The sequence below is a fragment of the Gloeocapsopsis crepidinum LEGE 06123 genome (assembly GCF_015207655.1).
In the GTDB taxonomy this organism is placed as follows: domain Bacteria; phylum Cyanobacteriota; class Cyanobacteriia; order Cyanobacteriales; family Chroococcidiopsidaceae; genus Gloeocapsopsis; species Gloeocapsopsis crepidinum.
In genome coordinates this window covers 1-56745 of record NZ_JADEWN010000009.1, presented here as the reverse complement: position 1 = coordinate 56745, position 56745 = coordinate 1, and the positions used below count along the sequence as shown (strand labels likewise).

Genomic DNA, 56745 nt, shown 5'->3' with positions numbered 1-56745 from the left:
ATACAAGCGGATTTGTTCCAGATCATGCAAGGAGATCCTTTAGTAAACCACCCCTAAAAGCATTAAGTTTTTTCTCTGGATGCATGGGTTTAGATTTAGGACTGGAAAAGGAAGGAATCAAAGTAATTCTCGCTTGTGAAATAGATTCAGCAGCCCGAAAAACGATTGAAACGAATCGACCGGATATCGCGCTAATTGGAGATATCAGAGACTACTCAGCTACAGCAATTCGGGAAAAGGCGGGATTAAGTTCTGAAGAAGAGATTGATGTAATTGTTGGTGGTCCCCCGTGCCAAGCTTTCAGCAGTGCAGGTAAGCGACAAGGGTTCAATGATGAACGAGGAAATGTCTTTTTAACTTTCATTGATTTGATCGTCGAACTCAAACCGAGGTTCGCAGTAATCGAAAACGTCCGAGGACTATTATCTGCTCCGTTAAAGCACAGACCACATGAGATGAGAGGAAATAACTACCCATCATTATCTCAGGATGAACAACGGGGAGGTGCACTACTTTTCATCACTCGGAAGCTCAAAGAAGCTGGTTATAGTGTTTCCTTCAACTTGTACAACGCTGCCAATTTTGGTTCGCCACAACAAAGAGAAAGAGTTGTAATTGCTTGCAGCCGTGACGGAGAAAAACTTCCTTATCTCACACCAACTCATTCGGAGAAAGGTTTGTATGGACTTCCTCATTGGCGAACATTGAGAGATGCGCTAGAAGCGCTTCCTAAAGATGGACATCACTTCATCAAGTTTCCTGAGAAACGACTTAAATATTATAAACTTTTGAAACCTGGACAATGTTGGCGAGATTTGCCAGTAGAGTTGCACCAAGAAGCACTTGGGGCTTCTTATCACGCAGGAGGCGGAAAAACAGGTTTTTATCGAAGATTAGCCTGGGATAAGCCTTCTCCAACGCTCGTGACGCATCCTGCAATGCCTGCAACGGATTTGGCACATCCAGAAGAAAATCGACCGCTGAGTATTGAAGAGTACAAGCGAATCCAAGAATTCCCCGATGATTGGGTAATTACAGGAAGTTTACTCGATCAATATCGACAAGTTGGAAATGCTGTGCCCTGTTCTTTAGGAAGAGCGATCGCCAGAATGTTACTAAACCACCTCAAGGGCGAAACACCAACTATTTACCCCGACTTTCCCTACTCGCGGTATCACAAGACTGATGATGTAAGTTGGACTATTGAAACTTTAGGCTCTCTGGAACCATCTGTAAAACAACTTTCCTTGAATTTAGTCTGAAGACTGAGACAAAGATTGCCAAGGATTATTTGCTTCTAGTGCTAAAGCACTTGGATTTGATAATAAAACTTTCTGAACAAAAAGAATAAAGTTTTCTTCGCAGAAGCGATTTGTATTATATTTCGTATTAAAGTATGACCATTTGTATAGTCCTGTTTTTGCATCAACCCTGTGCCATTTTTCAATTGGTTGATTAATCCTGACCCTAGAAGAGGAGCTATTTTCTGAATTACTACGGTTTTTTACTTGTAAAAGGGAGCCATCTATGTGGCAAAAATCGACGTGGCGGATAACTTCTCCCCAACAACAGTACCAACCATAGTCAGCTAGTTGTTCAGCTAGAAATTCTTCAAGAAGTAAGCCTTGAATATTTTCTGCTGACATGGACAATCTATGAGCATACTTAATCTGCTCAAGATGTTTTTCAGTTAATCCTGTTAATCTAGCCTTGATAATTGTATCGACGATTGGATCAGCAACTGTTCTCGGAGGTTGAGAGATTCGTCTTGAGATTCTGTTCTCGAAGCTATAACAATAATTTTGCAACCAAGACTGAGCTAAGAATTCTGGTGTGTCTCCTTTTAGAGTTGGAGAAAGTCCTGGATTTCTATAACAAGCTGTTAAAATTATACGATGCTCTTGGAGAAGCGGCTGATCAACCTGAGAGAAGGCGTTTTGAAAAATTTGGAGAAAGTTTTCTTCAGAATTACAAGCCGTGATAATGTCACTAAAGGTAACAGGCATGAAATTTCCTCTCTGGGCAAGAGAACGCCAACAGATTACAAATGCCCAGGTTTCATATCAAAATAATGCTTCTCATTAAGCCTACTCTTCTAAAGGCTTGTTTTCAAAATACCCCATTTCACACAAAGAGTGCTTCACTAAGTCCATCTCAAAAATAAACTTAGGATCGCCACTGCGCATGGAATCCAAAGCAGTCACTAGTTTAGACACTACCTGCAAAGTAGCATCTAATTTTTTCTCCAACTCTGCAATAGCTACAAGATCTTGTTCACTCATTTGTTTGCGGTTCGCTATCTTACTCCAAAAATCTCCGCGAAAAACTGCCGCATATCTTGCCAAGAACGGCGATCAGCTAACTGATTATATGCTGTCCCTTGAGATTTATCATTACCCGCTTCAGGATTTGTAAAACTGTGGACTGCACCACCATAAGCAATTAGTTGCCAATCAACGTCAGCATTGCCCATCTCCTCAGCAAAGCCTAAAACTTGTTCGGGTGGTACTAAAGGATCTTCAGCACCATGTAGTACAAGTACTTTACCCTTAATATTCTTCGCATCACTGGGATTTGGTGTATCTAAATTACCGTGAAAACTGACAACGCCAGCAACATTTGCCCCACTACGGGCGAGTTCCAACACAGTGCCACCACCAAAACAATATCCAATAGCAGCAATGCGTTGGGCATCCGTTAAAGAATTTTTTTGTAAGACTTGTAATCCTGCTAAAGCGCGATCGCGCATCAACTGACGATCAGATCTGTAAATTTTAGCCTGTGCTGCTGCCTCTTCGGGATTTTTTGGTCTGATTCCTTTGCCATAAATATCTGCTGCAAACGCAACATATCCTAGTTTTGCTAATTGCTGGGCACGTTGTTGAACATAAGGACCAATTCCCGTCCACTCATGAACAATCATGACACCAGGACGCCTACCTTGAATTTCATCATCATAGGCAAGATATCCTTCTAATACTGTGTTGCCTTGCTTGTATTCCACAATTTGTGTTTGAATTGCGGCTTGAGCAACAGTACTAAATGCTAAAGCAAAAATAGGAGCAAGCAGAAATGAGCGTAAGATCTTCATTAGGTTGACAGTGGAATTTAATTTATTCGCTAGCGATGAGTACTTGTGATTCAGGTACAGCTAGCTGTGGTGCGACTAATGCAGTTGAATAGAGAGGCGATCGCTGCTTTTGCGCGATAACTGTTGGTAACACTTGGCGTACTTGTGCCGCAACTGCAACTGTTTTGACATCATACGTCTGAGTTGCCAATTTAGGATACATCCCAATACCAATAATTGGCAATAGTAAGCAAGCTGCAATAAATACCTCGCGTGGCTTCGCATCACCAAGATACTCTTCAATTACAATTCCAGAATTCTCGTTCCCGTAAAATACTTGGCGCAACATCGACAACAAGTAAATTGGAGTTAAAATGACTCCCACCGCAGCTAAGAGAGTGACTACAACCTTAAACATAGGGTTGTAAGCATCGCTTGTGGTAATTCCCAAAAAGATTGTTAATTCGCCAACAAAGCCACTCATACCAGGTAGCGCTAAAGAAGCCATTGCCCCAGCAGTGAATAGTGCGAAAACTTTGGGCATCGCTTGCGCCATACCACCCATTTTCTCCATGATTAGTGTATGAGTACGCTCGTAGGTAACTCCAGATAAGAAGAATAAGCTAGCCGCAATCAAACCATGCGATACCATTTGTAATACTGCACCGCCGATACCGAGTTCGGTAAATGAAGCAATACCGATTAAGACAAAACCCATGTGGGCGATCGAAGAATATGCCAAGCGGCGCTTGAGATTAGTTTGTGCAAACGCGGTTAATGCACCGTAGACAATGTTGACTACACCCAAAATTGCCAGTATGGGAGCAAAAGAAACATGGGCATTGGGCAACATTTCGATATTCATGCGAATTAGCCCGTAGCCTGCCATTTTGAGTAACACTCCTGCCAAAATCATTGAAACGGGTGCAGAAGCTTCACTGTGTGCATCTGGCAGCCAAGTATGTAATGGGAAGATTGGTAACTTGACACCAAAAGCAATAAGTAACGCAGCATAAACCAAAAGTTCAAACGCTCTAGGATACTGCTTAATACCCAAAGTTGCCATGTCAAAGGTAACGACATCGCCATACATTGCCATTGCAAAAGCGGCTACTAAGATAAATATCGATCCTGCAGCAGTGTAGAGAATGAACTTTGTTGCGGCGTAACGGCGATTTTGTCCTCCCCAAATCGAGATCAGCAAGTAAACGGGTACTAATTCAAGTTCCCACATCAGGAAGAACAACAGCATATCCTGGGCTACAAATACGCCAATCTGTGCGCTGTACATCATCAGCATCAACGCGAAAAACAAGCGTGGCTTTTTCGTAACGTTCCACGCTGCCAAGATTGACAAAGTAGTTATAAAACCTGTTAACAACACCAACGGTAACGATAAGCCATCTACCGCAACCGACCAGTTCATGCCTAGCTGGGGTATCCAAGGGTAGCTTTCTGCTAGTTGAAATGTTGAGATTTGTAAATCGTAATTCTGCCAAACGGCGTATACCATCAGAATCAAATCCGCTATCCCTACTCCTAAGGCGTACCAGCGAACTGTTTTACCTTGATTGTCTGGAATCAAAGGAATGGCTAAGGCAGCCACCAACGGTAACAGAATAATGGTTGTTAACCAAGGAATTTGTGTGCTAAGCATGACTGAGGATAAATACCTATTGCCTATGACATATATTCTATTAAGTTACGTGAAGTTTTGAAAAGGTATATTTAGGGCAATTGACATTTTAAGAATAAATACCTAGTGCAGTTTTATATTACAAATCTTAATGAATAAAGGTTAAGAGCAGGAAATAAGGTGGCGATCGCCAACCATATGTAACTTAAAGAACCTCTAAACTCATGACACCAAAACAACCTAACGACTGGTACAGTACAGTAGCCAATGTCTACACTTCAGAACAAAGAACAAACTGGTACAGTACAGCAGCAGATGCTTACAACCGAGTAAGACCGCGCTATCCTCAACATCTGATTAATCGTGCTGTAGAGTGGGCTAAACTGCCTGATGATGCGATTATTTTAGAAATAGGCTGCGGTCCAGGGAATGCAACAGTCGCGTTTGCAGATCTTGGCTTCTCGATGATTTGCCTCGAACCAAACCAAGAAATGTGCAACTTAGCGCAGCAGAACTGCATACAGTATCCAAATGTAGAGATTGTCAAGACTTCGTTTGAAGAGTGGCAGTTAGAGGCGGGGAAATTCAATGCTGTACTTGCTGCAACTTCTTTTCACTGGATTTCACCTGAGATGGGGTATTCAAAAGCCGCTGCTGCGTTGCAAGATAATGGTTCGCTAATTTTGCTGTGGAACGCGATCCCGATTCAACCGCCTTACGATATTTATCAATTGTTGCAGGAGGTGTATCAGACGCACGCGCCGTCGCTTGCGCGATATGAAGCAAGAAGCACTCAGGAAGAAAGCCTCAACGGGTTTGGACAAGCGGTGATTGATTCAGGGCTATTTAAGGATTTGATGTCCGAACAATTGACTTGGGAAGCGATTCATAGTGTTGATGACTATTTGACGCTTTTAGGTACACTGTCACCGTACATCAGGTTAGAACCACAGAGGCGAGAGGCTTTGTTTGTAGGGATAAGGAAAGTTTTGGAAAGAAACGGTATTGAGAGTATTTCAGTTTGTTATCTCTCCGTGCTTCAGGTTGTTCAAAGAATATTATGATGTGAGCCTAGCGAATAAATTCGCGGCTAAATACACAAAGCCCACCTGCGTGGACTATAGCAGAGGTCAGAAGACGCTTAATTTACAATTCACAATTCAAAACTAACCACTCGCTCCTAGTTCCTTCTATAGTTACACGATGCGATTTACAATCGTTAACACATCGCTATCAGTACGCACATAGGGAACTGAGATCGATCTAAAGCCAGTAATTAAAGGTTTATAGTATACCTGCCAATAACTAGGACTGAGTTCATCCGCAGTTGCTTTGAGTGACTGTAGTTCAGCAGCAAGTTCAGCGGCAAGTTGATTAATACGTTCAGCTTGGGCTAAAGCCTGTCTTTTACCAGCAACGACGCGCTGTTCTAGAGAGTCATTTTGTGGTTGCGATGCTAACTCAATTTTTTGAATAAGTTGCGCTTCTAAAGCTGCGATCGCATCGTCAATACCTTTAACTTCTGCAAATAATTGTAAATCTTCTTTAGCACGGCGACGGTAAGCATTTGCAATCTCTTCTGGAGACGCACTTTCTAAATCTATCGGATCAGTTGTCAGTGAAGTACGTTCCTGACGTAGTGCCTCAATTTGAGTTTGAATAGCCGTAATTTCTGCTTGAATGTCATTCATCATACTTACTAGGCTACCTCATTAGAGCTACGCGCACCCTGATTGTCAATTTCCAACGATCGCACTTGTGCTTTCACACCTACTTGCTGCCAAGTTTGAGCGATCGCCTCAATCACAGCCTCAGCTTGTCTGGGGTTTGTCAAAGCAAGTAAAGTAGGACCTGCACCACTAATAACTAAACCATACGCCCCAGCATCCACCGCTGCTTGCTGTACCGCTTCGTATCCCCGAATCAAAGCTTGACGATAAGGTTGATGCAACCGATCCTGCAACGCCGCCCAAAGCCAATCTTTATTTCCTGTCTCCAACCCGCGCAACAATAACCCCAAATGCGCCGTATTAAAAATTGCATCTGCCCGACTCACTTCACTCGGTAACACCCGCCGCGCCTCAGCCGTCGAAAGCTCAAAATCAGGAATCGCCACTACAGGTACAACACTCTCATGCCAAGGTACATCACAAATTTCCCAGCGTTGGCGACTTAGCGTTTCAACACTCGCTGCTAATCGACACCCCCCCAACAACGCCGGAACAACATTATCAGGATGTCCTTCTAAAGCGATCGCCAACTCCATCACCCCAGTTGTATCAAGTGGTTCGCCTGCAAGTAAATTTGCGCCAACTAAACCCCCAACTATTGCCGTTGCAGAACTTCCCAAACCCCGCGCCAAAGGTACATCCAACTCGATGTCTATACGCACAGATGGTGGCATTTGTCCTAAATATTCATATAATTTTACAAACGAACGATATGCTAAATTACTCTCATCAGTACGGACGCGATCGCTTTCTATCCCTGTCACGCAAATCTCTACTTCCGCTTGATACGTAAACTTGAACTGGTTATACAACGTCAACGCTGCACCAATACAATCAAAACCAGGACCTAAGTTAGCAGTTGTAGCGGGAACCGAGACAGAGGCAGAATGAGACATTGTTGATTGTGTTACATTGCACGACGCAAATCATATCAGAATTTATTCATCAATATCGATGCAAAGCTTGACTCTACCCTTGGGGAAGAGTGTTTACTGTGAATCAAATGCAACAGAGGTGATATAAGACTATGAAACTAGGAGCTATTCATCATATTGCCTTGACTGTATCTGATATGAAGCGATCGGAAGCTTTTTATAATCGACTACTCGGATTTATGGGTTATGAACAAGGCGAAAAGACAGAACAATTAATTCTCTGGGCAAGTTCTCACAGTGCGATTACGATTTCAAGAGCGAACTCACAATCAAATCAAAAATGCGATCGCTATTCTCCAGGTTTGCATCATCTAGCATTTAGTGCTGATAGTCGAGAAGATGTAGACAAACTCTACCAAGTACTGATCCAGCAGCAAGTCACAATACTCGATCCACCTGCTGAATATGAGTATCTACCAGGTTACTATGCTGTCTACTTTCTCGATCCCGATGGTATCAAATTGGAGTTAGCACATACACCTACTTGGTCAGTCATGTAAGTTCACTGTTGGTAAGTACTATTTGGTCATTGGTGACTGGTAATGAGTGATTGAAAAACATACTTATTTAGAATTACCCATTATCTATTACCCAGTAAAGGTAAAATGCTAAAAATCGGCGACTTTTCCAAACTCAGCCACGTATCAATTAAAGCATTGCGTCTCTACGACCAAATGGAATTACTTAAACCAGTACATATAGATAAGTTTACTGGCTATCGCTATTACTCAGCCCACCAGTTACCCCGACTTAATCGCATTTTGGCACTCAAAGATTTAGGTTTCTCGCTAGAACAAATTTCCAAACTACTAGATGAAATTTCACCAGCACAAATTCAAGGAACGTTGCAATTGAAGCAAGCTGAACTACAACGATTAGTTGCACAAGAACAAGCAAGATTACAGCGTGTTGCAGCACGACTACAGCAGATTGAACAGGAAGATAAAATATCTGATTATGATGTTGTTCTCAAAACCGTTGCCCCGATCAAAGTTGCTGCAATTCGAGAAATCATACCCAACTTTCATGCTGTAGCAGGGCTTTATGATGAGTTACTAGAGTATTTGCAACGACAAGGAATGAAAGATAGTCGTTACTTTGCAGGCATTTGGCACGACACCGCATATAAAGAAACAGATATTGATTGGGAATTTGCGATCGCAGTAGAACAAGTGTGTAGTAGCGATCGCATCAAAGTCTACGAACTACCCTGTGTCGAAATGGCTTGCGTCGTCCACAATGGCAGTTACAATACCATCAACCGTGCCTACGCAGCGTTACCTGTTTGGATTGAAGCTAATGGCTACAAGATAGCGGGTTCTAATCGTGAAGTGTATATTGTTGGTGGCAATCAACAAGACGACGAATCTTACGTCACAGAAGTGCAATTTCCTGTAGAAATATAGTCATGCTTAGGTTATTGGTTGAGGCAGTGCTTGAAAGCTTCTAGGCGGTGACGACGGATGAGTAAACTCGAAAAGCTGATCGAGTAGTTCTTGAGACCGCCCAAAGTGCGGTTTGATGATGTCCAGTATCTTTTGGAATTGTTTGGGTTTGAAGAAAAACGCTTTAAAGGAAGTCATCACACCTTCCATCATTCAGAGGGTCTGAAAATTACTGTACCGAAAAAGGGCGGCAAAATGGTTAAAGGAGTGTACGTCCAACAAATTGTCAAACTACTGAATCTGGAGAACTAGAGCAATGAAAACGCAGATTAAACCCGAAACATTGCAAGACTACCTCAACCTAAGCTACCCCATTACGCTTTATCCCGAACCCGATGGCGGTTACACCGTCATGCTTGCTGACTTACTAGGATGCATCTCTCAAGGCGATAGTCTCGAAGAAGCAGTTAATAACATTCAAGAAGCCAAAGTTGCCTGGATTGAGACTGCTTGGGAATACGGAGATGAATTTCCCCTACCAACTATATGCTAATTAGCATCTTAGTAAAGAGAATGCTTAGCGAATAAATTCGCTGCTAGACAAACGAAGTTCACCTTTGTGAACTGACTGATAAAATGCTTGTCTTAGTGTGCATAGGCACATTTTGTGTATGTAGTCCCGAAGGAAACTGCTGGGAGGGTATCTGCGGTATAAGCCCTCATTGAGGGACTGTTAACGGAGAACCATTGTGTCGTGGACTCAGTTGCAACAAAAAAGGCACAGCTTGGCGACTCCATTCTTGTAGAGGTGTATAGTCAGCGGCTGCTTCTCCAAAACAGATTTCCAGCATATCAGTGTGAATAATCCCTGGATTGAGGGGAATTGCTGCCATACTATTAGGAAGTTCTTGGGCAAGCGATCGCGTTAATCCCTCAATTGCCCACTTAGAAGCGCAGTAGGGTGCAACTTCTGGCGAAGTCGAGCGTCCCCAACCCGAACTAAAATTAACAGCGAAAAACCCCTATAGCAGGGTTTCCCTGCGGAGGGGGATTTTTCAAGACAATGATGCCTTGATTTTTCTGAATCATTGCTGGCACAAAATGGCGGATGACGTTAGTCACGCCAATAATATTGACATTGATCAAATGATTAAATTCCTCAGCAGGTACTTTCCATAATGGTGCTAGTTGATTAATGACACCTGCATTATTTAGTAATAAATTGGGGGGTTCGTATTGTGCAAGTATGCGTTTTGCCCAGTTTGCAACTTGTTGATCCTCGGCAACATCAACGGCAGTAAAGTCATGAGGTGAACCAAATTGTTGACGTAGTTTTTCTATTGCAGTTTCTGAACGCGCACAACCAATAACAGTATGTCCTGCTTGAATGAATGCTTCAGTCATTGCCAGTCCTAAACCGCGACTGACACCTGTAATTACAATCAGCTTTTTCATAGTTCAATTTTACTGGAAATTTCCGGATAAAATTGATCGGTGAGTTGTTCTTTTACATACTTCATAACTATAGGTTTTTGGGTGAAGTAACCTGAGTGAGTCTCGATTAATGAGCGTCTTTGTAGGGATTCCAAGGCTCTGTGTAACTCACTATAAAAGACAGTGGGGATAATAACTGCCTGTAGTTGTGATAGTGATACTTCTTTTTGCGCGATCGCAAGCCAACACATCACCCGCTTTTCTAGAAGTGAGAGGCGCTCAAAGTGTTGATCTAACAGTTGCTGAATATCTTCACAGATGAGTGTGCCTTGGGAAAGAAACAGAGAGATATTGCCATCCCATAAAGAGGCGATCGCACTACCGATTATATTTAAAACTAAAGGATTTCCCCCATATCGTTCGATTAGTGTTTGGTACTCGGCTTCTGTTACTTTCAGTCCTTTGCGGCGGAGAATTGCCTGTGCTTCTGGTAGCTGCACTCCTTTTAAATGTAAAATTTTGACTGGTAGCTCTTTACCTTCTCTACCAGCAAATCCGCTTGGTTGCTCGCGGCTGGTGAGCAATAAGCAACTTTGATGCCGTTCGTCAGCTACGCGACGTAGCAGATAGTCGTAGTCTTCACAGTTATGTCGGTAGTGTCCTGCAAGTTCGCCGACATGCAAAAGGGATTCGGCATTGTCTAGTACCAGCAAACAACGGTATTGCCGTAAGTAGTGCATTAAATGAGAGATTTGGTCTTCTGCTGTAGTTAATAAAGTGATTTTATGTTGCTCAGACAAAAACAACATAAATTCCGAAAGCAACTTAGAAAGAGGTGGTACGTTCTTTAAAGAACGCCAAATTAAATATTCAAAGTCCGTTTGTAGTATTTCTGCCATTTTTACGGCAAGAGCAGTTTTACCTATACCACCCATACCCAATATGGCAATCAGGCGACAGCGTTCTTTCTGAATCCATTGTCGGAGAGTGGCAAGTTCGTTTCCTCGTCCATAAAAACGCGAGATATCAATAACTTCATCCCGATCTTGCCAGGGAGTGAGGGGAATTTGACAGCGATCGCACGAAGGTATTAGCTAGTGTATCCTCTTGAGTTATTTGAGCGAGCTTATGAGTAGTAGCTTGGCTGGCATATCGCTGGAGTGACGCACGCAGATTGAGTTTCGTTACTTTGCGTCCTAGTGCTTCGGAAAGAAGTTGCCAGAGTTTTTGCCCTACCTGCTTGAGATAATCGGGATCGTGGTTAGTCTCTAGAGCAATTTCAGAGTAGCTTTTTCCTTCCCAAGTACCTTGCAACACTGCTGCTTGCAGGAAAGTGAGTGAGTTGGGTTCAAGCAGTTGAGCGATTAAAGTAATAACTTCATCGGAGGACATCACGATCTCTCCTCGGCAGCAGCCTAATCTACAATCTTACTTTCTTAAGATTAAGCATCAAGTTCATCCTAACTTTTTCTGGTCTTTGCTAACTTTATTAATATTTTTTTTAGAATTCTCGATTAAAATGCTTGACGAAATTTAAATATATGTCAAGCCAGTAAGTAGAACTAGAGCAAATATTAACAATAAAATTTACATCAGAGATATATTTATACCCCAAAAAATTCCTTCAGAAACTCAGTTTATATAAAACATAATCCAATAGCTTCTGAAGCATATAACTAACTATTCCTTACTGTTTTTTTTAAACAATACTATCAAAATAAGTTTATTCATTCAAAGGTTAATGAATTTGATTAATTTCTATGAGCAAACGTGAGAACAAAAGTAAGTATGAAACTTTAGTAGGTTGGGCAGCAATCATAGGTGCTGTCAGCGCTGTTATTGCAGGACTTTGGGTCAGTCCAGACATACGTGAAGAGCTTGGACTTTTTCCCCTAGAAATAGATACTTGTGATGAGAGGTTGGCACAAGAGATGGAAGATCCTCTAATCAAGAGGCAGGACAATGGCTCGCTGTATAATCTAGATGCAAGGCTTCTGAGTCCTAGTTTTGAGGAAGGTTTTTTTCCATGGAAGAAAGAGCGGGTCACACGGGCTATTGTACTAAGACATTTTGCTATTTCAGAAAACAGTGCTCGAACTGGAAAGTGTTATCTTGCTGCTCATAATGGAGGAGGACATTTTACCGATCCTAGTGTGTTTCAGGATATTGGTTATGTGAATTATCCTAGTCGTTTAAACTTTTCTATATGGGTTAAAAATCGACGTGAAACACCTAGAGAAGTTCAGTTAGAGCTATGGGACAACCATGAATTAATCGGCAATAGTGGCAAGCAGAAGGTTACTACAAACTGGAAACCAATTACTGTGTCAGGGGATAGAAAAACTGGCGGCTACGTAAGAGTTGAGATACGCTGGTTTGATTCAAGTAATACATATTTGATGCTTGATGATGCAGACCTTAGTTGGGAATAGATTTGTTGAGGTATTTAAAATTTTAGATAAGAAAGATGAGAGAGCAATAGTACTAGTCTAAAGTTTCGAGTTAGGAAGTGCGATCGCTCAATTGAAAATCATGCCAGTCAGCAGAAGGCGATCGCCGAATAATTCTGGAAAAACTCGAAGATGAAACCCAATAGAAATGCCTGTGCCTTAACAGATATAATATTAAAAGTCTTTGGTTGTGTTGCAGTACTCTCATGAGCCAAATTCTGACTCTGGAAATAAGCGAACAGGTTTTCGTGGCTATTCAGCGGCAGGCAGCAGTGATTGGTATTGCTCCAGAGCGTTTAGCTGCCAGTTTGATAGAGCAGCGGTTTTCTCAAATATCCGAGTTGCCTGTGGGTGAAGCCGATCGGGAGGTAGCACGAGCAAGGTTCGAGCGTCACTTCGGGACACTTAGTCTTGACAATGCAACGACTTTAGATAACGAAAGTATTGATGCCGACTTAGCTAGGGAGTATATAAACACCCATGAGGATGAGTAATGCTCCTCGATACTTCGGGATTGCTTTGTCTGCACTATCAAACTGAACCTCTTCATACACAAGCTATTGCTGCGTACAAGAAAGCTACCAGTCGCTTGACTCACAGCTATGTCATTGCTGAGTATGTTGCACTAGCAAATGCGAGGCGTTTCTCTCGTTCATCGGTTCTTGCCTTTGTGGTCGATCTGTTAGATAGTCCAGATATAGAAACTGTTTGGGTTGACGAGTTTTTACATCGAGCAGCAGTTAAGTTATTGATGATGAGACAAGATAAGACTTATTCTTTGTGTGATGCAGTCAGCTTTGTGTTAATGCGCCAACGTGGAATTACTGAAGCACTAACTACTGACCGACACTTTGAGCAGGAGGGTTTTGTACGTTTGTTGCAGTCAGCTTGCTAAAGACGATCACCTCCAACCAAAGACGCGATCGCTCTTTTTTTTAATTGCTTAATTACTCTCACTTAACTGTCACTGAAAACAGCGATCGCGCTAGTCTAAAGTTTCGAGTGAGGAAGTGCGATCGCTCGTGAAATCGCACAGCATGTTAAAATATTTTTGCTATTCTCCTAAGTAAAGCTGTATGAGATAACTGGATGAAAACTCGGAGTTTTACAGTTGTTGTCTATCGAGAAGATGATATGTATGTTGCCGAGTGTCCTGAAGTCGGTACTGTCGATCAGGGAGAAACAATAGAACAGGCAATTGCTAACCTGCAAGAAGCTACGAGGCTTTATTTAGAGGAGTTTTCCCTACCGGAAACAACACCCAGATATGTGACTACTATAGAAGTCAACTATGCCTAGGTTGCCACGGATTTCAAGCAGAGAGGCAATCAAAGCTTTAGAGCGTCTAGGATTTGTACAGGTTCGGCAAACGGGCAGTCATGTTGTGATTAAGAGTTGTAAATTTCCTGTTGTATTGTCCGGCTAGTTTACACTTTAGTTACTTAAGCAATTGCAGAATCTGGGATAAATGAGGATTTCCAGAGGCGATCGCTACTCTAGCTTGCCACATAACTAGTCGAGAAAGTAGCTATGACCTTTTTTGATAAATTGAATACAGCGATCGCGCGCAATGATAGCTTGCTATTTTTAGGACTCGATCCTAATCCAGAAATGATGCCTCAGCACAAAACTGGAGATATCATTGAAGACTTATGGACGTGGCTACAATTTCTGATTGCCCAAACAGCTAATTTAGTTTGCGCTTATAAACCAACACTTGGTTTCTATGAAGCTTTAGGTAGCCGAGGCTTAGAACTTCTTGAGCAAACTTTAGCAGCGATTCCTAGCGATATTCCCATTATTTTAGATGCTAAACATAGTGACTTAAATACAAGTACAACCTTTGCGCGTACTGTTTTTCAAAACTGGCAAGTTGATGCACTGACAATTAATGGTTACGCAGGGCAAGATCATGCAGCCTCGTTTTTAGTTCATCCTGATAAAGCTGTATTTGTCTTGTGTTGTACTTCTAACCCTGGTGCGATCGCCTTACAACAATATCCTCAACACGAATCACCTTTTTACCTGCATTTAGCGAAAGAAGCAAAAACTTGGGGAACTCCAGAACAACTTGGTTTTGAAGTAGGAACGTCAAGTCCTGAAGTTTTCAGTCAAATTCGGGCGATCGCCCCTGAAAGACTGATTTTAGCACGCAGTATTTGGGCAGAGGGAGGAAATGTTAACCAGCTTTTAACTGCTGGATTGAATGCAAATGGTAATGGTTTATTAATTCCTGTTCCTCAAGATATTTTAAGTCAAGATAATCCAGCAAAAGAAATTTATTCACTTTGCCAAAAAGTCAATCAAATTCGTACAGAAAATGTTAGAGAAGAATCTAACTGTTCTGTTTGGCTGCCTGATGTTTGCTTACTCGACAAACACCCTCATTTTGATTTAATTCTACAACTTTACGACATTGAATGTATTTTGTTTGGTGATTTTGTTCAAGCTTCTGGAGCAACGTTTTCTTACTATATAGACTTACGCAAAATTATTTCTAATCCCCAAGTTTTTCATCAAATTCTTTTAGCGTATGCTGATATTCTTAAGAACCTAAACTTTGAACGAATTGCAGGAATTCCTTACGGTTCTTTACCTACTGCTACAGGTTTATCATTGCATCTCAATAAACCAATGATCTTTCCGCGCAAAGAAGTTAAAGCGCATGGTACGCGGCGACTGATTGAAGGACTGTTTTATCCTGGTGAAACTGTTGTTGTCGTTGATGATATTTTAATTAGTGGCAAAAGTGCAATGGAAGGAGCCGCAAAACTTGAATCAGCAGGATTAAATGTAGAAGATATTGTTGTCTTTATCGATCACGAACAGGGAGTAAAAGATCGATTGCACCAAAATGGTTATCGTGCACATTCTGTATTGACACTTTCAGAAATTACAGAAACCTTATATAAAGCTGGTAGAATTAATGATGAACAACTAAAAGCTTTTGAAGAAAGTTGTTAGTAATCAAATTTATTTTTAGAAGGTGCTTTAATCATTTTGATGCAAACAGCTAAGTGAAGTCACTTATTTAAACTCAGTTAGGATTTGACTTACTAATTGCTGTTGTATCGGATTAAGTTTCTGCCAACTGTTACCCCACAGATTTATCATTGTCTGAGTTGTAGGATTAGAGACGGTAACAACAGATTTGTACTTTTTCATATACATTCTTTATGAATTTCAGTAAATCTTTTGTAATTACTAATTCCAGATCAAAGCTACTACAAAGGATTTGACGACCTACTCAATAAAGCATAGATATGTTTACCCAATTGATCTGTACGGTTTCGGGCATAAATACCAAGTTGAATAAAATTGATTGCAGCCTAATCACGTTCAGTTTTTTAGCAAACGAGCAAACTCTTTTTTAACTGTTTGATAGCACTCGCAAGAAGTTGACTCTAACGCTTCTCGATCGAGAATAATGATTTTACCTCGACTATAACGGATTGTTCCTGCTTTGCTGAGATGACTAGCAGCTTCTGTAACACCAGAACGGCGTGTGCCAAGCATATGAGAGAGAAATTCTTGAGTCAAAGGAAGCTCGTTTGATTGTACGCGGTCTTGAACTATGAGTAACCAACGAGCAAATCGAGCCTCGATTGTATGCAGACGGTTACAAGCTGCTGTATGTGCGGTATGGGTAAACAATGCTTGTGTATAGCGCAGTAATAAACGATGCAGCGTACTACATTGATCAAACTCAGATTTCAGATGTTTTGCACTCATCCTGATGGCAGTTCCAGGAATTTGAACGATCGCCTGTAGCGTATTAGTGTCCCCTCCCCAACATACCGTAAGACCTGCCATACCTTCCCTACCCACTATACCGACTTCGACTATCTCACCACTTTCCATAATAGTGACTAAAGAAATCAATGCCCGATTAGGAAAATACACGTACTCAATTGATTCTTCCGCATTCCAAAGAATTTGACTGTGTGATAGGCTAACTGTTTCCATGTACGGAAGCAGGCGTTGATAATCTTCAGTTGGTAAGGCTGCAAGCAGCTGATTTTCTATTTGTAGCTCAGGTGAATGATAAACTGACATTAGCAAATCCTTGAATGTGATTCTGGTTTATATAAACCTGGCAGCACAAGAAGAGTTAAGCACTGACTCCTCATGAATGTTAGTTAGCCACTGCTAACAAAAAATCACACACTGAATTGCTAAAAACAGTATTAGAAGCCTGACAGGAGAAAATGATGAAAATGAGTTCAAAGTAGTCTGGCTTGTAGATACAACCGCGATCGCCTATTTCGTTTTACCTAGCTATGAAATCGCAACCAATGTTTCCATAGCAAAATTGATCGAACTCACAAAATTTTCATTGATCATTAGCTATAATTATAGCGCTACTCAAGCAAGCGAGTTTTAACGTCATCTGACTTCATGGTTCATTGTAGTTGCAACTAATGTTCTAACACCCTGTGGCGAATTTAGAGTTAAAGCTGTTTGCGCGATCGCTTCAGATTCAGATCTTTTTAACTTAGTAATAGTGTGTTTAATTATTGGTATCGCTTGCGAATTAAGGCTGAGTTCATCTAGTCCTAGCCCTACTAAGATTGGCGTAGCAATAGAATCGGCTGCTAATTCTCCACACAAACCTACCCAAATTCCTGCTTGATGTGCAGCTTTTACAGTTTGCGCAATTGTGCGTAACACTGAGGGATGTAAAGCATCCGCAAGCATGGCGACATCAGGATTAGTGCGATCTGCTGCCATAACATACTGACTTAAGTCATTCGTACCGATACTAAAAAAATCTACCTCGGTTGCTAATTGATCGGCGATCGCAACTGCCGACGGAATCTCCACCATAATTCCTACTTGCATTGTTGCATCAAAAGGAATATTTGCTTGTTGCATTTCTGTTTGGACTTCCATAAAAATTGCCTTCGCAGCTTGCACTTCTTGCACAGTTGCAATCATGGGAAACATAAGTTTAATTTGATGTTTGTGGCTGGCGCGAAGAATTGCGCGTAACTGCGTTTTAAAAATATCTTGATTGTCTAAACAAAAACGAATACCGCGTTTGCCTAAAAAAGGATTAGATTCTGGTTGCAATTTCACATAAGGTAGTGGTTTGTCACCGCCAACGTCTAAAGTGCGAATGATGAAAGGGCGGCGCTCTAAAACTTGGGCGATCGCTTGATAAACTGTAAATTGTTCCTCTTCAGTAGGCGCAGTCGTGCGATTGAGATAAAGAAACTCGGTACGGAGTAATCCGACGCCATCAGCACCATTTTTGATTGCTGTTTTCGCATCAGCAACACTACCAATATTAGCCATGATACTAATGCACTTTCCATCACGAGTCATTGCAGGTTGATGTGCAATCATTGGCGCTTGTTGTTGCAATATCACATGACGCTTAGCTTGTAGCGTTGTTATGGTTTTTGTATCCGGTTCTAGCCAAACTTTACCACTTGTCCCATCAATTGCCAAAAGTGTATCGTTTGTCAGATTTAAAATTGTGGCAGGAACACCAACGACTGCTGGAATATTAAGCGTACGTGCCAAGATTGCCGTGTGTGAAGTTGCACTACCACGGGTTGTACAGATACCTAGTACTTTTGTTGTGTCTAGTTGCGCAGTATCTGAAGGAGTTAAATCGGTAGTGACTACGATACTAGGTTGCGTCAGTTCGATTGTCGATGATGTCATTCCACGCAGCGATCGCAATACTCTTTGTTCAACATCAATGAGATCGCTGGCACGTTCTTGCAAATAAGCATCATCTAGAATGTAAAAATTGTTTGCTAACTCATCAATTGTACTTTTCCAAGCAAATTCTGCATTTTGGTGATGGGTAAAAATTCGTTGGTGTACGGGTTCAAGTAATGCGGGATCTTGTAAAACAAGTAATTGTGCACTAAAAATCTCCGCCTCGTCGCCAAGTTGTGTTGTTTGCAAAGCTTGAAGATCCTGCGTTGCAGTTTGAATTGCCCTTTGTAACCGTTGCCATTCGATTGCTGTATCCTCAACGATGTATTCTTCTACTCGTACAGTTATCGGACGATATTGAAATATAGGGGCGATCGCCACTCCCGAAGAAGCAGGAATTCCAATCAATTCTCCAGCGAAATCACTCGTATCAATTTCTACAGGTACTATATCGCTGTCGCCTTCACCAAAGTTATTTGCAACTAAGTTTTGCAATGCAGCTAAAGCTGCTTCTGCATCATTTCCAGATGCAGTAATGGCAATTTTGTGTCCTTGACGAACTCCTAATGTAGTAACTTGATTGATACTATCAGCCCTGACAAAGTTTGTATCTCTTGTAATATTTCTTACTTGAATCTGCGCTTGAAACTTGGCTGCTGTTGTCACAAACTTTGCTGCGGGACGTGCGTGCAATCCTAGTCTATTAGAAACTGTTGTTTGAACTTGGGCTGTATGGGAGGTATCTTGTGATTGTTGGGTAGTAACGACAGCGATTCCTAGTTGTGTGGCTTTGGCTGTTAATGCCCCTTGTGCGTCTGCAATGACTTGTGCAATAGAATTTCCTGATGCAGCTGAAATTGTTGCAGCGATCGCACCTTCAACAAATGGTGCTTCACATAAATGAATTTTCTCGCGCTGTTCCTCAGATAAAAACTCTAGCGCCATTTCCGCACTTAACAAAGCACTTCCCAGATCCATCAAAACAACGACACCATCTGCGCTATAAACTGACTCAATTGCCTGATAAACTTGCATGGTATCTGTTCCCAAGGGATTAACTGGATCGTCAATACCTGCGGCGACAGCTAAAGAAACGTCATCACCAACCATCTGCGCGGCAAGTTCTCGTACACCTGCTGCTAGCTGTTTACTGTGAGAGACAAGAACAATTCCTACCACTGCAACACCATGATGAGAAGCTTGTACTTAAATATTGCCAGCGCGATCAATAGGAACTTGTGCTAGCAATTTAATTAGATCAATGCTACAGCAACTTAGTTCAGGCTCAAGCAACCAAAACACATTTAACTATTTTGTACAATAGCAGGGGTCATGGGTCAGGGTTAACAGTTAGTTAGAGCAATAATTCTGAGCTTCTACAATGTTCTCACTATAATTGACCGTTGCTATAAGTGTTACAGCTTTGGTTTTTCTTTTGAAGATGACGATATTTTTAGAAACAGAAAGATTGATTTTGCGGCAATTCACGAAAGATGATGCAGATAATTTGTTTGAACTTAATAGCGATCCCGAAGTCACCCGTTTGACACCTGATGTCGGTCAGCCCAATTACACAGAAATTCAAACAAAAACGCTACCACAATATCTAGCTTACTACGAACTATACGATGGTTACGGTTGCTGGGCAGCCGTTGAAAAGTCAAGCCAAGCATTCATTGGTTGGTTCTACTTACGTCCAGCAATTCATGCAGCTTACTTCAATCCTCAACTCGCCGGTCACGATGACATTGAATTGGGATATCGATTGTGCAAAGCTGTTTGGGGAAAAGGTTATGCTACAGAAGGGGCTAAAGCACTGATTTGGAAAGGCTTTCGTGAGTTAGGAATGCACCGTGTTTTTACGGTTGCTTTGACGGTGAACGCGCCTTCGATTCGAGTTATGGAAAAAATAGGATTAAAAAGAGAAAAAAGATTTTTAGATGAATTGGGTAACGATTTAGTCATCCACGCGCTAAATAAAGATGAGTTTGAATCCTTAAGCTTAATCTAAACTTGCCACGCCAGCTGTGCGATCGCGATACCATCCAAATGTAGTTAGCTTTACATTGAGCCAAGATTATGGAGTCAGATTCACTACCAACGGAGATCATTCTGACGCACCCACGTCAATCTTTGGGTAGCGTGAAATTAGATTGGACACCCCAACCAGGAAACTATCTCGATCTTGAGGGTAAAACTTACGCTGTATTAGAGCGTCGCCACCGCTACCATTTAAAATCGGGACGGTATCGATTGCATAAGGTGGCAATCTACGTACAGTCAGCGCCACGTCCGAGTGAAAAAAGCCTTGTTGCTGGGCGTTGGGTAATTGGAGATGCTAGCTGCCGTTACAATGCCCATTCAGAATTGATTCGTTGTGCCGTGAATCCTGAAGGACCATGCGATCGCTGTCGTTATTATGAAATTGCTGAAGCTTAAGAACTCAATTATAGTGCTGTAGTCTGTAACTTTTCTCCTACTGTTAAACGACTACCATTAGCAAAATCCCATCCTGATTGCGGACGTTTACCCGCAAGTTGTACCTGTTGTAATAATAATAATCCCTCGCCTGTTTGCACAATTGGTCCCGTTCCCTTGGCAATGCTGACGACTTCACCTGGAATTGCAGAAGTTGACAAAGAAGATAAAGTATGCTCTTTTAAAAAACTGAATTCTGGTAGCAATGACGAATAGGCAGCGCCAAGGGGAAGTGTGGCAATCACTTTTAAAGACTCTTCACGAAAATTGGTGACGCAGTTCGGGACAAATCCCCGTACTTGGTTATGTAATGCGATCGCTGGTTTTGACCAATCTAAAATATAATCGTCTTTTTTAATCAATGGCGCATAAGTTGCTTGCGTGTCGTCTTGCGCAATTGGTTGAATTTCTTGATGTTCCCACTTCAACAGCGTTTCTATCAGCAAATCTGCGCCCATTTCCCCCAGTCGTTGCGCTACGTTTTGAGCATTATCAAGGAGATTAACTGGTGTGTAGGCTTTGAGTAGCATTGCACCTGTATCCATGCCTGCATCCATCAGCATTGTTGTAATTCCAGTTTCCGTTTCGCCGTGATAGATACACCACTGAATCGGCGCTGCGCCTCGATATTTTGGTAAGATTGAGCCATGCACGTTAATACAGCCCAAACGAGGCATATTTAAAATTTCTTGGGAAAGAATTTGCCCATAAGCAACGACGACAAAAACATCTGCCTGAGATTGTCGCAATTGATTTAAAGCTTCTGCATCTTTTTTAACCCTTTGCGGTTGCCATACAGCGATATCATGCTGCAAAGCTAAAGTTTTGATTGGTGAAGGATTTAACTGATTCCCACGTCCGCGACGTTTGTCGGGTTGAGTGACAACGGCAGCAACTTCTATTGCTGGGTGTTGTAGCAGTCTTTTTAAAGTAGGTACTGCGAAATCAGGAGTTCCAAAAAATACGACTTTCATTAAAAGCGACGGTTGTCACGGGCAGGATGCTTGTGCCACTTTATCTGAATTTTGATGTTTCTAACTCAAGCCGTAGAAAAATTTAATGAAAATGGTCTTCTCAGTTGACTACTTATCTTGTTATACCTGAAATAGCACACTGCCAAAATGCCTACTTTAGGCGCTGCTTACCTCGCCACCGCCCTACCTAAAACTGTATAAATGCTACAACGCTATTTCTCAGGATGGTTTCGCCCACAGCCATGCCTCAAGTTGCTCATGGCTATGTTACTCATGCCGTCAACTGGAGTTACACTAATTCAGTCTGCTTCGGCTCAATCTCTTGAAGCGATCGCTTCAAGGTCATTAAAATCTATTCCTTTAGAACAACAAACTGGCGATCAGCCTTCAGTATCAATCGATCCCCTAAATAGCCCTTATCCAGTTCCTTGGAATTGGGTGATGAAAACTTACGAGGATGTCAGCGCCCGCGAAGGTTCGGGAGTGCGGTATTACCGCAGCCATTCACTACTATCTCCTGATGGCGAATATGCTGCTTACAGTCGCATTCAAATGCAAGTACAGCCAGAACTTTATCGTAGCCAAGTCAGCAGTGTGATGTTTTTAGAAAACTTGCGTACTGGACAGCTACAAGAAGTCAAAGCCTCGTCTCCGTTGGCGCTTCATTTGATGACGCAAGGAAAAGCCGCGACGCCAGGAGTTATCTCGATTTTATCTCCCATTGGTTGGTCAAAGTCAAGCGATCGCTTACTTGCACGTCAATTTGAAGGCTTCTTTAGTACTTCTGATGTTTCTGATTATGCTGTCGTTTGGCATCGATATCAAAACCGTACAACAACACTTGCTCCTGCACAAGTCTTCAACAACCATGCCATGTCAATTTTATTGGGTTGGAGTCAAACTGATCCCAGTCAAGTTGTCTTTCGGGTTGGTGAGTTAGGTGATGAGCAATGGCAAATGTGGACAGTGGCAGAGAATGGGCAAACATCACTTGCAACAAGTGTAGAGCAACCTGTTGTTTTTGGTCTACGACAAATGCAACTTTGGGCGGGAGAACAAATTGCTTCTCGATAGTATGGTAGGGAAAGCAGAGAAGTTATGAGTTATGAGTGCTGAGTAGTGAAGTGTTGAGTTTAAGAGAGTTATTCTAATTCAAAATTCAAAACTAATCACTCTTTCACTAGCCACTACTCTTTAGGATTCAATTCAAAACTCAAAACTCCTTTAAAAGCGCGATTGACCAAGATAGCGTCCAGCAAGCTGCATAACATCAGCAATGTCTACTTCACCATCGCCATTTGCATCCAAAAAAGTGTCTAGTACAGTATTTTGACTCGTTTGAGGATCGTTTGAGGCATTTTGCGCGCGGCTGCCACTTTGCAACAAATTCAACACAATTGGCACTAAGATAGGCAACATCTGCACAATCATGTTTGGATTTAAACCTGTCCGTTGCGCGGCAAGTTGTGCTAGCTGTTGAACCTGGTTCTGAGAAAAGAGCCCAGAAACTGCTTGCGGACTTGGTGAGGCACCACTATATTGATTTACATATGCTTGTGTTTGGTCGTAACCTTCTCTAGAACGCTTTTGCTGTAGCCCTGAACGCACATAATTGCCTACTACAGACATGAGCGTTTGCATTGTGGAAGGATTAGTATTGTAGCTACTGCTGAGCTGCTGTACTGTGTTTAGAATGTTAGCTAGCTGTCCAGAACTTGCTTGTTGTGAAGGATTATTGATTGCACCAAGAATTTGATCGAAAAGTTTCATGGGTTTTCTCAAGTTATGGGCAACATCAATTTTCCCTATTTCATCAAGTTAGTGACCTCTAGCTAACAGTAGAAAAATTTGAAGACATAAGAATCGGGAGTTAGAGGACGCGATCGCGCCAGCTTTCAACTTAGGAATTTATAGTTATTTACTAATTCCCAAACCATAAACTCTTTCTCCTCTCCTTTCTTCTGAATACCAAGCTAATAGCTAACAGCCAATAGCTTATATTTACGACTCTGCTTGGATAGGAGACTTAGATTTTATCCGAATCAAACGGTCAATACAGGCTTGACCGTAAGCGATCGCTTCATCAATAGTTTGAAAACAGAAGGGTTCGCTATAATGATTTCCTTCAGGATCGGTGTAGTCTATAACAATACCATTCAGCTCTTGTTTTGCAAGTAGAATCCATTGTTTGTAATAATTTTTCATGCCTTACCTCTGTTTACTTGTAGCGGTGGACGAGGTGGGTCGAGATGTTCGCAAATATACACAACTATATTGTCAGTGATATTTACTGGGAGAACCCTAGGATACTTGGCTTGAAGCTGACGTCCAAAGGTACTCCTTCCATTGCCTACGAAGTTAGCTGACGGGCTAAGACTGGAAGGTGTCTCTCTCATCAACTGAGATTTGCCCCAAAAGTTGGTTCCTCCGTTCTTCAACCGCTTACGGAAGAAGATTAGGCTGCCCACTAAGTTGCTGATAAGTAATACTTGCATATTTGATTCCCAAGCTAATAACTCATCAGTTATGGGTAATATAGCGGAATGTTTTCTACTACGCAATCCTCCTTAATAGATATCGACGATCTAGGAGATGGAAGCCTAAATCATTAAGCTCATAGTGATATCTGTGTAAGACTTTTACGTAATATTACGTTTTGCTAAAATCTGAAAATACAGCGATCGCAATGTGTAGCGTTTCTATTTGAGTTGCGAACATCCATTTGCTGTATTCCTGCTGGCGCATTCAAGTTAATAGCAAGCAGATTAAGATCGAAAGCATCTCCTTGTCATTCCTCTGAAATGCCTTTTCCACGCATTGTCATCCTGCTTGTCGCCCTAATTGTTGTTTTAGGGCTATTACTGTGGTTATTTGCTAGCTTGTCACAGTTGTTGTGGCAACTGTCTTACACTTCACCGCTACTTGCGGATGTGTTGCTATTTTTGATTATTGCTTTGGTAGTATTGCTGATCGGCGTAGTCATTTACTACATTGCAATCGTACAAAGAGGCGAACGGCGATCGCGGCGACGGGCACAACGCCAAATTCGGATTCCTGAAGAACGTACTGATGCAGCCGAAGAAAATCTGCGTGCCATACAACAACAACTAACACAAATTCAAGACGAAGTGGCACGTCAAGCATTGTTAGAGCGATCGCGGGAAATTGAAGCAAGTTTATCACGTGGTGCATTGCAAGTCGTTGTCTTTGGAACAGGATCAGCAGGCAAAACTTCGCTTGTCAATGCTATTTTTGGGCGGATTGTCGGACAAGTTGCTGCACCAATGGGGACAACACAAGAAGGACAAACTTACAGCTTGCGACTCAAAGGCATGGAACGCAAGATTTTGATTACCGATACGCCAGGAATTTTAGAAGCAGGAGTTGCCGGAACTGAACGCGAACGCTTAGCGCGACAATTAGCTACAGAAGCCGATTTATTACTGTTTGTTGTTGATAATGATTTGCGGCGTTCCGAATACGAACCTTTACAGACTTTAGCAGAAATTGGTAAGCGATCGCTTTTGGTTTTGAATAAAACTGATTTGTATACCGACGAAGACCGCGAGACTATCCTCGCACAACTGCGCGAACGAGTAAAAAACTTTATTGCACCTACCGATATTGTGGCGATCGCTGCCAATCCTCAACCTGTGACATCAGAAAATGGTGAGGTATTGCACCCTGAACCTAATATTATGCCGTTACTCCGTCGCATGGCTGCTGTGTTACGTGCGGAAGGTGAAGAATTAGTAGCAGACAACATCTTACTGCAATCGCAGCGCTTAGGAGAAGAAGCCCGTCAAATTATTGATGCACAACGCCGCCGCCAAGCCGACAAGGTAGTAGAACGCTTTCAATGGATCAGTGCAGGTGTTGTTTCTGTGACTCCATTGCCAGGTGTTGACTTACTCGCCACAGCAGCTGTCAATGCGCAAATGGTAGTAGAAATCGGCAGAATCTACGGATGTGAATTGAATTTAGAACGCGGTAAAGAGTTAGCACTTTCCTTGGCAAAAACTTTAGCAAGTTTGGGTATTGTCAAAGGTGCAATTCAAATTCTGTCTACGGCGTTGCAATTTCATGTTGCGACTTTTGTTGTTGGTAAAGCAATTCAAGGTGTCACTGCTGCGTATCTCACGCGGATTGCTGGTAAAAGCTTTATTGAGTATTTTCGCCACGATCAAGACTGGGGTGATGGTGGGATTACTGAGGTTGTACAACGTCAGTTTCAACTCAACCGCCGTGATGAATTTATTAAGGTTTTTGCGCAAGAAGCGATCGCGCGTGTGATTAAACCGCTTAAAGTTGATTCGTGAAAAGTATTGCCGATGCTTAGTAATTGGTAATAGGTAATTGCTTTGTCTAGCCACTAATCACTAGTCACTAGTGACTCAACCAGTACTTCAGATAAACTCTGGATCATCAAATAAACGGATGTTGCGCCAGGATCTTGACGATTGATACTGCGATCGCCTAAGTAGCTAGCCCGCCCTTTTTTTGCCACCATTGGGATAGTTGCTTTCATGCCTTGTTCTGCTGCAACTGTAGCTTGTTGTATAGCTTCTGTGGTAGTTTTTCCTTCCCTAATAATTTGGGTAAAAGTTGTAACTGCAGGAGACAGTGCATCAATCATTGTTTTATCACTAAGTTGAGCTTTGCCTCGTTGCAAGACACCATCTAACCCTGCTTGCAGTAAACTCACCATATCTTCGTTAGACAATTCTTGTTTTCCTATAACTGCGGTACTAGCACGTAAAAAGAAGCTGCCATACAATGGACCACTAGCACCACCGACACTAGAGATGAGTGTCATACTTACACTTTTCAAAATACTGCTGATATCTTGCGCTGCAAAATTTGATAACTGATTTGCGACTTTTTGAAAACCACGATCCATATTGATCCCGTGGTCAGCATCACCGATCGCTGCATCTAATTGTGTTAGGTATTCTTTATTTTGGGCGATCGCACTGGCGAATTGCTGCAACCATTGTAGAATTTGCTCTTTTGTCACCATGATTAAATTCCCCATCGCCAGCTTGCTGTTTTCACGGGTGCATCCCAGAGTCGAATCATTTCATCATCTAACTTCAGCAGTGTAATTGAACAACCTTGCATATCCAGCGAAGTGATATGAGAACCGATTAAGTTACGCACAATTTGCCATCCTTGCTGCTCGCAAAGCTCAGCAAGTTTGCGATAGATAATATATAATTCAGCCAATGGCGTACCACCCATACCATTAACAAAAGCGAGAAGGCGATCGCCCTTTTCCCATTCAGGATCAGTTAATTGTACGTCAACAAATCCCCCTTTATTTTCATCCCACTCTCGTACTGTGCGACTATAAGCTACATCTTCAAAAATTGACGTTGCGAGTATTTCAGTAATCTCATCCGCAGACTTAATCGACATTCTTTCGCAGCCTGGTTCGCCGTGGATTCCGATTCCCATTTCAATTTCGTTAGCACCTAATTCAAAGGTAGGCGTTCCTTTTGCTGGTACAGTACACGAAGTTAAGGCAACTCCCATACTGCGTCCATGAAGATTGACTCGGCGACACAAATCGGCAATTTGCTGTAGATCGTATCCTTGTTCGGCTGCGGCACCGCAAATTTTCTCAGCTAATATTGTTGTTCCTACACCTCGCCGTCCCTGGGTGTACAAACTATCCTTAACAGCAACATCATCGTCAATTAAAATACTCAATACTCGCAGATCTTCAGCATGAGCTAACTCAGTTGCCATTTCAAAGTTCATCACATCGCCACTATAGTTTTTGACGATATAAAGAATTCCACCACCACCATCAACTTGTTTTGCTGCTGCTAGCATTTGATCGGGAGTTGGAGAAGTAAAAACTTCACCAGGACAAGCTGCATCAAGCATTCCCAAGCCAACAAACCCTGCGTGCATTGGTTCGTGTCCGCTACCACCACCCGAAACAATCGCAACTTTCCCTGGTACAGGTGCAACAGCACGGTAGACAAACGTTGGCTCAAATTGTACCTTTAAAAGATCAGGATGAGCCTTTGCCATACCTATCAAACTCTCACGAACAAAATCTTCCGGTCGATTAATCAACTTTTTCATCGCGGTGACTCCTGGTAATACTATTAAAACGTGTAAACGTAACTTCAAGTCACATCAAAAGTTTTGAATCCTAAAGAGTAGTGGCTAGTGATTAGTTTTGAATTTTGAATTTTGAATTAGAAGAATTTTCTTAACTCATAACTCTCTTAAACTCAAACCTCTCTTATGGAAGTTGTTCTTTCAATTGACTAAGACTGTTGGGATTGAGAGTAATTTTCACTTCTAGTTGTTGCTGATTGTCTCGTAGCGTGAGAATGTGGTTTTCTCCTACACGACGGTATAGCCAGTGAGGATTTTTAACTTCAATAGTTTCATAGCTTATTCCCCGTAGGGCTACACGGATGACGAGTTGTTTTTGTGACTGTGGGAAAATATATAACTGCTGTTGGCGAGTATCGAGGACTAACTGATGCGGTGTGGTGTTACGGACTTGCGGTGAGTCGGGTTTTTGCCAATAAAGCGTAATACCACGAATTTCTGGGCTTTTGATTTCAAAAACTTCATCAAAGCGTTGTAATTCCCAGTCAAGTTCGTCAACCTCCCCTGTTTGGGGAATCATGCGCTGCGCCAGCATGACTTGTTTATTTGCTAAGCTTGACCACCATTGACTAATAACCGCAAAATTGTTGAGATTTTCTGGTTTGGAGTTACCTTGCTGCCAAAGTATTTTACCTTCCATAGAATTTATCGTAGGCTTCTATTTAGCAGAATACTTTATGTATGATTTTTTAGACACTTCAGGGCAAGCAAGATGCCTACCCCACAAATAATGTTTAATTGAATGAGTTCACTTACCGCAGTCGTAGTCAATTACTGCGAATTACCGAATAGCTAATGGCTAAAAGCTAACTGCTAACAGCTAAACATGGACTTACCAATTGTTTATCATCCTGACTACGTAGCACCTTTACCTACAGGTCATCGCTTTCCGATGCCTAAGTTTAGCCAACTCTATGAACTACTCATAGCAGATGGAGTAGCACATCCCTTACAATTTTATGCTCCAGAGTATCCGTTAGATCAATGGATAACATTGGTTCACACTCCAGAGTATGTTCAAGCATACTGTACAGGTACACTCGATGCTAAAGCCCAACGACGTATTGGTTTACCTTGGAGTTCTGCGCTAGTCAATCGCACTTGTATTGCTGTTGGTGGGACAATTCTGACTGCTAAATTAGCCCTCGGTCATGGTTTAGCTTGTAACACTGCGGGAGGAACACATCATGCTTTTCCAAGTTATGGTTCTGGTTTTTGTATTTTCAACGATTTGGCGATCGCAGCCCGCGTTTTACAAAAGTTGCAACTTGTTGAAAAAGTACTGATTGTAGACTTGGATGTACATCAGGGAGACGGCACTGCATATATCTTTCAGGATGATGCCAGTGTTTTTACGTTTTCGATGCACTGTGAGGTTAATTTTCCTGGAACTAAACAAAAAAGTGATTTAGATGTTCCCTTACCAGCGGGAATGGAAGATGATGCCTATTTGCAAACTTTAGCAAGCTACTTACCTGATTTACTTGCACAAGTGAAGCCAGATTTAGTGTTGTACGATGCTGGTGTCGATCCGCACGCAGGCGATCGCTTGGGTAAATTAGCTTTAACTGATGCTGGGATCTATCGCCGCGAAATGCAAGTTTTAAGTACCTGTGTTAGTAGTGGTTATCCGGTAGCTTGTGTGATTGGTGGCGGTTATGCAGATGATTTTAAAAGTTTAGTTTATCGTCACTCTTTACTGCATCGAGCTGCTAGTGAAGTTTATCGTCATTACAGGTGATGCAACCAAGCCTTGTGATTTATATAATTTAATTATGCCCTTCGATAGATGTTCGCCGTTAAATAGTGCATAAAGACACAGCTTTTAAAACACGATAGATGAGATGCTAAACTCTTGACGGATGCGTAGTGAAAATCACAGATTTACACTGTAAAAACATAAAAATCTATCCAAATTCGAGGGAACACCGTGCTGCTATCAAAAGGTTTTGAAGTCGAAATGTACACTGGTACGCCCCAGGGTGATGTTATCGGTCTTTCAGACAAAATTGTAGCTGGTTTGGATGGATTTGTTCGCGAGCCAGATAGTCGCAACGTAGAATATACGACTCCACCTTTGTGGAAATATGAGGATTTACTGTGTGCCTTGCTGCGTCCGCGATTACAGTTACGCGAATTTCTTCAAAAATTAGGTAACTATACTCTGATACCTGGAAGTACGCTGGCTTTAGGTGGAAGCGATCGCTTTTTTCGCTCTGATCCGAGTAATCCTTATCATGACTATATTGAACAAACCTATGGTACTAAAGTAGTCACTGCAAGCGTTCACATCAATATCGGTATTAAAGATCCGGAAACATTATTACGTGCGTGTCGTTTGGTACGAGTAGAAGCGCCACTATATCTAGCTTTAAGTGCCGCATCTCCTTTTCTGGATGGCAAAGCGACAGGCTATCATTCAACACGCTGGGGATTATTTCCCCAAACTCCTACTCACGTACCTTTATTTGAAAGTCACGCGCATCATATTCGTTGGGTAGAAGAACAGTTAGCAGCAGGTACGATGCAAAACGTACGTCACTTGTGGGTATCAGTACGACCAAATGGCGATCGCCGCCCGTATGACCTAAATCGCTTAGAATTACGCATTTGCGATCTTGTAAGTGACCCAATTAGTTTACTTGCGATCGCTACTTTACTCGAAGCACGGCTTTTACAACTTATTGCCGATCCCAGCCTCGATCCCCTGGAAAATAGTACTTTACCTGCAACAAACCTTCCAGAAGAACTTTTGGCAATTACGACAGCTAATGAAACTGCCGCAGCACACTACGGTTTAAATGCTCAGTTGACGCATTGGCAAGATGGCAGAAGCATCTTAGCACGAGATTGGATTGCTGAAATTTATCAAGATGTTTGGGCGATCGCTAAACAAAGTGGCTTTAACTGTTTTCTTTCACCAGTCCAAAAAATTCTCCGCGAAGGTAACGAAGCACAGCAGTGGTTGCAACTTCATTCTTGCGGTTTTGATATTCGGCAAATAGTAACTCAAGCAAGCTTAGCAATGCGCGAACGCGAACGCGAACTAGAATCTGAATTATGTTCTCCTGTAGCTGCCTAGTCGAGGGATAGCGAAAAAAAAGCATGAAAGTTTAAAATACGAGGAGAATTTAAAATATTTAATCAATGTTATTAGGCATTCTATTATTTAAAAAACCTATAGTTTAGCTATAGACGTGTACTGACTGGAACCTACACGATTATGATGTTCTAAGTCGGATCAAGAACAAATGCCTCAGATTGTCTTAGTTCACCCCCAAATTCCCCCAAATACTGGCAATATTGCTCGTACTTGTGCGGCAACAGGTACTGAGCTTCATTTAGTAGGACCACTGGGATTTGAGATTAGCGATCGCTATGTGAAGCGAGCTGGTTTAGATTATTGGCCCTACGTAAATCTGCAATACCATGAAACACTTTATACTTTTCAAACTCACTATAAACAACGCGGTGGGCGTACGATTGGGTTTAGTGTGAGGGGAAATACCAATTACGCTGCGTTCCAGTTTCAAGCTGATGATTGGCTACTCTTTGGTAGCGAAACAACAGGTTTGTCACCTGAAATGATATCTGAATGTACCGCTACAGTTTATATTCCCATGCCACACCCAAAGGTTCGTAGCTTAAATCTCTCTGTAAGTGTTGCTATAGGTTTATTTGAAGCTCGGCGTCAATTAGGACTTCTGGTCTGAGTTTGTTTTTAAAGATGCGCCGCTCAGCTTGTATTTTCCTACATTTTAAGTATTTTTGCTTGAATTAATATTTAATGACTTACGCTTATAGTCATATAAAAAGTTGAGGTCATCAGCATCAATTTATACGTTAATTAAAGAAATGAAGTACAAGCAGCTTTACCTTAGCTCAACAATGTCATATGCTCATTATTCATAAGAAATTTTTATAGTAAAAAAGAGCTTTTCGCAGAAGAAAGCGATAGATTTTATTCATTCTAAATAGACTAAATATGTTAAGTCTTTCAGGATCAAACCTGATTAAAGCGAGTACAATCAACAAGCTGAGTTATTGTGCTTGCCTAAAAGTTCTTCTAATTGCGGTTAGAAGGCAGATCAAACATAGTGCTTAGTAATCGCTAAGCGCACAAGACACAAGAACAATCAAATGAAGTATCAGTGGTCGGATGGGCAAAATAGCAGCATTAATGGGTATGAGCACAGCTAGATTTAATTTTGTAAAAAAAATTAATTACATCACAATTGCGATCGCGCGCATTAATAATAGTGGCAACTGCTACTTGTTACAGTCTGATGGTCATAGCAATCAACAAGCGAAAAAGCCGAAAAAATCACTAGTTGCAATTGTTACGAGTTGATGTAAACTTGTCTAAATCAAAAATGCCTAGTAATCTTGCTTAAGTATGTCTACTGGGTGCGAGGTGAATCTATCAAAAGTAGTAGCCTAATTCATTAACTAGTAATAAACTCGATGAATCGAGATCAGGTAAGCCCTATTGCTCATAGGAGGTCATTTTTGAAAAGAGCATGGATGAAAAAGGTTAAGGCTGTTCCTACTAGTGCAAAAAGTAAAGCAGTTTTGGAGGAACAATTGCAGCCCGTTCAGCCCAAGGTCAAACGGCGAGTGCGCACTTCGGTCGCGATGATGGCGATCGCGATTTCAATGGGAGGACCCAACCTTTTACTGACTCGACACGATCGCGCGCCGGCAGCTGAAATACCACAAGGTGAAGAACCAACAGCTAGTAAGGTGTCGGTGGCAACAACCACCCCAACACAGACAAAGTCAGTAGTCATAGAAGCTATACCAGCGCCAGTGGATACTGCTGTTCCTATGCCGATTGCACCTGCTCCTGAGTTACCAGTAAAGAGTAATGTGTCTCAGCCAGTGAGTCCTCCTGCTGCGAAAAGCACAGTGCAAGTAAAAACGCCTGCCACAACTCCGATTCAAGTTGAACAGCGGCAACAAAATTTAGTGATGGATGCAAGTCCAAGCACAAACACAAAACCCAAATCAATAGCACCAAGCCAAGTAGAAATCACTACCGTAAATCATCACCAAGCCAATACAGCTACACAAGCTGTAAAGCGTCAAGATCGCTTGGTACAGAGATTAAAATCAGCGAATAAAGTAAATCAGTCGATTGCACTTCAGCAGGACTCATCTACACAGCCAGTCAGCAATACTGGTCGCAATCAACTGCAAAATACAGCATCAGCAACAACGAAAGATAGCAATACTGTTAGTGCTAGACAAAAGTTATTAGTTAATCGCTTAAAGCAACAATCGAACCACTCAATAAATAGTGCGGCGGAGTTGCGGTCTGAGGAGTTCAGTTCGTCTACAAACAGTCTAGTAACTCCACAGATTGTGGGACCTGCTAGACAAGATGCAAATAACAGCAATATCCAGCTTAATCAACCAACACCAGTCCCTAGCCAGTCTAACTATGAAGTGCCAAGTCAAAATCAGGCAAGTAGACCTAGTGATGTGGTATCACCAGAAAAAAAGGCAACTGTAGACTCGCAGCCAGTAGGCGGGAATCAAAGTTTTATTGTCAATACTCAAGTTCCACAAATTGGATCGCCATCTATTTTTAATACTCCACAGTCTATACGCAGCTTAGACCCGCTCAATATTGCGCCTACTACTAGAACTCAAACAGCAATTGAACCCAGCAGCAATAGTATCGTTGTTGAGATCAAGAAATCTGTAGGAACAACACCTGAGGAAGTCATTCCGCAAGTAAATGTAAACAGTGCGAGTGCGCAAAAACAAGAGACACAAATTGACTCTACTCAAAATTCAGCTAGTGCAACATTGCCAAAACCAGCAGAATTTGGAGTTACTAACGAGCTACAGAATGTCACACCAAGTTCTACACAGGATACAGTAGCTCAAGATACAGAAACTGCAAGACTACAAGCTCTTGCTCAGCGGTTACGAACTCAAACAGCAGAAAACCAAAATGTCGTTGCCCCTGAGAACTTAAACACGCCAGACACAGTTTATGTGATTTCTCAAGCCATCGAGGACACAGCTACAGTCAGTGTCCAAGCGGCGTTATCAACAGCATACCAAGTCAAACAAGGAGATACATTAACTGCGATCGCTCGTGAATATGACATTCCACTACATGAATTGATCGCTGCTAACCAAATCTCTAATCCCGATCGGCTCCAGATTAACCAAAACATTACTATTCCGACGTCGGCATACAACGGTGCTGTTGCTCAAAATATAAGTGTCAGCGATCGTCCTCTACAGCAAATCGCAGTTGTGCCAGTAGTATCTGCGACAATCACCAACAACGGCGAAGGGCAAGCGCCCGCATTAGCTCATAACAATCTAACAACGCAGCCTGCACCCCAAGTTGTGAACAACTCAACTGGTATGGGTGGTAGTTTATCTAATGAAGAGCCACTTGATCCACCGAGTTTTTACGTTCGAGGATTGCAAGCAGAAATTGAACAGTTGCGACAAAAATACACTACTCAACTTGCTAGTTCTTCAGGTGCTGTTACTGAGCAGCAAACTAAAGCAACAGAAATTGTAAGTGTTGTTGCGCCTTTGGCGAAAACTAAACCAGTAGCTTCTGTAGCTAATAGTCCTAGCCGCCCCCGCGCAATTACAGCTGAACCCGTTAATCCAGAATTTCGCGTTGCTCAGGCAAGTAATTCTAACTCCAAGACAATTAGAGCTAGACTAGCAACTGCACCTACTGATGTCGATCCGACTGAAGCGCTACACTCGCTACGAGGACGACAGGTATCTCCAGAACTACCACCGTTAGGTGCAGCAGATATGTATTTGCCTAGAACTGGCATGTCAGCACCTTTCAACGGTTATATTTGGCCAGCAAAAGGCGTTCTCTCTTCTGGCTATGGCTGGCGTTGGGGAAGAATGCACCGAGGCATTGATGTTGCAGCACCTGTCGGGACTCCTATTTTTGCTGCCGCTTCTGGTGTTGTTGTCAGGGCAGGCTGGAACTCTGGAGGTTATGGAAATTTAGTCGATATTAGACACCCGAATGGTTCTCTTACTCGCTATGCTCACAATAACCGAATCTTAGTGCGTGCAGGGCAAGAAGTAGAACAAGGACAACATATTGCAGAGATGGGTAGCACTGGTTTTAGTACAGGTCCTCACTTGCATTTTGAAGTCCATCCTTCAGGTAAAGGAGCAGTTAATCCTATTGCTTTGTTACCTCGGCGTTAGCGGTCAATTAAGGGAAAGAATATTTGATCTCTTTCCCTTTATGTGTTTACTAACCGACTACCTAACACTCTACTTTCAACATTTCTATCGTTACCTGCCCTACGGTTTCTGACCCATCTTTGACCCACACAAAATACAAAATTTCAGTGGGCGAACACAGGTATGTTAGAATGCTTTAGGGTCAATGAATCTGACTACTTATAAGTAGTAGCGGGATGTAGCGCAGCTTGGTAGCGCACTTCGTTCGGGACGAAGGGGCCGCTGGTTCGAATCCAGTCATCCCGATTTGTGTATATTTTTCTATTAATGTCCGTTTTACATTTGTTTAAGTGAAATTAAAACAGCTTTCATATTATTAAACGGTTGTAATTATACTTGCAGTTTCCCCTAACACTAGCCAAAAAGCGATCGCGCACCAGAAACCATAGCTCTTGATAGATCTCCTGAACGTCATGAGCAATGTGCTGCTTAATAATGCGCATTCGCCAGAGATAGACTTTGTTTATCTAGTAGCATTATTTTGCCTTCGCATGCACTGCTTGCAACTCATTTGCTGTTTCTTGATTGTTTCGGATAGCGCGAAACATACCAAATCGGCAAAGTCCTGTGCCAAATGCTAACCGCATCAGAAGTAGAGTTGGGACTTCTCGTAAAGACTTGAGCAATCCTGGTAAACCAAACCGTACCAAGCCTTCAGGTCGAGCCACGCCTTGCCAAATAGAATCAATCCAGGATGGTAGAGTTGGTTCTGTCCAATCAGCAGTGATGACTTCTCCTTCAACAAACCCTGTTTCTGCCAAAAGCTCAGCAAATCCTTCAATACTGGAAAATTCAGGATGAGACCATTGATCTAGCAGTTGTCGCATGACAGGCTTTTCCCAAAAATTGAGCGGCTTTTGACGCGCATCTCGCTGATTCCAATCAGCAACTACTAGCACGCCACCAGGCTTTAACACTCGCATCAACTCTTTGGCAAAGATTGCTTTATCAGGCATATGGGGACCTGCTTCAATTGACCAAACTACATCAAAACTAGCATCAGGAAACGACATCGCCATAGCATCGTCTACCTGAAACCGGACATTTAGTTCTTTGGGAGTCAGCTGCTGGGCACGAAGCACTTGCTGGGGGCTAATCGTAATTCCGGTGACAGCAAACCGATAATCTTGTGCCAAAATGCGGCTGCTTCCCCCAATACCACAGCCAACATCCAGGACAGTTGTGCCAGGGGGAAACTTGTCTAACTCACCCCAGCGCACCATTTCATGTACAAAGTCAGATTTAGCAGTTAGAAAATCTTTGCGTCGTGGTGGCGAACCATAGTGTCCTAAGTGAATGTGTTCGCCCCAATAAAACTCTAAAATTCCGTCTTCAGTCCATTGGTCGTAAGAGTTGGCAACCGAGTCAGACGATTGATAACGACGAGCAGTAAATAGATAGAGGGTGATCGCAGCTATCAGCAAGATAAACAGAATTCCTAGGGCAAAAAATAAACTCATGAAGAAGTTGGATGCAACGGTTTAATCGGGGTATTTTAACGACCTGCTAGCTATGCAGGTGTATGCAACTACAGTCCTCATACTATTGTTACACTCCTATTGATTGCGAGAAATATTACGCTCACTTATCTGTTGCAAATACGTCAGCGTGCTTTCCGCCTCCTCAATATTGAGTAGACTAATCGCAAATCCTGCATGAACAATTGCGTAATCATCAACTTTTGCAGTAGGAATATAGGCAAGACTCATTTCTTTAATGACTCCTCCAAAGCTGACTCTTCCAGTTTGAAGTAGTGGGTTTTCATGATGATTGATACTGATGATTTTTCCTGGAACTGCTAAGCACATAATTGATCGCTCCTGACTAGATGACATGCAATGCTGCCACAATTTGTCCTAATGCAATACCACCATCATGAGGTGGAACTTGTTGATGCCAATAAGGGTGAAAACTTTCTTGAGTTAAGCGTTGAATGGTGCGTTCAATTAAGTACTTATTTTGGAAACAGCCACCCGTCAGCACCACTTGTTCTGCACCAATTTGCTGGGCTACAACAACCATCATTTCCACTAATGTATTGTGAAACTTTGCTGAAATGTATCCCTGCGATAACTCACAACTTAGGTCTGCTAAAACACCTTGCACTGTTGGCATCCAATCAATAATCAAAGGTGAATTTGCTATTGTTGTTATTTCAAAGCTGTAGCAGTCATCAGTGTTCAATTCGGCGATCGCAAACTCTAACTCCATTGCCGCCTGTCCTTCAAACTGAGTATACTGACGTAGCCCAATTATGGCGGCGATCGCATCAAATAATCGCCCTGCACTCGAAGTTATCGCAGTGTTAATATTTCTTTGCAGCATTGTCCACAAAATCCTCAACTCCTGAGCATTAAAAGCTTGTACAGGTGCTAAGTCATTCATTGTAAACAGTGCATCTCCCGCAATTTCGTAAAGCAAGCCAATTGCTACTCGTCTTGGTTCTTTAATTGCTTTTTCCCCACCAGGAAGTCGAAAAGTGCGCAAGTGGGCAACTCGTTGAAATGGTGTTTCTGGATCGCTTGTTAGCGATCGCAAAGGTTGAATTTGCAGAAATTCACCTCCCCAAATTGTGCCATCTAGTCCATAACCAGTACCATCCCAAGCAATACCTAAGATAGAATTCTCATTTCTAAGTAAGTCATTTTCTGCCATATATGAGAGAACATGAGCGTAATGATGTTGCACTGGTATAGTTGGTAAGCCAGAATTTTGAGCGAATTGTGTCGAAACATAATCGGGATGAGCATCACAAGCTATAGTTAGTGGTTGCAATTGATAGAGTTGTTGAAAGTCAGCGAGCGCTTGATTGAATGCTTTGAGTGCTGCTACTGTTGCTAAATCGCCAATGTGTTGACTCACAAAAACTTGCTGAGAAAGCGAAAATGCGATCGTATTTTTAAAATGTGCTCCTACTGCTAGGAGTTTAGATTGCGGTTGTTGAATTGTGGGTGACAGGTTAATGGCAATCGGTAAGGGTGCATAACCACGGGCGCGACGTAACAATAATTCCCGTTCCATGATGACACGCACCACAGAATCGTCTATCGGTCGAGTAATTGGTCGGTTATGAATGAGGAAAACTGTAGCAATATTACTTAAATACTGGATTGCTTCGCGCTCATCTGTACAAATAGGTTCATCAGTGAGATTTCCACTAGTCGCCACGACTGGAAAACCAAGTTGCGACATGAGTAAGTGATGTAATGGTGTATATGGCAACATCACCCCTAAATAAGGATTGTCGGGAGCAACCGCAGGAGCGATCGCCATGCCAGACTTAAATTTGCGTCGCAGCAGTACAATGGGAGCTTGGGGTGAAAGTAGCAGTTGAGTTTCTAAATTTGAAACTTCGCAGTGCGCCTTAATGAGTTGCAGTGATGGATACATTAAAGCAAAGGGTTTTGCTCGTTGCTTGCAGTAGCGCAGTTTAGTAACTGCTTGTTGGTGACGTGCATCGACTACTAAATGAAATCCACCAAGACCTTTAATAGCAACAATCTTGCCCTTACGAATTTCTTCAACTGCTTGCTGGAGTGCTTGATAATGAGATGTGAGAACATGACCATCTTGATTCCACAACTCTAAATGAGGACCGCATTCAGCACAAGCGTTTAGTTGGGCGTGAAAACGGCGATTTAATGGATGATGATACTCAGCTTGACAGCGATCGCACATCTCAAACTTTTGCATTGTCGTGTTGGCGCGATCGTAAGGCAAGGCAGTGATAATGCTGAAGCGAGGACCGCAGTGAGTGCAGTTCGTAAAAGGATAAAGATAACGGCGATCGCACTTATCAAAAATTTCGCGCAGACAATCGGCGCAGGTAGCAATATCGGGTAAAATCAGCGCTGTGTTCTCACCGCCAGTACTAGCACGAATTTCAAATTGCTTGTAGCCTACAGGAGCGAGAAATGAAGTTTCCAAACTTTGGATCGACGCATGAGGTGGCAATTCTTTGTAAATCTGGAGTAAAAAAGCCTGCAACTGTGTTTGACTTCCCTCAACTTCGATTGCAACCCCTCCAGCAAAATTATTCACCCATCCTACAAGTCCTAATTCTGTTGCTAAGCGGTAGATGAAAGGACGGAAGCCTACCCCCTGTACGGCTCCTTGAATAGTTATATGCAAACGTTTTAAGATTGGCATCTTGTCCTAGTTACGTTGTAGACAGAATAATTTCTGCTTTGACGACAGAGGGATCTTCTGTGCGATGAATTTGGAAACCCAGTTTTTCACAGACACGTTGCATTACTCGATTATCGCGAAGAATTTCTGCATGGATGCGCTTAAGATGTTCGTGACGACCTACTTGTAGTAGCCGTTCCAATAACTCTGTACCTAAGCCTTGGCACTGAAAGCGATCGCTCACTAAGAGGGCAAATTCTGCTTCATTCGTACTATGCAACTTGCTCAACCTACCTAATGCTAGAATTTCACTGGCTTTTGTCTGCGGATTTTGATATTCAGCCACCAGTGCCATTTCGCGATCGTAATCAATAAAGCATATGCGGATTAAGCGTTCGTGGGCAACTCGTTGACTGAGTTTCACTAAATGAAAGTAACGAAAATAGATACTTTGCTCTGATAATGTCTGATGGAACTGGATCATCAACGGTTCATCTTCAGGACGAATGGGGCGGATAGTTACTGAAGTACGATCTTTCATTGTCCAATCAGTGACATACTGAGTTGGATAAGGACGAATAGCGAGTTTAGGTAATTCATCTGCAGTGATGTTTGGTTCGTGTAAAATGATTCGAGCATCAAGCGCAATCAGTCCATGAGGAGAAGCAAGCAACGGGTTGATGTCAATTTCTTTAATCCAACGTTGTTCAACGACTAACTGACTAAAGCGCACCATAAGCTGTTCTAGGGCGTTCATATCGATAGGCTGACGACCCCGCAAGCCTAAAAGTGCTTTATAAATGCGAGTTTGTTCCATCATGCGCCGCGCTAAAGTGGTGTTGAGGGGAGGTAAAGCGATCGCCCGATCTTGAAAGACTTCTACTAGTTGCCCTCCTGAACCAAACAACAAGACTGGACCAAAGTGCAAATCGAGACTGCTACCGATAATTAATTCATAACCATCTGTACTCACCATTGGTTGCACGGTAACGCCCAAGAAATGCTCAACACCAACTTTGTCGCTGACTGATGTAGCAATAGCTTGATATGCTCGTTGCACAGCTGCTGCATTGGGCAAATTCAACTGTACGCCGCCGACATCAGTTTTATGAGTAATTGTTTCAGAGAAAAGTTTGAGAACAACTGGATAACCGATTCCTTCAGCACAGTTAATTGCTTCCGCTTCACTTTTAGCAACACAAGTTGCAACAATCGGAATGCCATAAGCTGCTAGAATCTGTTTAGATTCAACTTCTGTAAGAATCATGCGTGCCTGATGGATTTTGGCAATTGTTGTTTCTACTAAAGTACGAGCCGTAGCACCATCAACGGCATGAGTACTGAGTACCGGTGTTTCATATATGCCACGCAAGTTGTAGCTATACTGCCACATATAATTAAATACGCGGGCAGCGGTATCTGGATAAGGATAAGTTGGAATACTGGCGCGATTAAGAATCATTTCGCCTGTTGCGACTTCAGTTCCTCCCATCCAACTTGCGAGAATAGGTTTGCGTGCAGAGGCGGTGTGCGTCGCGATATATGACTTCAACCGTTCAGCTGTTAGCGTGGGATCGGTCATAGCTTGCGGTGTCAGAATCACGAGTATACCATCACTGCTCGGATCTGTCGCAACAATTTCTAAAGCTTGCAGATAACGTTCTGGTTCAGCATCACCGAGAATATCAATTGGATTGCCATGACTCCAGTGAGGCGGTAGCAGTTGATTTAGGGCAGCGATCGCACTTGCGGATAATTCTGCGAGTTCGCCGCCGGTTGTCATCAGTGCATCGGTGGCAAGAACTCCTGGACCTCCTGCATTCGTGATAATTGTCAATCGCGATCCTTTGGGACGCGGTTGTTTTGCCAGCACTTCTGCCATATCAAATAAGTCGGATATACTATTAACTCGCAAAACTCCACAGCGACGAAAAGCAGCATCAATGACTTCATCACTATCTGTTAATGCCCCCGTATGCGAAGTTGCAGCCTTAGCTGCGGCTTCAGTTCGACCTGCTTTGAGGACAATAATAGGCTTAGTCAATGCAACCTCACGCGCAGCAGATAAAAACGAACGCGCATCGCCGATTGATTCCATATAAATCACAATGCTATGAGTGTGCGGATCGTCACCGAGGTAGTAAATCAGATCGCCCCAACTGACATCAAGCATTGAGCCAATCGAAATAAAGGCACTAAAACCGACATTTTCTCGCAAACTCCAATCAAGAATAGCAGTGCAGAGCGCACCACTTTGGCTAATAAAGCCGACATTACCAGGACGCGCCATGACGCTTGCGAAAGTCGCATTGATGCCGTTGCGGGGGTGCATGACACCCAAGCAATTAGGTCCAATTAAACGCATTTTGCCACGACGTAACTGCTGTTTGATTTGCTGCTCTAACTCAGCACCGACTGTACCAATTTCTCTAAAACCAGCAGAAACGATAATTGCACCTTCAACGCCTGCATCCACACATTCAGCAATGATATCTGGTACCGTTGACGCGGGTGTGGCAATAATCGCCAGATCGATAGATTCTGGGATATCCTTAACTGTGGCATATGTCTTGATTCCTAATACGCTATGTCGTTTAGGATTTACAGGAAATACAGTACCACCAAAAGGATGGCTGATCAGGTTCCATAAAATAGTCCGTCCTACACTATTAGCCTGATCGCTAGCACCTATGACAGCTACAGTCTGCGGAGCAAAAATTGCATTCAAAGGTTGGCGCTCAAGGCGAAGAATATCATAAGCTGGATCGTTTGACTTGAAAACTTGCATTACCGATTCCTCTATACTTTTGTTCGAGATAGGTATACCAGTCTTCCATGCCTTGACCTGTCTTTGCTGAAACTGCAAAAATCGTGGCGTGTGGTGCAATGCGTTCAATATTGGCGATCGCCTGTTCGCGGTTAAATTCTACCGCTTGGGCAAGATCGATTTTGTTAACAATTGCCACTTGCGCAGTTTTGAATAGTGTTGGATACTTGAGCGGTTTATCTTCTCCTTCGGTGACAGATAGCAAGACAATACGCACATCTTCACCCAAGTCATACGCCGCAGGGCAAACTAAATTTCCTACGTTTTCAATGATTAATAAATCCAAAGCATCTAGATTGAGTTTTTTGCTTGCTCGTGCTATCATGTCTGCTTCTAGATGACAGATGTTACCTGTTGTAATTTGGACTGCGGGTACGCCATGCGATCGCAAGCGTTTGGCATCGTTATCTGTTTCTAAATCGCCTACAATAGCTCCGATGCGGAATTGACTACATTGCAGCATCCTTTCAATCAGTGCCGTTTTTCCTGAACCAGGTGAGGAAAGGATATTTAATACCAATACACCTTTAGACTTGAAGTAGGCGCGATTCTGCTGAGCTAATTGGGTATTTTTATGCAGAATTTCTTGCACAACATTAATTTGCTTTAAGTCACCATTTACGCTTGATTCGCGATCGCCACAACCACAGGTTTGGCACATATCAAGACACCTCCAAAGAAGCGATTTCTAATTCTTGACCACGGACTACATCAATGCTGATTTGGTCACATTGGTAGCACTCATAAACCAAATTGGCTGGTTGAAAATCTAGATCGCAGTTGGAACAGTGACAAACAACAGGAATGTAATCAATTTCTAAGTGCGCATCAGCAGCGATCGTTCCTTGGACAACGACATCAAACGCAAACTCTAACGCTTCTGGGACGACTCCCGATAACTCACCAATGCGCAGCTTGAGTGCATGAATTTGACTTCCTCCTGCTAAGCGTGTTTGCTGGAGGGCAATATCCAAAGCATTTTGCATAATTGCTACTTCATGCATAGGTGACTCCCTGCTGAAGAATCAAAAACTCAATTTGCTTTAAAGCTTGCGCCATACCATGTTGAGCAACAGTTGAAAGGCGATCGCCTAAATTAAAATTAATTGCTGGTATTTTGACTAACCAAGAAGAGGGACAATAGCCATAAAGCAGCTGTGCGATCGCCAGTAACATTTGTGGTTCGCAGCAGTGACCCGTTATCATCCGAGATGGTGCAGGTTCGAGAAGCTGCACTTGAATTTGGAGTGTGTCTGTCGAGTAGGCGTCGCTAAAAATAGCGAGATCGGCAGTTGCCAGCATTTCTACTAGTTCAGGAGTCAGTTGGTGAGTCGCGATCGCTCGTACATTTGGTAATTTCCATGCAGCAACTGCATCAGCTACCGCTTGTCCAACTCCATCATCGTTGCGTAGGCGATTGCCATAACCAATAAATATGACATTTTTGACTATAGGGTGGGAATTCATGCTAACCAGATAAGCTTTACTTTGAAGCTAAAGTGAAATTTTGAGGAACTTGTGAGGAGATTCCACAACGCTTGGCAAATTCGCACACTATAGACATCCTGCGTGAATGCTGGTCGAATGAATTCGCCAGCTAAATAAACAAAGTCCACGGAGGTGGACTTACTGCTAAAAGGCTTTTGAGTACACGAAGGCACACTTTGCTTGGATAGCCCTGAAGGGGCATCTGTGATTCATGCAAGAGGTCTTATAAACCATATCCACTGCCGTGGACTACTAACCTCAACTGACTAATTTCGCCAAACTTCATTAATAACGTTGCCATTGGCTGCCAGTAATTGAGTATGTAATGGCATTTGACCTGCTGTATGAGTAGAACAACTTAAGCACGGATCAAAAGCACGAATTCCAGCTTCAACGCAGTTTAACATCCCTTCAGGAATCTCTGAACCGTGAATAAAATGATGGGCAATTTGAGCGACTGTACGATTCATTGCCAAATTATTTTGACCCGTAGCAATGATTAAATTCACTTTTTGAATTAATCCATTTTCATCAACTTTATAGTGATGAAACAAAGTGCCGCGTGGCGGACAACCTGGTAGATAAATATCTACAGGTACTACTGTATGGACTGGCTGTACTCGATCTAACAACTTGGGGATAATTCCTTTTTCTGTAGGGATTTGGGGCTGAAGATCAGTTGCTTCAATGTAACAGCGCTGTAGCACAGGTTCAGCACTTGCCAAGGGATTGCGTAAAGCACTCACATTTCCGGTAACAGCACAATCACCAAAAGAAACAAGAGTTTGAGATTGCGATCGCGCCTTCCACTAACACCACATCAACCCCCTGGGGATATTCTTTTGAATCGACAAAGGGACTATAAACTAAATCAACTTGTTCGGCTAACTCGAACAGCCATTCGTCTAAGTCGAGGAAAGACATATGACAGCCAGAACAACCACCTAGCCAAACTGTTGCCAATTGCAAACGAGGCATTTTTTTACTTCTCCTTTGTCTGCACTAAATGCTGTCGTAAAACCATTGCTTGTGTTCTCGTGCTGTCATGAGGAATTCTAACTTTACGCGATCGCGTTTCATTTCCCCAACACTTGAGCCTCGATCAAACAGCGCCCCTGTTGGGCAAGCATTTACACATTTGCCGCAAGAAGTACACGTTTGTGACGTTCCCCAAGGCTGATTTAAATCGGTAATGACGTGAGAGTTTGTCCCTCTACCTGCCATATCCCAGGTATGCGCCCCTTCAATTTCATCGCAGACACGGACACAACGAGTGCAAAGAACACAGCGATTGCGATCAATGCCAAAGCGATCGTGAGATCCATCAACATGGCGATCGGGAAACTGATACTCTAAGCGCACATGATCCATTCCCATTTCAATTGCTAAATCTTGCAGTTCGCAGTTACCATTAGCAACACAAACCGAACAAATATGATTACCTTCTGCAAACAGCATTTCTACAATCATGCGGCGATACTTTTGCAGGCGTTCGGTATTTGTGGAAACTTCCACACCTTCAGCTACTTTTGTCACGCAAGCAGGTTGTAGTTTATGACTTCCAGCAATTTCAACTAAGCAAAGCCGACAAGCACCAACTGCTGAAACTCCCTCTAAATAGCACAATGTAGGAATGTGAATCCCAGCATCCTGCGCTGCTTCTAGTACAGTTTGCTCTTCGCCAGCACTGACTAATTGTTCATTGATTATTAATGTTTTTACTGACATTGTTTTCTATAATATTTTTGATTTTCAAAGATGATGGCAAACATAACTTTGAAAAAGCCAAACCACCCATTAATTATTCCTGTTGTCAATACTCCGGCAATTGTTGCGCCTACAATTCCATGAATTAGGGCATCTGTTCCAGAGAGATATAAATTTTTAATTGGAGTTTTAGGACTAATCCATTCTTGTGTAAACCTTTTTGGAATCGCAGGTATACCATAAAGAGAGCCGCGATCGCTGGCAATAAAATACTCTACACTTAGTGGTGTAGCTAGCTCGTAGTATTCTATTAATTCTTTGAAACCAGGATAGTATTCTTCTATAAAACCAATGATTTTTTGGGCAATTTTCTCCTTGAGTTTATAATAATCTGAGCTTCGTTTTTTCCAAGGCTGACTCTGCCACTTTTCAAAGTAATTATAGTCTGCATAAACAATGATTTCACAAGTGTGGCGCACTGTTGTGTGGTTTTTCAGTGATGGAAAAGATAGCATACAGCTATTGATAACTTTGTCTGGTGCAGCTACCTGTTCTTGAAGAGCTTGATCGTGGTTGTAACTATTAAAAATCCAATAATTTGCTGTTCCTAAATTCAAAGTTTCAGGGGATTCTTTCAATCCCACAAATAGGAATAACATACTGTAACCCTTGGGAAATGCTTTAATTTGATGACAGTATGTAGTTGCATATTCTTCAGAAAGCAGCTTAGTGTAAGTATTAAATGCCCCCGCATCAGAAATAATTATAGGTGCGTGATATATCTCTGGTTCAGCCGTAGAATCGTGAGTTTTTCTAGCTTTGACTCCGATGGCGACACCGTTTTTCACAATAATTTCTGTCACCTGGCGCTGGGTAAGTATTCTTCCGCCAACTTTTGTAATAGTAGGTAGAATACACTCAACAATTGCTTGCGATCCTCCTACAGGATACCAACTACCCTTGCCATAACTAGTCATTGCTACGGCATGAATACCAAAGGAGATTTGCGAGGGTGGTAAGCCATAAGCTCCCCATTGTGAAGTGAGCAAAGCCTTCAATTGAGGGTTGTGAAAATTCCGCTCTACGTATTCCTTAGCTGTTAAATGCGCAGTTTTTCCTAGCTGACGCAAGAAAGGTTTAATAATTTTCTTGAGCCATTGAGGTGCAAAATTTGCAATTAAATTTATTCGATACCAAATAGTAACTTTTTTTAAGTCAGAAAAGTATCGCCGGAGACTTGCCTTTTCATGAGGAAACATTCTCACAAGATCAGAGAGATTTCCTTGCGGATTGGAAGATATGTTGAAGGTGAAATCTGGATAGACAAGTGTATCAGATGGATTGGGTAACTTTTGCCATTGCAGTTTGCCATCAGTGATGTAGTCAAATATGATTCTTCCAATGTCACCTTTTGCCATTTCCGTCACAGCTTGGACACCGATATCCCACTGAAAGCCTTTGTGCTTGAATTCTTGAGTGAAGCCACCAACAATAAAATGTTGTTCTAGAATCAGCACTTTTTTATGGTTGAACTTGGCAAGGATGGCAGCAGTTGTTAACCCACCAATGCCAGAACCAATGACTATGACGTCAAATTGATTGGAATTAAACATTTTGAGTACCTAGCTAGCCATGTATTGCTGCTCCGTGCTTCCTCTTGAGTTATAAGCAAAGAGTTTGAGGAATTTGTGACGGTGGCAAAGAATTTAATGAATAATGCTAGACAACATAGTTCTATACCCCAGGGCAAAAAATCGTAATAATGTGGCAGCGATCGCAAGCCACAACCAAGATCAGCGGTCTTTAGGCTTAGTAATACTACTCATATTATCTAGATAGCTGTGGTCGTCGCTTGTTAAATAGCCATGTTAAGACTGCACCAAAGCCAACCAAATTTGCCACAGACAAAATCAATCCTCCAAGCCCTGGAACTAAACCGATTAAACCTAAGATCAGCAAGCCCATCAGGAATTTTTCTACTGGAGTATGTTCTGACTTCGCCCGCGTTTTTTCACCAATCCACAGCGCCACACCCAGCGTTCCTAATAGCACAACAATAGCAACGCTCAAACCAACCAAGGGCAACAGTGGAATACCAATCAAGCTGATTGCTAAAAGAATGACGAGTAAAATAACGGCGACTATACCTCCTAACCCCCATAATGCACATTGAACTGGGTACTCGCGAACCGTTTCTGCTAGGTTTAGTAAGAAATTAGGTCGCCAACGCAGGATGAAAATGCCCACGACTGCACTCAGCAATACTGTCAGCAGATGCGCAGCAACACTCGATAAGTAGTGAAACCAGAAGCCATCGATGCCCCTCCTCCTGGAACCACGCATTCCCCAACGCCCCTGTTCAGTGAAGATTTGCGATGATCCTCCAATCGTAGCTCCTTCTGCTCTGACAATATCGCCGCCTACGGCATAAGCATCTCCATCGACACGGGCATTTTCTGCCAAAATGACATCGCCCCCAATTGCGATCGCTGTTTGGGTAACTCTTGCACCCTCCTCAATCGTGACATCTCCACCAATTGCATGGGCGTTTTCAATAACCTGATTGGCAGGAACGATGACATCACCCCCAACCCGAATAAGATTTCTGTCATTGATATTAATATCGGTTTGTGCTGAAACAGTTGCTGAGATGAGAATGGCGATTAAAGCGGATACCACCATCCAAACCAGTCGATTAAGGGGTTTTCGTTGCATTGAGGTGTCCTCTATGTTGTCACAGCTTCTACAATTTTTAAAATTAAAAGCAAGTGCTCGGTATAAACAATCAAAGGAATGATTTGAGTTAGGCATAATATAATGACTTCAATTGCTGCACATCAGGACTAGCTGACCACTGACAGCGGAAGTTTCTAGTAATTTGTGAGCATCAGCTGCTTTTTCTAGCGGTAGGCGATCGGCGATAATCGGTTGAATTTGCTTGCGTGCAAGTAAGTCTAAAAGTGTGGTTAAATCTTCTCGAAACCACTCTGAATGCCGCTTTTTACTATCAGCAATGTTGTAAAAAATTGCTTGGTGACTATCTGGTAACAACTGCAACAACGATAACAAAAGTAAACTTGCAGCTAGCTTCACTTTTCGATTGTGCTTGGTAGCTAAAGCTGAAGAAAAACCGTAATTAATCAATCGTCCTTTGTTGCGTAGTGCTTTGTATGAACTAAACAAGTGACTGCCACCAATCGCATCGAAAACAACGTCTACGCCATCACCTGTCAAGTTATAAATTTGTTTAACAAAATCTTCTTGTTTGTAATCAATTGGAACTCCCCCTAAACTCGCAACGAGTTCATGTTTTGGTTTTGAGGCTGTTCCATACATCTCCAAGTTTGCCAGCTTACCTAATTTTAATAGTGCTGTACCGACTCCTCCTGCTGCACCGTGAATGAGAATGCGTTCTTTGGGTTTAACTTTAGCAATGCGATGTAATAGTTGATAAGCACTCACATATTGCAGTACCAAGCAAACCGCTTCAACAGCATCAACTGCGTCTGGTATGAGTACTAGTTCTGTTGCGGGCAAACACAAAAACTCACTGTAACCACCGACAATTGTTAGCGCAACAATTCGCTGTCTTAGTTCAAGAGTAGATACTGCCACGCCTAGCTTGTCTACAACACCAGCGATCGCATAACCAGGAGAAAACGGTGTTTGCGGTACACCTGGATACAACCCCTCGCGAATAAGAATATCAGTAAAAGCAACTGTCGTCGCTAGAATTCGCACCCGAACTTCATCATCTTCAGGTTCTGGTAATTCAGCTTCACTTAGTTGTAAAACTTCTGAACCACCATGACGGGTAATCAAAATTTTTTTGTAACTCATATACAGTGGTTTGTAGTTGTCAATCGACTGATTCTTAGTTTTGACGAACTCTTTTACACTTCATGCTCATCCTAAGTAAGAAAATTGAAGATTTTGTGAGGAGAATCAAAAAGATGAATGACAGTTGGAAACCAACTGAAGTCGAGGCTACCCAAATAAAGTATTAGTTCATACTCTCTAACATTTTTTTGCAGTAATTACACGGAAAAAGTTGTGTTTGGCTATGAATTTATTTACCCAGCATTCATGCAGAAAGTTTATTGAGTTGTGCTATTAATTAACGCTAAATACTCGTCGCGGAAATAACGTAAAGTACTGAAAACAGGATTTGGTGCAGACTGACCAAGACCGCATAAACTGGTATACTTCACCATGTCACACAGTTCTTCTAAGAGTTCCAAATCAGCTAGTGATGCTTCGCCTTGACGAATTTTAGTTAACAGACGATGTAACTGTACAGTACCAACGCGACAGGGAATGCACTTACCGCAAGACTTATCCATGCAAAATTCCATGAAAAAGCGGGCAACATCCACCATATTGGTATTTTGATCCATCACAATCATACCGCCGGAACCCATAATTGAACCTAACTGAGTCAGCGATTCGTAGTCTACAGGAGTGTCAACAGCTAATGCTGGGATTACACCCTCCTGAAGGTCCACCTGTTTGCACAGCTTTAGCAGAACCGCTATCCGGTACGCCACCACCCATGTCTTCAACTATTTGTCGCAATGTTGTTCCCATAGGGACTTCAATTAAACCAGTATTGCGGATTTTTCCTGCTAGAGCGAAGACTTTAGTTCCTTTGCTTTTTTCTGTACCAATACTGGCAAACCAGTCAGCACCGTTACGAATAATCGGTGTAATATTAGCGAAGGTTTCTACATTATTAAGTAAAGTAGGATATCCCCACAAACCAGATTCAGCTGGATAAGGTGGACGAGGATGAGGAGTACCGCGTTGACCTTCAATTGATGCCATTAATGCAGTTTCTTCACCGCAGACACAAGCACCTGCACCAATGCGGATATCGATTTTAAAATCAAAAGGAGACTCGAAAATTTGACTACCTAGTAAACCTAAGCGTTGAGCTTGGCGGATTGCAAGTTGCAAACGAGCGATCGCAGTAGGATATTCAGCCCGTATATAAATATACCCTTGATTAGCTCCTACAGCATAAGCTGCGATCGCCACTCCTTCTAACACTCGATGCGGATCGCTTTCTAAAATGCTGCGATCCATAAATGCACCAGGATCGCCTTCATCAGCATTACAGATAACATACTTGCGTTCTCCTTTTGCTTTGGCAACCGTTGCCCATTTTAAACCAGTAGGATAGCCAGCGCCGCCGCGTCCTCTTAAACCACTTTTGGCGATCGCATCTACCACCTCATCAGGTTGCATTTCGTGCAGGACGTGATACAGTGCTTGATAACCATGAGCAGCAATATAAGATGCAATTCGTTCTGGATCAATCTTGCCGCTATTTTCGAGTACAATTGGCATTTGTTGGGTAAAAAAAGGCTGAGCCAGATTGCCACGTTGTACTGTTGTTTCTCCGCCATTGAGGGCAGTAATAATTGACGGTGCATCTTGAAGAGTTACTTTCTCATAAAGCATCTTCTCTGGTTCGATTTGTACGAGTGGTCCTTGACAGCACAAGCGCAGACAACCAACACCACAGACCTGCACTTGATCTTCTAAACCTATTTCCTTGACTGCTTTCTCAAGGCATTGCTTGACGGCTAAGGAGTCAGCAGATAGACAACCTGCAGGCACACAACAATGAATTTGTATAGGTTTTCTCGCCGCGCATTCTTGCTGTGCAATCTCTAATAGTTGAGTCAAATCCATCTTTTAGCTATCTCCTGGCAACGAGTTATTCAAGTTCCACTTTGAAGCTAGAGAGGAAGTTTGAGAAACTTGTGAACTTATAGCTAGTTAGACAAGATCTATTTACTATTTTCGAGCCATTCTTTGAGGCGATCGCACACCGACTCTGGGGTTTGATGTCCGCATACAGTACCGTTAAAAACTACAGTAGGAGCAATACCACATGCACCTAAACAACGGGCTGTCAGTAACGAAAGTCTGATGTTGTCTCACCAGCATGAATATTGGTATATTTCTCAACTGTTGCTAGTATTTGCGCTGCACCTTTGACATAACAAGCTGTGCCAGTACAAACTGTACAGGTGTGAACTCCTTGAGGGGCTAAGGAGAATAAGTGATAAAAAGTTGCTACACCATAAACACGGCTAGGTGGCAGTTTCAAGCTACGGGCTATATAAAGTAAAAGGTCATCTAAATAACCAAACAATTCCTGCGCTTTGTGCAGAATTTCAATCAGAGCATCTTGCTGATATTGATAACGTTTAATTGTAACATCTAGCACCTTAAAACGCGTGTCACCACTGGGGTGTGTTGGTGTTAGCTGCGTTTTTCTTCGTACTTTTGCAGAAGAAGGAGAATGCATAATTTTGTCTTTGTTTAAACTAGCGATCTTCTCTAAATGTGGATGTAACTTTTGTACATCAAGTAAAGCATTTCTTATCTTGTTTTTTCTACAACAAATCTTCAAAAATATTATTGATTTTTTAGTCGCTAACTACTCAATTTTGCTATTCACATTAAACTGATTTACTATAAGTCTAGTGTATCACTCCTTAATCACCTATAGCATTGATATTAACAGTCACGCACCTTTGATTTATTCGCAATATTTACCACTTCTGCAAGTGTCTTTAGTTCATTTGAAACTAGTAAATTACAATTTTAAAAACTTATAAATAGTTTGAAATATTTAATATTGTATCTAAAATAGGTATCTAGTTCGCTTATGGTGTCAATTAATATTACTGCTTTTTAACTTCATTCATTACTTTAAATAAATACTTACTAAAGCTAGAGATTTTAGGATTAAAATAAGAATGTAAATATATAGTAATAGTTACCAATACAATCTGTTTGATTGTCCAAAGGAAGGAGTGCGTTATGGCTACTACAGTTAAATACGATATTGCTGCCATTAAAGAAGAAGTTCGTCAACTCGTCGAAAAAGGACTTATTGATCGTCAACAGCCAATTTATGCTTTGTGCAAATATATTCCTGGGCGTGGCTGGGTTTGTGTAGAACTTGAACTAGAAGAAAATGATTTTTTGCTCAGAGATCGCATTATAGATCTACTGAGCAAGGAGAAATGGCAAGAAGATTAAGGTTGCTATCAAACGCTAATTAATGTTGTGCGTATACTTTCTTTATTTCGTATGTCACAATAGCTTGCGTTTCTTTGTTCTGGCTGGTGAAGCAATGTAGATAGTTTTCTAATAACCTTTTTTGGATATAAACTATAATATTCTTCACTCGGTACGGGCATTTCCTGCCAGCAAGTGCGGCAAAAAAAATAAACTTCATGATTGTGAATATGCCGTAAAAGTTGATCGGAACAGCAAGGACAATTATTCATAGCTTGTTAAAGATTGTAAAATCAATGATTGATTGAAGTTAAGTAGGCGTAATTATTGCTCGCACGTTTTATGCTAGTTCGTGGTTAATAGTTGATTATTGAGCCATTAACTGTTAACAATTAACCATTAATAGCCCTTAAGTCACATTTATCTTCACCTACTCATTTAATTAGTATGTTGATCTGATGTTATTTATGAGAATAGTGTAAAGATGTGAGAAAGTTGTGAGCATGGCAAAAGAATCAAGTCGAAGTTGATGGTTGATAGTGCCATTGACTATTAACCAACATAAAATGTGCGCTTTTTAGTATCTGAACTGTTGTCAGAAAAAGTGAGATAGCGCTGAAACCACTGACTCGCCAACCGTGCTACTTCTTCGAGTGTTCCTGGTTCTTCAAATAAGTGGCTTGCACCAGAGACAATCTTTAATTGTTTTTCCGCATAAAGTTGGGCAAATGCATCCTGATTCATTCCAATCACTGGAAAGTCATCTCCGCCAACACTCTTAATTGTCGGCGCTTGGACACAAAACAGTACTGAACCAGCTAAATCAGGTCGTCCGCCACGAGAAACGATCGCCTTGACAACATTTGGACGTTTGGTTGCAGCTAATAAGGCAGCAGCACTGCCTGTACTGGCACCAAAGTAACCGATGTCTCTTCTTCTGGGGTTAGCAAGTCAAGCAATAAAGTTGCGAATCTTGCCTGTTGCAACACATCAGCGCATTGTTGTTATCGCAATGGTGCTGTGTACTCACGAGTTAACTGTTCTAGTAAGTGATGTACTTCTTCATCAGTTGTTTGCGAGAAATCCTCATACCAAAGCCCTATAGAATAAAACGGTTCTGGAGTGGCTACACTTACTACCTTGTCTACCTCAGCTTTCAATTCATCGCAGGCTGCTCGCGATGCAACAGGAATTGCAACAATAATTGACTGGGGTTGTTGTTGCTTGATGACGGCAACAGCAGCGCGCATTGTTGCCCCAGTTGCTAATCCATCATCGACTAGAATGACAATTTTATTTGTGGCAGATGGCAAAGGGCGATCGCCCCGATAAGCGCGATCGCGGCGCTGTAATTCCCGCAGTTCTCTAGCAGCAACTTCGTCAATCGTTTTGCTAGAAATGCCCAACCAACTTACCACATCATAGTTCAACACCCGTACGCCATTTGAACCAATTGCACCCATTGCTAGTTCTTTGTGACCTGGTACACCCAGCTTGCGAACTAAGCAAATATCTAAAGGAGCATTCAATGCTTTTGCTACTTCATAAGCAACAGGCACTCCGCCACGAGGAAGCCCCAACACTAAAACATCAGAGCGATCGCTGTAGTTTTTGAGTCGAAGTGCAAGTCGTTGTCCTGCTGCAGTGCGATTTCGGAATCGTGTCGTCATTGTCATTGTTCTCACCTCCTTTTAGGCGTGCCCGTACGGCAACTTCCCCTTCTAGAAAATACTCAGACACGCACTTACCTGGTGATATTTGGAGTTGTTAAGCTGCCTTCGCTAATCCAGGATTTGCTGTTCCTACAACCCTGCCATCAGGCTAGATTTTGCCAGTCAATTGCCTCCAAGCAGAATCAAGCGCTGCCTTACTACGACTGCCTGCCCGACTGATGCTTTGCTGTAAGTGGTGCCATTGCTGGTGTAAGAACTCAGTCGCTTCCTTTAGTGCGTGGCGATCGCGTTCGTGAGATGCCAATTCATCGCTGACTGTCTTAATCTTGACGCGCACAGCTTCAGGGCGATCGTGCGGCGAAATCAAATTGTGGAGGCGATCGCTCATAATCTGAACCAACTTTCTCACCTGCTGCGACTTCTCGCTCAGTAAACCTTGCAAGCCTTCAGATTCGCTCTTGAGTGTGTCTTGGACGTCGGTGCGGACGATTGCCTTGCGAGCAGTAATTTGCACATCTTCGGGATATAGTACTGCTCTGCTACCCAAAGGAAGCGTAATTTCTCCACCTAGAATGTAAGCGACAATCTCTCCAGTCTGCCAATCAAAGAGAAAATCTTCTATCCATCCTAATGTTTCTCCCTGAGTTGATTGTACGGCAAGCTGATGGAGACGACGCAAATTCGTAGGCGCATTCACTGTAAGATGACCATAAGTGGCGATCGCCTCGGTTCCTACACTGGAAACTTGTTCTAGGGATAGATATTCCCTACCATTTGATAAATAAGCGATCTGTCCAGTTTCATCTAGCCATACTTCTTCTACCTGAATTAAAGGCGCAGTCATAGAACTATCAAACGCCATTAACCCAATAATTTGACTGCGACGCACAATATTTAGCATAATCTTTCTCCTAGGAAGTAGGAAGACAGCTTTTAGTCGCTATTGTTAACCAACATTAACCTTGACAAATTTCTGCTTTTCTCCTTCAGATTTTGGCAAAGTTAGCATGAGAACGCCATTTTTATACTCAGCTTGTACTTTGTCAGTTTGAATGTGAGTAGGCAAAGGAATCACTCGCTCGAATTTACCGTAGTGAAATTCAGAACGCACTATGCCTTTTTCTTCAGTCTTAGTTTCTGACTTGCGCTCACCCTTGAGAGAAACAGTATCTTCAGTAACTTGCACATCCAAATCTTTAGCTTCCATTCCTGGAATTTCTAGTTTCAAGTGAACTGCATCCGCCGTTTCTGCCATTTCAGCCGAAGGTATAAGAGTCATGCCAGATGTACCGCCATCACCGCCGCCAGGCATCAGGCGCTCAAACAAGCGATTCACCTCGCGTTGCAAACTTTCAATTTCCTGGGAAGGTTCCCAACGTTGCAGATCTCGAAAAGGTTTCCAAAGAGTAATAGCCATACGTGTTTCTCCTGATATGAATTTTTAAAACGGTTTTTAATGAGTTTTTAGTTGTGGTGACGCTCGCTTGCGAAGCAGAAACGAACTCTATTTTGAGCTTAGAAAGCGAGTATGAGGAAAATGTGAGGTTATCCTTGAGTCGATATGCTAAACCTCACTGAGCATCACAAGTTCCTCAACTTTTGAGCCTAATTTCAGGGTAGAGCAGCACAGTTTGAGTGGACTAGTGCTAACTCGCTGGCATTTAGGAATTGTCCAATGCGGAACATGAATCACAACTTTGCCACGGTAGATGGTAACGAAGCTGTTGCTCAAGTTGCTTATCGCTTGAACGAAGTCATTGCGATATACCCAATTACTCCCTCCACACCAATGGGCGAATGGGCAGATGCTTGGACAGCAGAGGAAAAGACAAACTTATGGGGTACAGTTCCCGCTGTCATTGAGATGCAGGATGAAGGAGGAGTTGCGGGAGTTCTACATGGTGCTTTACAAACAGGTTCGCTGACAACGACGTTTACAGCATCGCAGGGATTATTGTTGATGCTCCCTAATATGTCTAGCCCTCTTCTGTCATTTTCCGGATATAATGAATAGAAGGAAGAAAAAATAAAACTCTACAAGGTAAGTAGAGCAATGGATGTAGAATTACAAATCCTGAAACATCTGCCAAGGGATGCCCAGCCAACAGTTGCAGTCATAGATGAATATTGTTCAGAGTATAGAGACATATTTAAAGAAGTAAGAAATTATGAGTGTTTCAAATATTTACACTTGGGAATAATATCACAAATAAAAAGAAAATCATTACCAGAGATAGCGAAAGTTACAAGTATAAACTCAGCCCAGTCATTACATCATTTTCTAGCCAATTCAGACTGGTCAGTCTCGGAATTAAAAAATAGAAGATTAAAGAAAATAAACAGAGCATTAAATGGTCAGAGAATTAAAGTAGTAATAGATGAAACCGGAGATAGGAAGAAAGGGAAAAAGACTGATTATGTAGCCAGACAATATTTAGGAAGTGTAGGAAAGATAGATAATGGAATAGTAACAGTCAATGCATATGGAGTTTATGCTAATCTAACATTTCCATTAAGTTTCAAAGTATTTAAACCGAAGGGGACGCTAAAATCAGGGGATAAATATAAAACAAAAATAGAGTTAGCGACAGAAATTATTACAGAATTACAGCCTATTGCAAGTTTATGAGGTACAGTAAGAGGAGTACACAAATGAAGTCTAATGAAACCGTACTCGCTCGACTTGCGAGAAAAAATAGTTAAGGCATACACACAAGGTGACACCTCAATCAG

Annotated in this window: 53 protein-coding genes, 1 tRNA gene, 8 pseudogenes and 1 riboswitch (1 of these 63 only partly in view); of the genes and pseudogenes, 24 read left to right on the top strand and 38 right to left on the bottom strand. The window is 42.2% G+C overall.

All coding sequences use genetic code 11. From position 1 onward, the window contains the following. On the top strand, positions 1 to 1262 hold the 3' portion of the coding sequence (locus IQ230_RS05505) for a DNA cytosine methyltransferase (protein WP_193931057.1). Its footprint begins 166 nt before the window's first position; only the last 1262 of its 1428 coding nucleotides appear in the window; its start codon lies beyond the left edge, outside the window; it ends in the stop codon at positions 1260 to 1262. On the opposite strand, the gene IQ230_RS05500 is transcribed toward IQ230_RS05505, so the two are convergent. The 4 genes from IQ230_RS05500 to IQ230_RS05485 all read right to left on the bottom strand — a co-directional run bounded on the left by IQ230_RS05500 (position 1254) and on the right by IQ230_RS05485 (position 4727). Continuing rightward, on the bottom strand, positions 1254 to 2006 hold the full coding sequence (locus IQ230_RS05500) for a SinI family restriction endonuclease (protein ID WP_193931056.1): 753 nt from the start codon (positions 2004 to 2006) through the stop codon (positions 1254 to 1256). The genes IQ230_RS05505 and IQ230_RS05500 overlap by 9 nt on opposite strands. An 81-nt stretch (positions 2007 to 2087) precedes the next feature. Beyond that, entirely contained in the window at positions 2088 to 2282 is a 195-nt protein-coding gene (locus IQ230_RS05495) for a hypothetical protein (protein ID WP_193931055.1), read from the bottom strand. A 14-nt stretch (positions 2283 to 2296) separates the two neighbouring features. Further along, positions 2297 to 3091, bottom strand: coding sequence for a dienelactone hydrolase family protein (locus tag IQ230_RS05490; RefSeq protein ID WP_193931054.1), 795 nt, complete (start codon positions 3089 to 3091; stop codon positions 2297 to 2299). A gap of 22 nt (positions 3092 to 3113) precedes the next feature. Continuing rightward, a complete protein-coding gene (locus IQ230_RS05485; RefSeq protein ID WP_193931053.1) occupies positions 3114 to 4727 on the bottom strand; it encodes an NAD(P)H-quinone oxidoreductase subunit 4 in 1614 nt (537 codons plus the stop codon). A gap of 203 nt (positions 4728 to 4930) precedes the next feature. Between IQ230_RS05485 and IQ230_RS05480 the strand changes: the two genes are divergently transcribed. Continuing rightward, a complete protein-coding gene (locus IQ230_RS05480; protein WP_193931052.1) occupies positions 4931 to 5770 on the top strand; it encodes a class I SAM-dependent methyltransferase in 840 nt (279 codons plus the stop codon). Positions 5771 to 5902: 132 nt separating this feature from the next. Here IQ230_RS05480 and IQ230_RS05475 read toward each other — a convergent pair whose 3' ends face one another. After that, positions 5903 to 6400, bottom strand: coding sequence for a hypothetical protein (locus IQ230_RS05475; protein WP_228054618.1), 498 nt, complete (start codon positions 6398 to 6400; stop codon positions 5903 to 5905). 5 nt (positions 6401 to 6405) lie between these two features. After that, on the bottom strand, positions 6406 to 7332 hold the full coding sequence (thrB, locus tag IQ230_RS05470) for a homoserine kinase (protein WP_193931051.1): 927 nt from the start codon (positions 7330 to 7332) through the stop codon (positions 6406 to 6408). A gap of 131 nt (positions 7333 to 7463) precedes the next feature. Between thrB and IQ230_RS05465 the strand changes: the two genes are divergently transcribed. From IQ230_RS05465 to IQ230_RS05450, 4 genes are all read left to right on the top strand, one after another. Beyond that, on the top strand, positions 7464 to 7871 hold the full coding sequence (locus IQ230_RS05465; protein ID WP_193931050.1) for a VOC family protein: 408 nt from the start codon (positions 7464 to 7466) through the stop codon (positions 7869 to 7871). A gap of 105 nt (positions 7872 to 7976) precedes the next feature. After that, a complete protein-coding gene (locus IQ230_RS05460) occupies positions 7977 to 8777 on the top strand; it encodes a MerR family transcriptional regulator (RefSeq protein WP_193931049.1) in 801 nt (266 codons plus the stop codon). A 90-nt stretch (positions 8778 to 8867) separates the two neighbouring features. Continuing rightward, a complete protein-coding gene (locus IQ230_RS05455) occupies positions 8868 to 9068 on the top strand; it encodes a type II toxin-antitoxin system HicA family toxin (protein WP_228054617.1) in 201 nt (66 codons plus the stop codon). A gap of 4 nt (positions 9069 to 9072) precedes the next feature. After that, complete coding sequence (locus IQ230_RS05450) at positions 9073 to 9309, top strand: type II toxin-antitoxin system HicB family antitoxin (RefSeq protein ID WP_193931048.1); 237 nt, start codon at positions 9073 to 9075, stop codon at positions 9307 to 9309. 166 nt (positions 9310 to 9475) lie between these two features. Here the strand turns inward: IQ230_RS05450 and IQ230_RS27325 are convergent, their stop codons facing one another. From IQ230_RS27325 to IQ230_RS05435, 5 genes and pseudogenes are all read right to left on the bottom strand, one after another. After that, positions 9476 to 9649, bottom strand: a complete 174-nt coding sequence (locus IQ230_RS27325) for a hypothetical protein (protein WP_265576196.1) — start codon at positions 9647 to 9649, stop codon at positions 9476 to 9478. Between the two features lie 12 nt (positions 9650 to 9661). Then, positions 9662 to 9706: pseudogene (locus IQ230_RS27320) on the bottom strand (hypothetical protein); the annotation flags it as partial. A gap of 55 nt (positions 9707 to 9761) precedes the next feature. Continuing rightward, positions 9762 to 10211: an SDR family oxidoreductase gene (locus IQ230_RS27315; protein ID WP_265576195.1), complete on the bottom strand. Its 450-nt coding sequence runs from the start codon at positions 10209 to 10211 to the stop codon at positions 9762 to 9764. After that, complete coding sequence (locus IQ230_RS05440; RefSeq protein WP_339384119.1) at positions 10208 to 11215, bottom strand: NB-ARC domain-containing protein; 1008 nt, start codon at positions 11213 to 11215, stop codon at positions 10208 to 10210. The genes IQ230_RS27315 and IQ230_RS05440 overlap by 4 nt, the downstream gene beginning before the upstream one ends. A gap of 10 nt (positions 11216 to 11225) precedes the next feature. Further along, positions 11226 to 11582 carry a hypothetical protein gene (locus IQ230_RS05435; RefSeq protein ID WP_193931046.1) on the bottom strand — a complete coding sequence of 119 codons (357 nt, stop codon included), beginning with the start codon at positions 11580 to 11582 and terminating at the stop codon, positions 11226 to 11228. Between the two features lie 368 nt (positions 11583 to 11950). Here IQ230_RS05435 and IQ230_RS05430 point away from each other — a divergent pair, with 368 nt between their 5' ends. The 6 genes and pseudogenes from IQ230_RS05430 to IQ230_RS05405 all read left to right on the top strand — a co-directional run bounded on the left by IQ230_RS05430 (position 11951) and on the right by IQ230_RS05405 (position 15604). Further along, positions 11951 to 12622 (top strand): hypothetical protein, encoded by a 672-nt coding sequence (locus IQ230_RS05430; protein WP_193931045.1) that lies wholly within the window; start codon positions 11951 to 11953, stop codon positions 12620 to 12622. Between the two features lie 224 nt (positions 12623 to 12846). Beyond that, a complete protein-coding gene (locus tag IQ230_RS05425; RefSeq protein ID WP_193931044.1) occupies positions 12847 to 13134 on the top strand; it encodes a hypothetical protein in 288 nt (95 codons plus the stop codon). Then, on the top strand, positions 13134 to 13535 hold the full coding sequence (locus IQ230_RS05420) for a type II toxin-antitoxin system VapC family toxin (RefSeq protein ID WP_193931043.1): 402 nt from the start codon (positions 13134 to 13136) through the stop codon (positions 13533 to 13535). Before IQ230_RS05425 ends, IQ230_RS05420 begins: the two co-directional genes overlap by 1 nt. Positions 13536 to 13729: 194 nt before the next feature. Then, a complete protein-coding gene (locus tag IQ230_RS05415; RefSeq protein WP_193931042.1) occupies positions 13730 to 13939 on the top strand; it encodes a type II toxin-antitoxin system HicB family antitoxin in 210 nt (69 codons plus the stop codon). Continuing rightward, a pseudogene (locus IQ230_RS05410) lies at positions 13932 to 14033 on the top strand (type II toxin-antitoxin system HicA family toxin); the annotation flags it as partial. The gene IQ230_RS05415 and the pseudogene IQ230_RS05410, both read left to right, overlap by 8 nt. A 137-nt stretch (positions 14034 to 14170) precedes the next feature. Beyond that, positions 14171 to 15604, top strand: a complete 1434-nt coding sequence (locus IQ230_RS05405; RefSeq protein ID WP_193931040.1) for a bifunctional orotidine-5'-phosphate decarboxylase/orotate phosphoribosyltransferase — start codon at positions 14171 to 14173, stop codon at positions 15602 to 15604. Between the two features lie 375 nt (positions 15605 to 15979). Here IQ230_RS05405 and IQ230_RS05400 read toward each other — a convergent pair whose 3' ends face one another. Both IQ230_RS05400 and ptsP read right to left on the bottom strand, forming a co-directional pair. Further along, positions 15980 to 16696, bottom strand: a complete 717-nt coding sequence (locus IQ230_RS05400; RefSeq protein WP_193931039.1) for a Crp/Fnr family transcriptional regulator — start codon at positions 16694 to 16696, stop codon at positions 15980 to 15982. A gap of 330 nt (positions 16697 to 17026) precedes the next feature. After that, entirely contained in the window at positions 17027 to 19492 is a 2466-nt protein-coding gene (gene ptsP, locus IQ230_RS05395; RefSeq protein ID WP_193931038.1) for a phosphoenolpyruvate--protein phosphotransferase, read from the bottom strand. A gap of 262 nt (positions 19493 to 19754) precedes the next feature. On the opposite strand from ptsP, the gene IQ230_RS05390 reads away from it, so the two are divergent. Beyond that, the gene (locus IQ230_RS05390; protein ID WP_193931037.1) at positions 19755 to 20324 is read left to right on the top strand and encodes a GNAT family N-acetyltransferase; all 570 of its coding nucleotides are present in this window, start codon (positions 19755 to 19757) and stop codon (positions 20322 to 20324) included. Positions 20325 to 20392: 68 nt separating this feature from the next. Continuing rightward, positions 20393 to 20752, top strand: a complete 360-nt coding sequence (locus tag IQ230_RS05385; RefSeq protein WP_193931036.1) for a DUF6464 family protein — start codon at positions 20393 to 20395, stop codon at positions 20750 to 20752. Positions 20753 to 20760: 8 nt separating this feature from the next. Here IQ230_RS05385 and fmt read toward each other — a convergent pair whose 3' ends face one another. Continuing rightward, a complete protein-coding gene (gene fmt / locus IQ230_RS05380; RefSeq protein WP_193931035.1) occupies positions 20761 to 21765 on the bottom strand; it encodes a methionyl-tRNA formyltransferase in 1005 nt (334 codons plus the stop codon). A 258-nt stretch (positions 21766 to 22023) separates the two neighbouring features. Between fmt and IQ230_RS05375 the strand changes: the two genes are divergently transcribed. Next, the gene (locus tag IQ230_RS05375; protein WP_228054616.1) at positions 22024 to 22839 is read left to right on the top strand and encodes a hypothetical protein; all 816 of its coding nucleotides are present in this window, start codon (positions 22024 to 22026) and stop codon (positions 22837 to 22839) included. A gap of 150 nt (positions 22840 to 22989) precedes the next feature. Here IQ230_RS05375 and IQ230_RS05370 read toward each other — a convergent pair whose 3' ends face one another. Together IQ230_RS05370 and IQ230_RS05365 are read right to left on the bottom strand one after the other, a co-directional pair. Next, positions 22990 to 23535, bottom strand: a complete 546-nt coding sequence (locus tag IQ230_RS05370; protein ID WP_193931034.1) for a DUF937 domain-containing protein — start codon at positions 23533 to 23535, stop codon at positions 22990 to 22992. A gap of 231 nt (positions 23536 to 23766) precedes the next feature. Continuing rightward, positions 23767 to 23970 (bottom strand): hypothetical protein, encoded by a 204-nt coding sequence (locus tag IQ230_RS05365; RefSeq protein ID WP_193931033.1) that lies wholly within the window; start codon positions 23968 to 23970, stop codon positions 23767 to 23769. Positions 23971 to 24097: 127 nt separating this feature from the next. Continuing rightward, positions 24098 to 24237: riboswitch (cyclic di-AMP (ydaO/yuaA leader) on the bottom strand. 329 nt (positions 24238 to 24566) lie between these two features. On the opposite strand from IQ230_RS05365, the gene IQ230_RS05355 reads away from it, so the two are divergent. Continuing rightward, positions 24567 to 26084, top strand: coding sequence for a YcjF family protein (locus IQ230_RS05355; protein WP_193931031.1), 1518 nt, complete (start codon positions 24567 to 24569; stop codon positions 26082 to 26084). Between the two features lie 53 nt (positions 26085 to 26137). Here the strand turns inward: IQ230_RS05355 and dhaL are convergent, their stop codons facing one another. The 3 genes from dhaL to IQ230_RS05340 form a co-directional block, all read right to left on the bottom strand. Beyond that, positions 26138 to 26785 carry a dihydroxyacetone kinase subunit DhaL gene (dhaL, locus tag IQ230_RS05350; RefSeq protein WP_193931030.1) on the bottom strand — a complete coding sequence of 216 codons (648 nt, stop codon included), beginning with the start codon at positions 26783 to 26785 and terminating at the stop codon, positions 26138 to 26140. Positions 26786 to 26787: 2 nt separating this feature from the next. Next, complete coding sequence (gene dhaK / locus IQ230_RS05345) at positions 26788 to 27861, bottom strand: dihydroxyacetone kinase subunit DhaK (RefSeq protein ID WP_193931029.1); 1074 nt, start codon at positions 27859 to 27861, stop codon at positions 26788 to 26790. A gap of 163 nt (positions 27862 to 28024) precedes the next feature. Further along, complete coding sequence (locus tag IQ230_RS05340) at positions 28025 to 28540, bottom strand: hypothetical protein (RefSeq protein ID WP_193931028.1); 516 nt, start codon at positions 28538 to 28540, stop codon at positions 28025 to 28027. Positions 28541 to 28726: 186 nt separating this feature from the next. Here IQ230_RS05340 and IQ230_RS05335 point away from each other — a divergent pair, with 186 nt between their 5' ends. From IQ230_RS05335 to IQ230_RS05315, 5 genes are all read left to right on the top strand, one after another. Then, entirely contained in the window at positions 28727 to 29641 is a 915-nt protein-coding gene (locus IQ230_RS05335) for a histone deacetylase family protein (protein ID WP_193931027.1), read from the top strand. A gap of 189 nt (positions 29642 to 29830) precedes the next feature. After that, complete coding sequence (gshA, locus tag IQ230_RS05330) at positions 29831 to 30982, top strand: glutamate--cysteine ligase (protein ID WP_193931026.1); 1152 nt, start codon at positions 29831 to 29833, stop codon at positions 30980 to 30982. A 169-nt stretch (positions 30983 to 31151) separates the two neighbouring features. Next, the gene (locus IQ230_RS05325) at positions 31152 to 31613 is read left to right on the top strand and encodes a tRNA (cytidine(34)-2'-O)-methyltransferase (RefSeq protein WP_193931025.1); all 462 of its coding nucleotides are present in this window, start codon (positions 31152 to 31154) and stop codon (positions 31611 to 31613) included. 811 nt (positions 31614 to 32424) lie between these two features. Then, entirely contained in the window at positions 32425 to 35112 is a 2688-nt protein-coding gene (locus IQ230_RS05320) for a peptidoglycan DD-metalloendopeptidase family protein (RefSeq protein ID WP_193931024.1), read from the top strand. 211 nt (positions 35113 to 35323) lie between these two features. Then, positions 35324 to 35397: transfer RNA gene (locus IQ230_RS05315), tRNA-Pro, on the top strand. 230 nt (positions 35398 to 35627) lie between these two features. Here IQ230_RS05315 and IQ230_RS05310 read toward each other — a convergent pair. The 15 genes and pseudogenes from IQ230_RS05310 to hoxE form a co-directional block, all read right to left on the bottom strand. Beyond that, complete coding sequence (locus tag IQ230_RS05310) at positions 35628 to 36611, bottom strand: methyltransferase domain-containing protein (protein WP_193931023.1); 984 nt, start codon at positions 36609 to 36611, stop codon at positions 35628 to 35630. Positions 36612 to 36707: 96 nt separating this feature from the next. After that, positions 36708 to 36986, bottom strand: a complete 279-nt coding sequence (locus IQ230_RS05305; RefSeq protein ID WP_439566145.1) for a HypC/HybG/HupF family hydrogenase formation chaperone — start codon at positions 36984 to 36986, stop codon at positions 36708 to 36710. Continuing rightward, positions 36976 to 39300: a carbamoyltransferase HypF gene (gene hypF, locus IQ230_RS05300; RefSeq protein ID WP_193931022.1), complete on the bottom strand. Its 2325-nt coding sequence runs from the start codon at positions 39298 to 39300 to the stop codon at positions 36976 to 36978. Before hypF ends, IQ230_RS05305 begins: the two co-directional genes overlap by 11 nt. Before the next feature lie 10 nt (positions 39301 to 39310). Beyond that, positions 39311 to 42067 carry a bifunctional acetate--CoA ligase family protein/GNAT family N-acetyltransferase gene (locus tag IQ230_RS05295; protein WP_193931021.1) on the bottom strand — a complete coding sequence of 919 codons (2757 nt, stop codon included), beginning with the start codon at positions 42065 to 42067 and terminating at the stop codon, positions 39311 to 39313. Further along, the gene (hypB, locus tag IQ230_RS05290) at positions 42033 to 42767 is read right to left on the bottom strand and encodes a hydrogenase nickel incorporation protein HypB (RefSeq protein ID WP_193931020.1); all 735 of its coding nucleotides are present in this window, start codon (positions 42765 to 42767) and stop codon (positions 42033 to 42035) included. Before hypB ends, IQ230_RS05295 begins: the two co-directional genes overlap by 35 nt. 1 nt (position 42768) lies before the next feature. Further along, on the bottom strand, positions 42769 to 43110 hold the full coding sequence (hypA, locus tag IQ230_RS05285) for a hydrogenase maturation nickel metallochaperone HypA (RefSeq protein WP_193931019.1): 342 nt from the start codon (positions 43108 to 43110) through the stop codon (positions 42769 to 42771). Further along, positions 43103 to 43573: a hydrogenase maturation protease gene (locus tag IQ230_RS05280; RefSeq protein ID WP_193931018.1), complete on the bottom strand. Its 471-nt coding sequence runs from the start codon at positions 43571 to 43573 to the stop codon at positions 43103 to 43105. The genes hypA and IQ230_RS05280 overlap by 8 nt, the downstream gene beginning before the upstream one ends. 287 nt (positions 43574 to 43860) lie before the next feature. Further along, positions 43861 to 44160, bottom strand: a pseudogene (locus IQ230_RS27310) (Ni/Fe hydrogenase subunit alpha); the annotation flags it as partial. Positions 44161 to 44211: 51 nt separating this feature from the next. Next, a pseudogene (locus tag IQ230_RS27305) lies at positions 44212 to 44518 on the bottom strand (oxidoreductase); the annotation flags it as partial. A gap of 78 nt (positions 44519 to 44596) precedes the next feature. Further along, positions 44597 to 45322 carry a bidirectional hydrogenase complex protein HoxU gene (gene hoxU / locus IQ230_RS05265; protein WP_193931017.1) on the bottom strand — a complete coding sequence of 242 codons (726 nt, stop codon included), beginning with the start codon at positions 45320 to 45322 and terminating at the stop codon, positions 44597 to 44599. Next, the gene (locus tag IQ230_RS05260; RefSeq protein ID WP_193931016.1) at positions 45313 to 46914 is read right to left on the bottom strand and encodes a phytoene desaturase family protein; all 1602 of its coding nucleotides are present in this window, start codon (positions 46912 to 46914) and stop codon (positions 45313 to 45315) included. The genes hoxU and IQ230_RS05260 overlap by 10 nt, the downstream gene beginning before the upstream one ends. A 214-nt stretch (positions 46915 to 47128) precedes the next feature. Further along, the gene (locus tag IQ230_RS05255; RefSeq protein ID WP_193931015.1) at positions 47129 to 48016 is read right to left on the bottom strand and encodes a hypothetical protein; all 888 of its coding nucleotides are present in this window, start codon (positions 48014 to 48016) and stop codon (positions 47129 to 47131) included. A 108-nt stretch (positions 48017 to 48124) separates the two neighbouring features. After that, a complete protein-coding gene (locus tag IQ230_RS05250; RefSeq protein ID WP_193931014.1) occupies positions 48125 to 49141 on the bottom strand; it encodes a medium chain dehydrogenase/reductase family protein in 1017 nt (338 codons plus the stop codon). A gap of 257 nt (positions 49142 to 49398) precedes the next feature. Next, a pseudogene (locus IQ230_RS05245) lies at positions 49399 to 50998 on the bottom strand (NADH-ubiquinone oxidoreductase-F iron-sulfur binding region domain-containing protein). Between the two features lie 98 nt (positions 50999 to 51096). Then, positions 51097 to 51620: pseudogene (gene hoxE, locus IQ230_RS05240) on the bottom strand (bidirectional hydrogenase complex protein HoxE). Between the two features lie 518 nt (positions 51621 to 52138). Here hoxE and IQ230_RS05235 point away from each other — a divergent pair. Further along, positions 52139 to 52360, top strand: coding sequence for a DUF4327 family protein (locus IQ230_RS05235; protein WP_193931013.1), 222 nt, complete (start codon positions 52139 to 52141; stop codon positions 52358 to 52360). A 531-nt stretch (positions 52361 to 52891) separates the two neighbouring features. Here IQ230_RS05235 and IQ230_RS05230 read toward each other — a convergent pair. From IQ230_RS05230 to IQ230_RS05215, 4 genes are all read right to left on the bottom strand, one after another. After that, the gene (locus IQ230_RS05230; RefSeq protein WP_193931012.1) at positions 52892 to 53083 is read right to left on the bottom strand and encodes a hypothetical protein; all 192 of its coding nucleotides are present in this window, start codon (positions 53081 to 53083) and stop codon (positions 52892 to 52894) included. A gap of 260 nt (positions 53084 to 53343) precedes the next feature. Continuing rightward, positions 53344 to 54009: a phosphoribosyltransferase gene (locus tag IQ230_RS05225; protein ID WP_193931118.1), complete on the bottom strand. Its 666-nt coding sequence runs from the start codon at positions 54007 to 54009 to the stop codon at positions 53344 to 53346. Positions 54010 to 54160: 151 nt separating this feature from the next. Continuing rightward, complete coding sequence (locus IQ230_RS05220) at positions 54161 to 54913, bottom strand: PRC-barrel domain-containing protein (protein ID WP_193931011.1); 753 nt, start codon at positions 54911 to 54913, stop codon at positions 54161 to 54163. Between the two features lie 45 nt (positions 54914 to 54958). Then, entirely contained in the window at positions 54959 to 55429 is a 471-nt protein-coding gene (locus IQ230_RS05215) for an Hsp20/alpha crystallin family protein (protein ID WP_193931010.1), read from the bottom strand. A 267-nt stretch (positions 55430 to 55696) separates the two neighbouring features. Between IQ230_RS05215 and IQ230_RS05210 the strand changes: the two are divergent. Together IQ230_RS05210 and IQ230_RS05205 are read left to right on the top strand one after the other, a co-directional pair. Then, a pseudogene (locus IQ230_RS05210) lies at positions 55697 to 55984 on the top strand (hypothetical protein); the annotation flags it as partial. An 81-nt stretch (positions 55985 to 56065) separates the two neighbouring features. Beyond that, positions 56066 to 56620 (top strand): annotated as a pseudogene (locus IQ230_RS05205) (transposase); the annotation flags it as partial. Positions 56621 to 56745: the final 125 nt, after the last annotated feature.

What these genes read in the sequence shown, in the direction of transcription:
- IQ230_RS05500 (WP_193931056.1), bottom strand. Translation starts at nt 2,006, where the DNA reads ATGCCTGTTACCTTTAGTGACATTATCACGGCTTGTAATTCTGAAGAA.
- IQ230_RS05495 (WP_193931055.1), bottom strand. Translation starts at nt 2,282, where the DNA reads ATGAGTGAACAAGATCTTGTAGCTATTGCAGAGTTGGAGAAAAAATTA.
- IQ230_RS05490 (WP_193931054.1), bottom strand. Translation starts at nt 3,091, where the DNA reads ATGAAGATCTTACGCTCATTTCTGCTTGCTCCTATTTTTGCTTTAGCA.
- IQ230_RS05485 (WP_193931053.1), bottom strand. Translation starts at nt 4,727, where the DNA reads ATGCTTAGCACACAAATTCCTTGGTTAACAACCATTATTCTGTTACCG.
- IQ230_RS05480 (WP_193931052.1), top strand. Translation starts at nt 4,931, where the DNA reads ATGACACCAAAACAACCTAACGACTGGTACAGTACAGTAGCCAATGTC.
- IQ230_RS05475 (WP_228054618.1), bottom strand. Translation starts at nt 6,400, where the DNA reads ATGATGAATGACATTCAAGCAGAAATTACGGCTATTCAAACTCAAATT.
- thrB (WP_193931051.1), bottom strand. Translation starts at nt 7,332, where the DNA reads ATGTCTCATTCTGCCTCTGTCTCGGTTCCCGCTACAACTGCTAACTTA.
- IQ230_RS05465 (WP_193931050.1), top strand. Translation starts at nt 7,464, where the DNA reads ATGAAACTAGGAGCTATTCATCATATTGCCTTGACTGTATCTGATATG.
- IQ230_RS05460 (WP_193931049.1), top strand. Translation starts at nt 7,977, where the DNA reads ATGCTAAAAATCGGCGACTTTTCCAAACTCAGCCACGTATCAATTAAA.
- IQ230_RS05450 (WP_193931048.1), top strand. Translation starts at nt 9,073, where the DNA reads ATGAAAACGCAGATTAAACCCGAAACATTGCAAGACTACCTCAACCTA.
- IQ230_RS27325 (WP_265576196.1), bottom strand. Translation starts at nt 9,649, where the DNA reads ATGGCAGCAATTCCCCTCAATCCAGGGATTATTCACACTGATATGCTG.
- IQ230_RS27315 (WP_265576195.1), bottom strand. Translation starts at nt 10,211, where the DNA reads ATGAAAAAGCTGATTGTAATTACAGGTGTCAGTCGCGGTTTAGGACTG.
- IQ230_RS05435 (WP_193931046.1), bottom strand. Translation starts at nt 11,582, where the DNA reads ATGTCCTCCGATGAAGTTATTACTTTAATCGCTCAACTGCTTGAACCC.
- IQ230_RS05430 (WP_193931045.1), top strand. Translation starts at nt 11,951, where the DNA reads ATGAGCAAACGTGAGAACAAAAGTAAGTATGAAACTTTAGTAGGTTGG.
- IQ230_RS05425 (WP_193931044.1), top strand. Translation starts at nt 12,847, where the DNA reads ATGAGCCAAATTCTGACTCTGGAAATAAGCGAACAGGTTTTCGTGGCT.
- IQ230_RS05420 (WP_193931043.1), top strand. Translation starts at nt 13,134, where the DNA reads ATGCTCCTCGATACTTCGGGATTGCTTTGTCTGCACTATCAAACTGAA.
- IQ230_RS05415 (WP_193931042.1), top strand. Translation starts at nt 13,730, where the DNA reads ATGAAAACTCGGAGTTTTACAGTTGTTGTCTATCGAGAAGATGATATG.
- IQ230_RS05405 (WP_193931040.1), top strand. Translation starts at nt 14,171, where the DNA reads ATGACCTTTTTTGATAAATTGAATACAGCGATCGCGCGCAATGATAGC.
- IQ230_RS05400 (WP_193931039.1), bottom strand. Translation starts at nt 16,696, where the DNA reads ATGTCAGTTTATCATTCACCTGAGCTACAAATAGAAAATCAGCTGCTT.
- IQ230_RS05390 (WP_193931037.1), top strand. Translation starts at nt 19,755, where the DNA reads ATGACGATATTTTTAGAAACAGAAAGATTGATTTTGCGGCAATTCACG.
- IQ230_RS05385 (WP_193931036.1), top strand. Translation starts at nt 20,393, where the DNA reads ATGGAGTCAGATTCACTACCAACGGAGATCATTCTGACGCACCCACGT.
- fmt (WP_193931035.1), bottom strand. Translation starts at nt 21,765, where the DNA reads ATGAAAGTCGTATTTTTTGGAACTCCTGATTTCGCAGTACCTACTTTA.
- IQ230_RS05375 (WP_228054616.1), top strand. Translation starts at nt 22,024, where the DNA reads ATGGCTATGTTACTCATGCCGTCAACTGGAGTTACACTAATTCAGTCT.
- IQ230_RS05370 (WP_193931034.1), bottom strand. Translation starts at nt 23,535, where the DNA reads ATGAAACTTTTCGATCAAATTCTTGGTGCAATCAATAATCCTTCACAA.
- IQ230_RS05365 (WP_193931033.1), bottom strand. Translation starts at nt 23,970, where the DNA reads ATGAAAAATTATTACAAACAATGGATTCTACTTGCAAAACAAGAGCTG.
- IQ230_RS05355 (WP_193931031.1), top strand. Translation starts at nt 24,567, where the DNA reads ATGCCTTTTCCACGCATTGTCATCCTGCTTGTCGCCCTAATTGTTGTT.
- dhaL (WP_193931030.1), bottom strand. Translation starts at nt 26,785, where the DNA reads ATGGTGACAAAAGAGCAAATTCTACAATGGTTGCAGCAATTCGCCAGT.
- dhaK (WP_193931029.1), bottom strand. Translation starts at nt 27,861, where the DNA reads ATGAAAAAGTTGATTAATCGACCGGAAGATTTTGTTCGTGAGAGTTTG.
- IQ230_RS05340 (WP_193931028.1), bottom strand. Translation starts at nt 28,540, where the DNA reads ATGGAAGGTAAAATACTTTGGCAGCAAGGTAACTCCAAACCAGAAAAT.
- IQ230_RS05335 (WP_193931027.1), top strand. Translation starts at nt 28,727, where the DNA reads ATGGACTTACCAATTGTTTATCATCCTGACTACGTAGCACCTTTACCT.
- IQ230_RS05325 (WP_193931025.1), top strand. Translation starts at nt 31,152, where the DNA reads ATGCCTCAGATTGTCTTAGTTCACCCCCAAATTCCCCCAAATACTGGC.
- IQ230_RS05320 (WP_193931024.1), top strand. Translation starts at nt 32,425, where the DNA reads ATGAAAAAGGTTAAGGCTGTTCCTACTAGTGCAAAAAGTAAAGCAGTT.
- IQ230_RS05310 (WP_193931023.1), bottom strand. Translation starts at nt 36,611, where the DNA reads ATGAGTTTATTTTTTGCCCTAGGAATTCTGTTTATCTTGCTGATAGCT.
- IQ230_RS05305 (WP_439566145.1), bottom strand. Translation starts at nt 36,986, where the DNA reads ATGTCATCTAGTCAGGAGCGATCAATTATGTGCTTAGCAGTTCCAGGA.
- hypF (WP_193931022.1), bottom strand. Translation starts at nt 39,300, where the DNA reads ATGCCAATCTTAAAACGTTTGCATATAACTATTCAAGGAGCCGTACAG.
- IQ230_RS05295 (WP_193931021.1), bottom strand. Translation starts at nt 42,067, where the DNA reads ATGCAAGTTTTCAAGTCAAACGATCCAGCTTATGATATTCTTCGCCTT.
- hypB (WP_193931020.1), bottom strand. Translation starts at nt 42,767, where the DNA reads ATGTGCCAAACCTGTGGTTGTGGCGATCGCGAATCAAGCGTAAATGGT.
- hypA (WP_193931019.1), bottom strand. Translation starts at nt 43,110, where the DNA reads ATGCATGAAGTAGCAATTATGCAAAATGCTTTGGATATTGCCCTCCAG.
- IQ230_RS05280 (WP_193931018.1), bottom strand. Translation starts at nt 43,573, where the DNA reads ATGAATTCCCACCCTATAGTCAAAAATGTCATATTTATTGGTTATGGC.
- hoxU (WP_193931017.1), bottom strand. Translation starts at nt 45,322, where the DNA reads ATGTCAGTAAAAACATTAATAATCAATGAACAATTAGTCAGTGCTGGC.
- IQ230_RS05260 (WP_193931016.1), bottom strand. Translation starts at nt 46,914, where the DNA reads ATGTTTAATTCCAATCAATTTGACGTCATAGTCATTGGTTCTGGCATT.
- IQ230_RS05255 (WP_193931015.1), bottom strand. Translation starts at nt 48,016, where the DNA reads ATGCAACGAAAACCCCTTAATCGACTGGTTTGGATGGTGGTATCCGCT.
- IQ230_RS05250 (WP_193931014.1), bottom strand. Translation starts at nt 49,141, where the DNA reads ATGAGTTACAAAAAAATTTTGATTACCCGTCATGGTGGTTCAGAAGTT.
- IQ230_RS05235 (WP_193931013.1), top strand. Translation starts at nt 52,139, where the DNA reads ATGGCTACTACAGTTAAATACGATATTGCTGCCATTAAAGAAGAAGTT.
- IQ230_RS05230 (WP_193931012.1), bottom strand. Translation starts at nt 53,083, where the DNA reads ATGAATCAGGATGCATTTGCCCAACTTTATGCGGAAAAACAATTAAAG.
- IQ230_RS05225 (WP_193931118.1), bottom strand. Translation starts at nt 54,009, where the DNA reads ATGACGACACGATTCCGAAATCGCACTGCAGCAGGACAACGACTTGCA.
- IQ230_RS05220 (WP_193931011.1), bottom strand. Translation starts at nt 54,913, where the DNA reads ATGCTAAATATTGTGCGTCGCAGTCAAATTATTGGGTTAATGGCGTTT.
- IQ230_RS05215 (WP_193931010.1), bottom strand. Translation starts at nt 55,429, where the DNA reads ATGGCTATTACTCTTTGGAAACCTTTTCGAGATCTGCAACGTTGGGAA.